A 44,686-nucleotide genomic window follows, 5' to 3' on the forward strand; every position below is an offset into this window, starting at 1 on the left:
GATGAGCAGCATGAAGGCGGTGGCCGAGCACACGAACAGGGTGTCGATGTAGACCGAGAAGCCCTGTACCAGGCCCTGCTTGGCAGGATGGCTGACCTCGGCCGCGCTCGACGCGTGCGGGCCCGTGCCCTGCCCGGCTTCGTTCGAATACACGCCGCGCTTGACGCCCCACTGGATCGCGAGACCCAGGATCGCGCCGAAACCGGCATCCATGCCGAAGGCCGAACGGAAGATCAGGGCCATGACTTCCGGCAGGCGCTCGAGGTTCATCAGGATGATGGCCAGGGCCACCAGGATGTAGCCGAGCGCCATGAAAGGCACCACGACTTCGGCAAAGGTGGCGATGCGCTTGACGCCGCCGAAGATGATGAAGGCCAGCACGATGGCGAGGCCGGCGGCGGTGACGGTGCGGTCCAGGCCCACGGCCGTCTGCAAGCCCTCGGCGATGGAATTGGCCTGCACGCCCGGCAGCAGCAGGCCGGTGGCGAAGACGGTGGCGAAGGCGAAGGTCAGCGCATACCATTTCATGCCCAGCCCCTTCTCGATGTAGAAGGCCGGGCCGCCACGGTATTGCTTGTCGATCTGTTCCTTGTAGACCTGGCCCAGCGTGGACTCGACAAAGGCCGAGCTGGCGCCGAGGAAGGCCACCGCCCACATCCAGAACACCGCACCCGGGCCGCCGAAGGTAATCGCCGTGGCGACGCCGGCGATATTGCCGGTGCCGACGCGGCCGGCGAGCGTCATGGACAGCGCCTGGAACGAGGACACGCCCTGTTCCGAGCTTTTCCCTTCGAACATCAGGCGGATCATTTCGCGCGCGTGGCGCACCTGCAGGAAGCGCGAGCGGATCGAGAAATACAAGCCCACGCCCAGGCACAGGGCGATCAGGGCCGGACTCCAGATAATGCTGTTGATGGTGCTGACCAAATTGTTCATCTACATCTTCCGTGAATAGCCGCAGCGGCATGGCTGTCGGTCTGGTTATTCAACTGTCGCCGGATAAATTACCTGACAGGAAAAACAGGAACGATACCCGAAGCCTGGCCGGATGAGCAACGCTTTCCGGCGACGCCTTGCCGAAGCGGCCCGGATCGACGCTCTGCCGGGTGTACTGCACACATATTCCTTCGTGTAAAATCCCCGTCGTCAGATGGACAACCAACCAAAGGATGCCGGATATGAAGTTATTTTCCAAATCGCTCGCCCTCGCCTTCGCAGCCTCGGTCGTTTCGCTGGGCGCCGTCGCCCAGGACTGGCCCGACAAGACGGTCAACGTCGTCGTGCCATGGCCGCCGGGCGGTCCGTCCGATATCGCGGCGCGTCCATGGGCCAAGAGCCTGACCGAGTCGCTCGGCAAGACCTTCGTCATCGATAACCGCGCCGGCGGCGGCGGCAACATCGGCACCGCGGCGGTCGTGCGCGCCCAGCCGGACGGCTATACCCTGCTCATCACCTCGAGCGCGCCGATCGTCATCAATCCGAGCGTCTACAAGGGCATGAGCTTCGATCCGCTGAAGGACCTGGCGCCGATCAGCAACCTGCTGCGCGTGCCGCTGGTGCTGGTGGCCAATCCGAACCTGCCGGCGAAGAATTTGAAAGAACTCATTGCCCACATCCAGTCGAAGAAGGGGTCGTTCTCGTTCGCGTCGTCGGGCAACGGCACGCCGCAGCACCTGACCGCCGAACTGTTCAACAGCGTCCAGAAACTCGAGATGGTCCACGTGCCCTACAAGGGCTCGGCGCCGGCGATCTCGGACCTGCTGGGCGGCCACATCCCGATCATGTTCGACAGCACCATCGCGATCATGCCGCACATTAAGAGCGGCAAGGTGCGTCCGATCGCCATCTCGGGCAACAAGCGCTCGCCGCTGCTGCCGGACGTACCGACCTTCGCCGAAGCCGGCATTCCGCAGATCGAGTCCTACGCCTGGTACGGCCTGTTCGCGCCGGCCAAGACGCCGAAGGCCGTCATCGACAAGATCAACGGCGAGACCATCAAGTTCATGAAGTCGCCCGAATTCGCCAAGATCCGCGCCGAAACCGGTTCGGAACTGCTGGCCGACACGCCGGAAAACTTCACCAAGTTCGTCCACGCCGAAGCGGCCAAGTGGTCGAAGGTGGCGAAGGACAGCGGCGCGACGGTGGATTGAGTTGCGTCGACGGCGCCCCCTGCGGTGCGCCCCGGACGAAACAGGGACCGGCTATTGCGGTCCCTTTTTTCATGCCCTGGCGCGCCCTGCCGCCGAACACGCGGCTACGCCGCTTTCGACAATGGAAAACTCACCTTCGCCGCCAGCCCGCCCAGGCGCCCGGATTTGTCCAGCGCAAGCGTGGCCCCATGCCGCTCGGCGATGGCCTTGATGATCGCCAGCCCCAGGCCGCTGCCGGCGGCGTCGCTGCCGGCGACGCGATAGAAACGGTCGAAGACGCGCTCGCGTTCCTCGGGCGCGATGCCGGGGCCGCTGTCCTCGACGATGACATCGACCGTCGCCTTGCCGGCGCGCACCGCGATGTCGACCATGCCGCCATGGGGCGTGTACTTCACCGCGTTCTCGACCAGGTTGCGCAGCAGGATGTGCAGCGCGTCGGGCTGGCCGTCGACCGACGCCGGATCGGCATGCTGCAGGCCGAGGTCGACCTCCTTGGCCTGGGCCAGGCCGACCAGGTCGCCCACCGTCCGGCGCGCCAGTTCGGCCAGGTCGACCGGGCGCGTGGCGACGCCGTTCGCGGCCGACGCTTCCTGGCGCGCCAGCACCAGCAGCTGCTCGACCAGGCGCGTGGCGCGGTCGATGCCCGCGGTAAGGCGGCCGACGGCCACCTTGCGCGCTTCCGGGTCGGCGGCGCGGTCCAGGCTTTGCGCCTGCAGGCGCAGCGCCGCCAGCGGCGTGCGCAATTCATGGGCGGCGTCGGCGACGAAATTCTGCTGGGCGTCGAAGGCCGTGCGCACGCGGCCGAACAGCAGGTTCAGTTCGTGCACCAGCGGGCGCACTTCATCGGGCAGGCCGGCTTCGGACACCGGCGACAGGTCGTCGGCCTGGCGCCGCGCCACCTGCGAGCGCACCCGCGCCACGGGTTCGAGCGAGCCGCTCACCACCCACCACACGACCAGCATCAGGATCGGCATCATGACCGCGATCGGCCCGAGCGTGCGCAAGGCCAGGTTGCCGGCCATGTTGCGGCGCACGGCCAGGTCCTGCGCGACCTGAACGGTCTGGTTGTTGGTCTGGATCGAGAACACGCGGTAGGTCGTGCCGTTGGCCTTCATGTTGGAAAAGCCGAGCACCGCGCGCTGCGGCAGGCGCGCGCGAGAGACGCTGTGGAAGACCTGGACGCCGTCCGGTGACCACATCTGCACCACCAGGTCGTCGTTGCCGGGCGCCGCCTCGAGCCGCTCGGTGGCCTCGGTGTTCGACAGCGGCGTGCTCGAACGCAGCGACAGCGCCATCTGCTGCATGTGGTAGTCGAAGATCTGGTCGGCGTCGTCGAGCGCGGTGCGGTAGGCGATCGAGGCCTGGGCCAGCGCCGCCAGGGTGATCGCCGCCAGCAGGAACCACAGCAATCGCCCGCGCAGCGAATGCGTCATCGTCACCTTCATGCTTTCGGGACCATGTAGCCGACGCCGCGCACGTTTTGAATGAGGTCGCTACCGAGTTTCTTGCGCAGGCCGTGGATATACACTTCGACGGCGTTGCTGGAGACTTCGTCGCGCCAGCTGTAGAGCTTTTCCTCGAGCTGGGCGCGCGAGAGCACGGCGCCGGGCCGGGCGACAAGCGCTTCCAGTACGGCCCATTCGCGCGCCGACAGCGAGACCGGCTCGCCGCCGACCAGGGTTTCGCGGGTGGCGGGGTTGATCGAGATGTTCTTGTATTCGAAAATCGGTTCGGCGCGCCCGGCGGCACGCCGCAGGAGCGCGCGGATGCGCGCCAGCAGTTCGTCGAGGTCGTAGGGTTTGAGGACGTAGTCGTCGGCGCCGGCATCGAGGCCGGCGATGCGCTGGGCGACCGAGTCGCGCGCGGTGGCGACCAGCACCGGCGTGCGGTCCTTGCGGTTGCGCATCGAGCGCAGCACGTCGAGGCCGTCTTTCCTCGGCAGGCCGAGGTCGAGCAGCACCAGGTCGTAGTTCTGGTTCTGCACCAGGGCGGTGTCGGCCATTTCGCCGTCCTTCACCCAATCGACGGCGTAGTGCTCGGCCCGCAGCAGGTCGAGCACCACTTCGCCGATCATCGTATCGTCTTCCACCAGCAGCAGCCGCATCATGTACCTCGATTCGTGTGATCCGGCCGCGCTGGCGAGAAAACCCCGTTAGCCAATCCGCACCGGAATGAAGATTCTGTCATTCCCGCGCTGGATCAGCAAGGCCACCGATTTCGTGGACTTGCCGACCATGTCGCGCACCTGCTCGACCGTGGACACGGCCTTGCCGTTCACCGACAGCAGCACGTCGCCTGGCATCACGCCGGCGGCGATGGCCTGGCTGCCCGCATCCTCGATCACGAGGCCCGAGGCGATGCCGCTCAGGCGCCGTTCGTTCGGATCGAGCGGACGCAGGGCCAGGCCCAGCTTTGCGCCCTTGTCGACGCCGGCGAGCTGCTCGCGTGCCAGCGGCTCGGCCTTGTCGCTGGCATTGGCCAGGGTCGCATTAATGCGCACGATCTTGCCGTCGCGCCAGACGTCGAGCGCGACCTTGTCGCCCGGTTTCGAAACCGCCAGCATGCCGGGCAAATCGCCCGAACCGATGATCGGCTGTTCGTTCACCTTGCGCACCACGTCGCCCGATTTCAGGCCGGCGCGTTCGGCGGCGCTGCCGCGTTCGACGTTGGCGATCAGCGCGCCTTCGGGCGAGGCCAGGTTGAACGAATCGGCGAAGCCCTGGTTCACGTCCTGGATCGAAACGCCGAGCTTGGCATGCTGCACCTTGCCGGTGGTGACGATCTGGTCCTTGATGCGCACCGCGACATCCATCGGGATCGCGAACGACATGCCCATGTAGCCGCCGGTCTGGCTGTAGATCTGCGAGTTGATGCCGACCACCTCGCCGCGCGTATTGAACAGCGGTCCGCCCGAGTTGCCCGGGTTGATGGCGACGTCGGTCTGGATGAAGGGCACGTTGGCGTCGCTCGGCAGCGAGCGGCCGGTGGCGCTGACCACGCCGGCCGTCACGGTCGACTCCAGGCCGAAGGGCGAACCGATCGCCAGCACCCATTCGCCGACCTGCAGGTTGCGCGAGTTACCGATCGGGACCACCGGCAGGTTCTTGGCATCGATCTTCAGGACCGCCACGTCGGTCTTCGGGTCGGAGCCGAGCACCTTGGCGCGGTATTCGCGCCGGTCCTGCAGCTTGACCGTGACTTCGTCGGCGCCCTTGACTACGTGCGCGTTTGTCAGGATGACGCCGTCCGGGCTTACGATGAAGCCCGATCCGGCGCCGAAAACGGGAGCGTCGTTCTGCGGACCGCGGTACTGCGGACCCTGGAAGCGACGGAAGAATTCATAGAAGGGATCGTTCGGATCCATCTGCGGAGCGCCGCGCGCGCTGGTCTTGGTGCTGCCGACGACGCGGATGTTGACCACCGCCTTGCCGTTCTGGGCGGCGATGCGGGTGAAGTCGGGCAGCGTGACCGTCGCGGCGGGCGCACCGGCAGCCACCGGCGGAGCCTGGACCAGCGCGGGCGCGGGCGCCACGGCAGCCGGTGCGCTCTGGGCGGTGGCGTTGTTATGGTTGACGGTAATCGCGCCGACCGCGCCGCCAATAACGCCCGCCGCGCACAGCGCCAGCGTGAGACGTTTTGCGGTGATGGCGGTAACTGCACCTTCGTTTTGCATGGACGTGCTCCTGGATTAGAGAGGTTGGTCGATCACGGGTATCGATGCTGGTTAGTGTGGCTGACGCAGCTTAGATGGTGCTTAAAACTCATCCTTGCCTTTCCGCTCGCGCTTGCGGACAAAGCTGTCCCTGCCGCAGGCGTAAAAAAGGGCACCCTGGCCGGGCGCCCTTTCTTCGCTGGCGAGTCAGGCATGCCGCAAGCCTGACGGGACATCGATCATCCTGGCCTGCATCGCAGGCGAACCTGCGATGCAGGCCGGCATACCGAGCTTGCGTCAGGCAGCCTGGCGCTGTTCGAGCTGCTGCACGTTGTCGAGCGTGCCGTTGGCGTCGCCGATCTGGATCTTGCGCGGCTTGAGTGCCTCGGGCACTTCGCGCACCAGGTCGATGGTCAGCATGCCGTTGTCGAACGACGCGGTGGTGACCTTCACGTGGTTCGCCAGCTGGAAGCGCTGCTCGAAATCGCGGGCGGCGATACCGCGGTGCAGGTAGGTGCGCTCGGTAGCGTCCTTCTGCTTGCGGCCGGTCACGTGCAGGGTGTCGCGCTCGGCGACGATTTCCACTTCATCGCGGGTGAAGCCGGCAAGGGCCATCACGATGCGGTATTTGTCTTCCGCGAGCAGCTCGACGTTGTACGGCGGGTAGCTCGGCTGCGATTCGGCGCGTTGCTCGAGCAGGCTGGCCAGGCGGTCGAAGCCGATGGCGGAACGGTACAGGGGAGCGAGGTCAAAAGTACGCATGATAAATATCCTTGTAAAGTTAAGCGATAAGTTGACGGACCTCATCGTGAGCATCCGTTGGGACCAATCTAATGCCACCCCATCCACTTTTCAATGCATACGAAATACGGATTTTTAATATTTTTTGCAAATTTTATTTGCATCCAGCGCGCCGGAAATCGTTGCCGATGCTGCATGCTACACTCGTCCGGTTTTGTTCCCCACATTGCCACGATGACCGCTCACGCTCCCTTCCGTTTCGCCGCCAGGACCGCTTCCGGCCTCGCCCTGGCCCTGGCGCTCGCCTTCCCGCTCCGGGCCGCCGTACCGGCCCCGGCCGACCGCCCCTACCCCGGCACGATCGTGCTGAAGGTCGATGCGACCAACCTCGCGCAGCAGATTTTCCGCATGCGGATGACGGTGCCGGTGAGCCCGGGCCCGATGACTTTCCTGTACCCGCAATGGCTGCCGGCGAACCACGGCCCGAGCGGCCCCCTGACCCAGCTGGCGGGCCTGAAGTTCACGGCCGGCGGCAAGCCGGTCGCGTGGACGCGCGACCCGGTCGACGTCTTCGCCTTCCACGTGACGGTGCCTGACGGCGTGACGACGCTGGAAGTGCAATACCAGTTCCTGTCGCCGCTCGACCCGGCCCAGGGCCGGGTCGTCATGACCGACGATATCCTCGGCCTGCAATGGCCGTCGGTGACGCTGTATCCGGCCGGTTACGTCGCGCGCCGCATCACGGTGCAGCCTTCGCTGACCCTGCCCGCCGGCTGGCAGTACGGCACCGCGCTGGAAACGGCGCAGCGCACGGGCGACGAAGTCCAGTTCAAGGCGCACGACCTGGAAACGCTGATCGACTCGCCCCTGTTCGCGGGCCGCCATTTCAGGAAGTTCGACCTCGATCCGGGCGCCAGGGTGCGCGTGTCGCTGAACGTCGTGGCCGACAATGCCGACAGCCTGGAAGCGAAACCCGAGCAGATCGCCGCCCACCGCGCGATGGTGCAACAATCCCTGAAACTCTTCGGTTCGCACCACTACGAGCACTACGACTTCCTGCTGGCCCTCTCCGACGAATTCGGCGGCATCGGCCGCGAACACCACCAGTCGAGCGAGAACGGCGTCAAACCCGGCTACTTCACCGACTGGGCGCGCGGCGAAGCCGGACGCGACCTGCTGCCGCACGAGTATGCCCACTCGTGGAACGGCAAGTTCCGCCGCCCTGCCGGCCAGGACGTCCCGAACTTCAACACGCCGCTGCAGAACGACCTGCTGTGGGTCTACGAGGGCCAGACCCAGTACTGGGGCAGCGTACTGGGCGCGCGTTCAGGGCTGCTCTCGCAGGCGGGCGCGCGCGACGCGCTGGCCAGCACCGCCGCCCGCTACGACAACGTGACAGGGCGCAGCTGGCGCGCCGTGCAGGACACGGTCAACGACCCGATCGTGGCCGGCCGCCGCCCCCTGGCGTGGAGCAGCTACCAGCGCAGCGAGGACTACTATGCGGAGGGGGCGCTGATCTGGCTCGACGTCGACACCAGGATCCGCGAACTGTCGGGCGACAAGCGCTCGCTCGACGATTTCGCACGCGCCTTCTACGGCATCGGGAACGGCAGCATGCGCCCCGTCTTCTACACCTTCGACGACGTTGTCGCGACGTTGGCCAAGGTACAGAAATTCGACTGGGCGCCCTTCCTGCGCGCGCGCCTGGACGGCAACGGCCCGGGCGCCCCGCTCGACGGCCTGGCGCGCGCCGGCTGGAAGCTGGTCTACACCGAAACCCCGACCGACTACATCAGGAACGCCGAGGAGCGCAGCAAGGTGGCCGACTTCAGCTATTCGCTGGGCTTCGCGGTGCGCGCCGACGGCGGCGTGAGCAACGTGCGGTGGGATGGCCCGGCTTTCCGCGCCGGCCTGGCGGGCAATACGACGATCGTCGCGGTCAACAACAAGGTGTTCAAGCCGGAAGTGCTGAAGGCCGCCGTCAAGGCGTCGAAGGACGGCAAGGCGCCTATCGAGCTGCTGGTCAGGAAGGGGAACAACCTGCGCACGATCGCGCTCGACTACCACGGCGGCTTGCGCTATCCGCGCCTGGAGCGCATTCCCGGCACGCCGGACCGGCTGGCGGCGATCTACAGGGCGCTCAAGTAGGAATCGCCGGATGCGGGTCGATGGTATGCTTCGGCCATGACTACCGATACCGACATTGAACTGTCCGGCCCGTTCAAGGCCGTTGATGGCACCGGCCGTTCCCACGACGTCAAGGCGATCCGCATTTTCGACGAGGGCTACGGGATTATCGACGTGTACGTGGATTTCGCCTCGCAGCTCGATGCCGGCCTGTACAAGGACAGCGTCCTCGTCGGGCAGATCATCGAGCGGCTGCGCGCGCTCGGCTACCGGGGACCCGACTTCGCGCACAGCGACCCGGGCCTGCAGGACCGCAAGCTGATCGTGCTCGAGGCGCCGGAGGAGTTCGCGCCGTTTGCCAAGAGCCGCGGGTGGAAGAATCTGGCGGAAGAATTCGACGAGGAATAGCCGCGTTTTTCCGTAGGCGTGATCGAAGCCCATGGCCTCGATCACGCCTGCGCGGCGTCGATATACCGCCCGCTCCACGCCGCGATCATCGCCGCCAGCTGCGCCGCGTCTTCCCTGCCCGTCACCAGGTGATCGACCCCGTCGAGCGACACGAAGCTCTTCGGATACGCCGCCAACGCGAAAATCCGCAGCGCGTTCGCGATGTCCACCGTATCGTCATCCGGCGCATGCATCACCAGCAGCGCGCGCCCCAGCTGCGCGATCTGGCCGGCCAGGCGATGCCCGGTCGCGTCCTCGACGAACTGCTGGCGGATATTGAAATCGCGTCCCGCCAGCCTTACCCGCGCCTCGCCCGCCTGGGCAAGCGTGGCGAGATGCTCCGACAGCAAGGCATCCACGACATACCGCGGGTCGCTCGGCGAGGCGATCGTCGCCACCGCCCTCGATTCCGGAATCCGGTGCGCCGCGGCCAGCACGGCCGTGCCGCCCAGGCTGTGCCCGACCAGCAAGCGCGGCGCCGCGAACTTCTCGCGCAGGAAGTCGGCGGCGGCCACCAGCTCGTCCACATTCGACGAAAAATTGGTGTCGCCAAAATTGCCGGCGCTGGCGCCCAGTCCCCCGAAATCGAAGCGCAGCATGCCGATGCCATGCCCCGCCAATCCTTGCGAGATGCGGTTCGCCGCCAGCACGTCCTTGCTGCAGGTGAAGCAGTGGGCGAAGACGCCATAGGCGCGCGGCAAGCCATCGGGCAGATCCAGCTTGGCGGCCAGCTTGCCGTGCGGCCCCTGGAACTCGACGCGTTCGGTGAGCATGCGGCCTCCTGTTCGATGAAGGCGCTACTGTGCACCGGATCGGGCCTGTGCGCAAGCAAGCCACGTTCCCGGCCTGGCCATCCGGGCTGCGCAAGCGATGCGCGGATTTCGCCGCACTGTGCCGCCAGGTGCAGGCGGCCCGGGCTTTCGCCGCGCGCGTGTCGGTCCGGAACAGCAGTGGTAAAGGACGCATAAAGCGATCGATTGCTGAATTAGATCGTTGCCAGAAGAATAAAGACCTTGCTTGCCGTTGAGTTAACGTCGTCGTACACTGTCCGCTTGCCGACTTCCGTTATCGGCTTATTGTATTGAAAAAGTCGACTAATAAAAATTTTTCTAAAAAAAATGTCTTCCTTTTCCACGTCGATTAAATAGCGGCGGTTCTGTGCAGTCGAGTCTCGAAAGCTTGTATTCGAGATCGACGCAGCCGGTTTTTTTTAACACAACGGCCGCAAAAATATGATAAAAGACCAACCGCCCGTTGGCATGTGGAATGCTCCCCTTCTCGGTCGAAAAAGAATTCCCGCCATCGTAGGTGTATTTATCTCGGTGTTAGTCCATGGCGCCGTCTGGTTCGCACTACAACCGCTGCGGGGGGATAGGTCTGTACGCCATGAGCGTGCCGTGGATCTCCCGTTTCCTGTCATGGTTTATTTACCGCCGGCCCCTGGCCAGTCGCGGCAAGTGCCGGCAGTCGCGTCCACCAGACAAAAAAAGCCAGTGTCGGCATCGACGCGTCTGCCTCAACGAGAACGAAAGCGTATTTACCCGCATTCTGAAACCGACGTGCAGATCACGCACAGTACGACGCGTGAGGCGGATATTCCTGCGGCGATGGATACATTGCAGGTGGAAACCTCGACCGAGACACCGGTACGGTTCGATGCCGATACACTCAAGGCACTTGTGAAACAAGATCTGGAACGACAGGGCACGCGATCGGGACACGCCGCCGGAAAACAGGAACCTGGTGGTTTGGCTGCCGATGTCCGGCAAGACGTGATGGAACGCGCACGGCGTCCGAAGTGCGGCAACGATTACAAGCCAAAGGTCGGATCGGTTGAGTTTAGCGGTTTGATGAAACTGCCGTTTCTATTGCGGGGAGGGCTTGCTGATGAAGGTTGCAAGTGGTGAAGATTGCGCTATACCTCTTGCAGTGAACGCACATTGACGGCCAGCCGGCAACAGATTAGCGAAGCCGAACGGATGGAAACGGCCGGTGGCGAATACATCAGCTTCCTTGGAAAATGCGAAGCGCCCTGGATTTGCCATCCGCAGGGGTGAGCCATAAAACGGCCGGTGATTGCGCATCAGGAGCGCGATCGGCTTGGCCAGGATCCAGGTCGGGCGCGGCAGGCTTTGCACGTCCGCCGGCAATTGCGCGCAACGCACCGATTCGCGCACTTTCTGCTGCACCGGCACCCAGGTGTTGGCGACCTCGGGGCGGTAGTCGGCCTGGGGCAGCGCCCGCAGCACGTTGTCCGGCCCCAGGCGCGCCACCAGCAGTTCCAGCATGCGCATCCGGTCGTCCTCGCTGCCGCCCGGCTCGGGAAACAGCGACCCGGTCGGCGCCACCATCGGCTGCAACTGCGGGGCGTCCAGCGCCAGGCCGATCACGGGGGCTTCCAGCACCACCTGCGCCAGGCGCTCCTTCAGCAGGCGCACCAGGTGGGCGTTGCGCCAGGTCGGTTCGCCCAGCGCGATCTCGACGGCGGTGGGTGGGCGCGCCACCCTGCCGCGCTCGTGTTCGAGCAGCAGCGTGATGCGTTCGACGGCCAGCTGGTGCGCGCACAGCCAGCCGGTCAGCTGCTGCACCAGGCGCTCGGCGCCTTGCAGGCATTGTTCGGCGTTGTCGATGCGCTCGAACAGTTCGATCTTCGCGTGAAAGACGGTGGGCGCCTCGATCCATTCGAACAGTTCAGGCGCCATGCCGTAGGCGGCGTCGAGCAGGTCGAGCAGTGCGCGGCCGCAGCGGCGCTGCAGGCCGGGGCGCGGCAGGCGGCGCATGGCGCCGATGTCGAAGCAGCCGATGCCTTCGAACCGGGCGACATAGGGGCGCGCAGTGGGCGCGCAGCTGAGGCAGCCTGAAAAGCCGAGCGCGCGCAGGCTGGCGCGCACGCGGGCGCACTGGGCACGGATGCCGCCGCACAGGCGCAGGCTGGCGCCGATGTCGATCAGCAGGGTCGATTCCTTCTGCCGCGACGAAACGGTGTCGACGGCCAGCTTTCACATTTGGCGGGCAGAGCTGGCCGCCGCCGGCTAGCATGTTATATAGGTTGCACCTCCGAAACCTAGATCCACGAAATGCATTTTTTGGGTGGATTACCACTTGAACTATCAATGTACTGACTGGGCTCCGTGTTTCAATAGGGCTACGTTCTTGGCACAAATAGGGTCGCCAAAATTTCGCCCCATTCCCAGGCTATCCTTAACAATAAGGTGCTGCGCAAGAGAGTTTCATGAGTTAGACGATTGCGCGCATCCGGCTGTTCAGGAAAACCTGGGATGTTGCTGGTCAGGTGCGTTAATCGTCGAGCTTAATTTTAGAAGCTATTAAGATGCCACCTGTCATGACACCTTCAACTTCCAGCTTCTTATTACCCAACGTGGCCGGCGTCAGTGTCTCGACGAACAGCGTGGCATCATTCCATTTGACATTAACGGTCGAAGCGCCGGTAAGCACAAAGGTTTTTGCATCGATATTGACATTGTTTGCAATACCTTCGCGCTCGACGGTCGAGGTATCATCGTCCAGTTTTTCGCACTCGATTTCCTTGACCTTCACACTGCCGTCGGCAGCAAGGAACCCTTCGATCTTCACCTGGAGATCGTTGCGCAGCGTAGTGCCGGCCGGACAATCAATCTCGGCGGTCGCGGCGTTCATCTTCATCCCACGCACAGAGAAGTCAGCGTTCGAGACAAAATCGAGGATCGAGCCGTGCAGTTCCACTTCACCGGCTTTTTCTGTCTCAACCGAGCGAAGCGCGATCGACCTGGCCTTGACCGATCCGTCTGCCTGATACATGCCCTTCACCCGGACGTAGGCACCGACGGTCAGGTCCGCGAAACTCTTGCCGGCATGGTCGAACCTGGCCTCTGTTGCACTAATCTCGAGTCCGTCCAGCGAGAATGTTTTTGCGCTCATATTCACATTGCCGACGATGCCGCGCAGTTGAGCTTCCGTGTCGCGGCTTTCGTCACGATGATTTTTCACTTTTATCGCCGTCGCCGAGACCACGCCGCCCGCAAACGATGCCGAGGCAGGAATCGAGACAGCGACATCGGCGCCATTGGAGAGTATCGCCGAGGCTGGCGTGATGGACACATTCTGGTAGTTGACGGTCAGGTCGCCAATCTTGAATGTACTGGCGGCGGTCGACAGAGAGGTCACCTTGCCGCGCAGTTTGTGCACCGTCCCCAGTGTTTTTTTCTCGACCCGGGTCGCCTGGATCTGTATCTTGCCAGCCGCATCGGTTTTAAGGATGCCGTGAATCTCAACCCCATCACCTGTTTTTGCGTTGGCAAACGTGTAGGGCGCCTCGAAGACGGTTATTGGACCGGATGCCCGATCCGTATTGATGACAACCGTCATCCCCAATACCGTCATCGTGCTGGCCGCCGAGTCGACGGCACTAATCACACCCTGCATTGTCGGGATAACCGACACTCGTTTGGCTTTTAGCGTGCCGTCGTGCTGAACCTCCACCGATTGGCCGATCTTCAGCTCGACATTTCCCGGCACTCCATCAGCGTTCTCGATGAGTGCAAGGATGCCACGGTCGTCAATCCGCACGCCATCGATAATGATACTGCCGAAACCCGTGACGGTGCCTGCCACGGTAGGTGCGCCCTGAGTCGACGTCGGGGCGGCTGGTGCGGCTGGTGCCGCTGGTGCGGCTGACGCCGCCACGGCCGGCGCTTGTGCCTGTGTACCGCCACCACCGCCACAGGCGACTAAAATTAGTGCCGAGGAAGCGGCTGCGAGGCTCACAAGAACTTGTTTTTTTGCCATTATTTTCTCCGACTATTTGAACGACGTTACACCCGAAGCTGGTGCGAGTATATTTATCTAAGGCAATTTTAATTTCTGTTGGTAAAGTTGTGTGAGAATTTGTGGTTGCCGTTGTATTTCGGTTTTCGTGCCCCTGCTCGAACCTTCCCTTGTCGGCTAGAAGATCGACAAACTATGTCCCACGGAGTATATGAACTCGGCTGTGGCAGCGGCATGACCTGCTGGCGCTGCCTTCACGAGTGGCTGAAAGCGAGTGTTTGGCAGAGTGTGCATGAGGCCATTGATTCGCATTGGTAAAGTGTCCACGGAATCCAAGCAGATCACTCGTGCAGTGACCGTATATTGCCAGCCGCCAGCCGCCAGCCGGCAACGGATTAGCGAAGCCGAACGGATGGAAACGGCCGGTGGCGAATACATCAGCTTCCTTGGAAAATGCGAAGCGCCCCGGATTTGCCGGCAGATTGTTATGCTCATCCAAACAACCCGTGCAAGAACCATCTCGGATCCGCATCCTCCGACGCTCCCACGATACGCTCGCGGTACACCCAGTACAGCGTGTGATCCTGCCCTTCCGCAATAAAATAATCGCGCGTCTGCGATGCGTTCCACCAGCCCGCCTCGATGCGCTCCGGCGTCGACGCCATCCGCAGGGGTGAGCCATAAAACGGCCGGTGATTGCGCATCAGGAGCGCGATCGGCTTGGCCAGGATCCAGGTCGGGCGCGGCAGGCTTTGCACGTCCGCCGGCAATTGCGCGCAACGCACCGATTCGCGCACTTTCTGCTGCACCGGCACCCAGGTGTTGGCGACCTCGGGGCGGTAGTCGGCCTGGGGCAGCGCCTGCAGTACGTTGTCCGGCCCCAGGCGCGCCACCAGCAGTTCCAGCATGCGTACCCGGTCTTCCTCGCTGCCGCCCGGCTCGGGAAACAGCGACCCGGTCGGCGGCGCCATCGGCTGCAACTGCGGGGCGTCCAGCGCCAGGCCGATCACGGGGGCTTCCAGCACCACCTGTGCCAGGCGCTCCTTCAGCAGGCGCACCAGGTGGGCGTTGCGCCAGGTCGGTTCGCCCAGCGCGATCTCGACGGCGGTGGGCGGGCGCGCCACCCTGCCGCGCTCGTGTTCGAGCAGCAGCGTGATGCGTTCGACGGCCAGCTGGTGCGCGCACAGCCAGCCGGTCAGCTGCTGCACCAGGCGCTCGGCGCCTTGCAGGCATTGTTCGGCGTTGTCGATGCGCTCGAACAGTTCGATCTTCGCGTGAAAGACGGTGGGCGCCTCGATCCATTCGAACAGTTCGGGCGCCATGCCGTAGGCGGCGTCGAGCAGGTCGAGCAGCGCGCGGCCGCAGCGGCGCTGCAGGCCGGGGCGCGGCAGGCGGCGCATGGCGCCGATGTCGAAGCAGCCGATGCCTTCGAACCAGGCGGCATACGGGCGCGCCGGCGGCGGCAAGGTGCTCGGCAGGCGGTCCAGGCGGCGCGCGAGCGAGGCGATGGTGAGCACGCGGCCGGCGCGCCGGCGCGCCAGCAGCCAGCTGCCGCGCGCGGTGGGCGCGCAGCTGAGGCAGCCTGAAAAGCCGAGCGCGCGCAGGCTGGCGCGCACGCGGGCGCACAGGGCACGGATGCCGCCGAACAGGCGCAGGCTGGCGCCGATGTCGATCAGCAGGGTCGATTCCTCGGCCTGGGCCACCTGCGGCGTGTACTGCAGCAGCGCCATCGCCACCGCGTGCAGGGCCTCGGCCTCGCGCTCCGGGGAACGCTCGACGATGCGCGCCCCGGGCATGAGCATCAGCACGCCGCCGCGACGCATGCCGGGCTGGACGCCGGCGGCGCGCGCCAGGGGCGAGGCAACCAGTACCCGCTCCGCCTCGAGCACGACGACCCCCAGGTCAGTTGACCAGTTCGGGCTGAAGACCTCGAGCGGTAACTGGGGCAAATACAGGCCGATCCACAGGCGCATGGCGTTGGAGCAAAGTAGGAGCGAGAGGCAGGAACAGCGGCGCGTCGCGCTGCGGTCCCCGGCGTTTGATGAAGCCGATGTCGAGTCCGCCGGCAGCGGGCCGCAGCGACAGACGCAGCGGTGCCGGCGAAGAATCCTGGGCACTGGCAAGCGGACGCATCATGAAGAACAGGGTTTCGCCGCACTGGGCCGCCAGGTGCAGACGGCGCAGGCTTTCGCCGCGCGCGTGGTTGGTCCAGAACAGCAGCGCGCCGCAACTGCCGCTGCGCAGCACCTGCTCGGCCGCCCACAAGGCGTCGGCCCCGCGGCCCGCGCGCAGCCAGATCAGCTGCGACGGCGGCACGCCGAGCGCGGCCAGCGCCAGTGCCTGCGGCGGATGGGGCGGCTGCAGCAGCACGATGCGGCGCCCGGCGGCGGCGGCCAGGGCCGGGCGCAGCAGGCGCATTTCACCGATGCCGGGCTGCTGCAGCAGCAGATCGATCAGGGTGCCGGTCGGCCAGCCGCCACCCGGCAATTGCGCCGACAGCGCCGGGTGGCCGGTGTCGGCGCAGCGCGTATTGCCATGCGCCAGCTGCGAAGCGCGCCACAGGGATGGGTGCAATGCTTCAGGCGAGGCAAGAGTTTGTGAACAAGACATAATGAGGGAAATACAAAAGTACTGGATGGATATACAGTACTCGGTCGTTCAGCTTTTGGCAAGATTTGTCTAGCCCGAACACGTAGGATTTAACCTTGCGCTTGTGTGCGCGCAAACCCGCGCTTGAAGAGCAAGGCCGGCCGACATACCATCCAGCCTCGATCAAAAGATGAAATAATGCGCTTTCACTTATTATCCGCATGACAATGACCGCTTCTTCCTTCCCCGGACGCTGCCCATGACCACGATCCAGCTGGTCGGCGCCCTCCTCTTTGCCTGCGCCCTGGTCCATACATTCGCCGCCAAGGGCTTCGAGATCCTGGCCGATCGCCACCCGCGTCATGAAGGCCTGTTCCACTTGCTGGGCGAAGTCGAGGTCGTGTTCGGCTTCTGGGCCTTCATCCTGGTCGTGGCGATGGCCGTCATTTCCGGTCCGGGCACGGCCGTCGATTACGCCGAATCGCGCCAGTACACCGAACCCCTGTTCGTGTTCGTGGTCATGGTGATCGCCGCCTCGCGCCCGGTCCTCGACGCCGTGCGCGCGCTGCTGGGAACGGTGGCGCGGCTGGTGCCGCTGCGCACCGAGGTCGCGCTGGCCTGGCTGGGATTGGCCCTGGTGCCCCTGGCCGGCTCGCTGATCACGGAACCGGCCGCGATGACGCTCGCCGCCCTGATGCTCGCACCCCAGGTGTTTCGTCCCGGAATTCCCGAAGCGCTGAAATACGGCGCGCTGGGCGTGTTGTTCGTCAACGTCTCGATCGGCGGCACCCTCACAGCCTACGCCGCGCCGCCGGTGCTGATGGTGGCCACCACCTGGGGCTGGGACAGCGCCTACATGCTGGGCCATTTTGGCTGGCGCGCGGCCATCGCCGTATTCATCAACGCAAGCGTCGTCACCCTGTTGTTGCGCAAGCACCTGGCACCGGCAGTTGCCGACCCCGTCAAGCCGGTGCCCATCAAGGTGTCGGCCGTCCACTTGGCCTTCCTGGCGGCGGTGGTGCTGCTGGCGCATCACCCGGTGCTGTTCGTCGGCGTGTTCCTGCTGTTCCTCGGGTTCACCCAGGCGTACCAGCGTTACCAGGACCCCTTGATCCTGAAGGAAGGGCTGCTCGTCGGATTTTTCCTGGCCGGACTGGTCGTGCTGGGCGGCATGCAGCAATGGTGGCTGCAGCCGCTCGTTTCCAGCCTGGCGCCGACCGCCCTTTTCTTCGGCGCGCTCGGCCTGACCGCAATCACCGACAATGCGGCACTGACCTATCTCGGTTCGCTGATCGCGGGACTGTCCGAGCACGCCAAATACATGCTGGTGGCCGGGGCGGTGGCCGGCGGCGGCCTGACCGTGATCGCGAATGCCCCGAACCCGGCCGGCGCCGCGCTACTGCGGCACGGCTTCAACGACGAATCGATCGGCGCACTGGGCTTGCTCGGCGGTGCCCTGGGGCCGACGACCGTTGCCGCAATCCTGTTCCTGATCTGAAGGAGTATCCATGGACGACACCGTATTGGTCGACAAGACCGCCATCATCGAACGCTGCTGCCGCCGTGCCCGCGAAGAGTACGAGAAGGACCCGACCACCTTCGTCGGCGACCTCACCCGCCAGGACGCGGCCACCTTGAACGTCATCCGGGCCTGGGAGGCGGCGGTCGAGATGGGCGACTACGTGATCGCCATGGCGGATCTTGGCGAACCGTTCAACGAACGCGAGGTCATCACCATCCTGGCCGACAACGGCTGGATCGACGCCACCCTGGCCGAGAACCTGAAGCGCACCGGCGAATTCTGCCGCGCCGAATGGGACCAGCAGGCCGCGCCGCTGCCGGCCCTGGTCACGATCATCAAGCGCGGGCTGGACGATTTCGGCGCCTACAGCCTGGCCTTGACGACCGGGGCGGCGGCGCTGCCCGATACGCGCCAGCCGGACTGACAGCGGGATTGCCGCGCCGTGCGGCCCGAATATCGCGTATATAGCGCGCACCGATCACGCCAACGACCTGGAGAGCACATGCACCGCAGCCCGAGCTATGTCCATGGCGCCCATGACGTTCCCCTCATCGGCGACACCATCGGCCCGTTCCTGGCGCGGATATGCATACCGGCGACCTCGCCGTGATCGACGAACAGGGGTTTGCCACCATCGTCGGGCGCGCGAAGGACATGGTCATTCGCGGCGGCGAAAACATCTATCCGCGCGAGGTCGAAGAGTTCCTGTATCGCCATCCCAAGGTGCTCGACGTGCAATGCGTCGGCGTGCCGGATGCGAAATACGGGGAAGAGTTATGTGCCTGCATCGTCCTGCGTCCGGGAGAACAAGCGACGCAAGACGAGATGCGCGACTTTTGCAAAGGCCAGATCGCGCACTACAAGATTCCGCGCCATATCCGTTTTGTCACCGGCTTTCCAATGACGGTGACGGGGAAAATCCAGAAGTACCTGCTGCGCCGGCAGGTGACCGAGGACCTGGGCCTGGCCGGTGGCGGCATCCCGGGACCGGCCGGCGCGCCTGCCGCCCAGGGTGCATGAATCAGGTTCGATAGCGAACCTTCGCCGTCAAGACAGCCGCGCCGCTACGGCAGCGGCCCGCGCGCATCCAGTCATGGCAGCTTCCAGGAATGGAGGCTGGCCAGCACGGTCAGCAGCTCCGCCGGCTCGACCGGTTTGGCAACGTGCATCTGAAAACCGCAACTCAATGCGCGCATCCTGTCCTGGACCCTGGCATACGCCGTCAGGGCCACGGCGGGCGTGCTCGGCTGGCCCGCGCTTTGCTCGCGCTTGCGCAGTTCCGTGATGAATTCGTACCCATCCATTCCAGGCATCCCGATGTCGCTGACGATCAGGTCGGGGCGTATGCCTTCGAACAAGGTCAAGGCATCCTGGGCATTCGAGGCGGTCTCGACGACGGCATGCGCGCTTTGCAGCACCGCCGCCAGCATATTGCGCGCGTCGTCATCGTCTTCCACCAGGAGTACGGTCGCACCGCGCAAGCCGAATTCCCCGATATCGTCCGGCATGGCGACATGGTTCGGCGATGCAGGCGAGCGGGCCGGCTCAGGCTCGCTCTTGACGGCCGCAAGCGGCAAGGTCACGATAAACACGGAGCCCTTCCCCAGCCCTGGACTCGATACCCTGACATCGCCCCCGTGCAGCTCCACGAGTTTCTTCACGATCGCCAGGCCAAGGCCCAGCCCGCCGTGCTGGCGGGTCGAGGTCGGATCGACCTGGGTAAAGGTATCGAACACGCGCGACAGGTGTTCAGCCGGAATGCCGGCGCCATTGTCGCTCACGATGATCTGTATGTTGGATGCGTGCTTTTTCAGCGTCAACTGGACACGGCCGTTTTTTGGCGTGAACTTGATCGCGTTCGACACCAGGTTCCAGACAATCTGTTGCAGCCGTTCCGGGTCGCCCGAGACCGGACCCGCGGCAGGGTCGGCGATCAGTTGCAATGCAATGTTCTTGGCCCCGGCCGCGGGACGCAGGACCTCCAGCGCCGCTTCGAGCGGTGCATGGGGAGAAATGAGCTGCACATTCAAGCGCAGCTTGCCGCTGACAATGCGCGCGATGTCGAGCAGGTCTTCAACGATCTGCGCCTGACTGCGCGCATTGCGTTCAATCGTGGCGATTGCCCGCGTCCGCATCTCGAGATCCAGCTTACCCGACGTCAGCATCTGCGACCAACCGAGAATCGAGGTCAGGGGCGTACGCAATTCATGCGAGACAGTGGCCAGGAACTGGTCCTTTGCCTCGTTGGCGCGGGCGGCCTCTTCGTACAATTTCTGCTTCTCCAGCGCGTCCTGCTCGGCGCGCCGGCGCGCGAACAGCGCTTCCTGGTAGAGCGTGGCCTTGTTCAAGCCGACTGCCGCCTGCGCCGCCAGGGTTTCCACCAGGCGCTCATGACCGTCGGTAAACTGATCTGCCTGCGCGTGCCCAAAAAACAGTCCGCCAATGACTTCGCCATCGCCCAGGCTGACCGGAACCGCCAGATATGACCGTACCGGCAAGTGCCCCGGCGGCATGCCATAATGCGGCGCCATTTTCCCGTAGCGCGGGTCGGCGCGGATGTCGCCGCTGCGAATGGTTCCTTCGCCCTGGAAAGTCGGACCGAACAAGTGGGTGGCGCGCGGCAGCGGGAACTTGTCGAAGAGTTCCTTGGGTACGCCTGCAATCGTATAGAGCGTGTAGCTTTCTCCGGCTTCGTTCCGGACATTGTAGAAAAACGCGCCGAACTGTGCCCCGGTCAGCTCGGTTGCACGCGCCGTCACCGCTTCGACGATCTTTTCGTGGCTGAGTTCCTGCAGGATTAACTGGCCGATCGCATGCAGTGCCTCTCTTTCGCGCTCTTGCTGCAGCCGCGGGCGGGCATCCTGGACTTCGATCACCGTTCCCACGACCCTGCCGTCGCGTCGGATCGGGCTGGCTGTGAAGCGGACCGGATAGAACGAGCCGTCACGATGCACGAAGGTCTCTTCGCCATGCTCTTGCATATTCTCCGGCGCCGCCCTGTCGATCGGACACTCCTCGAGGGGGTATGGGGTGCCGTCGGGATGCGTGTGATGCACGAAGTGATGCAAGGGCGCGCTGCTGACTTCTTCGAGACGGTAGCCAGTGAGCGCCTCTGCCGCAGGATTCATGTACACACAACATTGTCGTTCATCCATGACGAACAAGGCGACGGTCGCGTTTTCACATACGTCTTGGAGGTGAGAAAGAAGCCTGGGCTGGATGGGAAGGGACACGGGTTAGCTCTTATAATTTGACCAGGAATTATACGTCTCCCTGGCCCGGTTTCTTGTTTTGCCGCTTGCGATGCCGCGTCGCGCCCTGGAACAGCTCAGGATGCCTGGGGGAGGCCGGAGGCCAGCAACAGGCGCAAATGCCCAAAATCGATGGGCTTGGTCAGGTGGTGATCGAACCCGGCATCGAATGCAAGCTGGCGATCTTTCTGCTGTCCCCAGCCGGTGGACGCGATCAAGGTCATGGATGGCCCCCGGACCGTCGCACGCATCCGCCTCGCCAGTTCATAGCCGTTCATGTCGGGCAGCCCGATATCGAGCAAGGCAACCTGGGGCGCGAAATCCGTGACGACGTCGAGCGCCGCTTGCGCGGTATGGGCCACCCGTACCTCGCAGCCGAACAACGCCAACGCCATCGTCATCGTCTCGGCGGCATCCTCATTGTCATCGACGACCATCACGCGAAGACCGGCTTGCAGACGGTTGTCTTCCTCGACGGCATGGCCACGCACAGCCGAGGTAATGACAGGCAGGCGCACGGTGAACGTGCTGCCCCGGCCCGGTCCGCCGCTGTCGGCGCAAATCGTGCCGCCATGCAGGTTCACCAGCCCCCGCACCAGCGCCAGCCCGATGCCCAATCCGCCCTTGGCACGCTGCAAGGCCGGTTCGAGCTGGGAGAACATATCGAACACCCTCGCCAGCGCCTCCTGCGGTATGCCGATGCCGTTATCCTGCACCTCGATGCTGGCGTGCATGTCGTCACACGCGAGCACGAGCGAGATCATGCCGCCGTCGGGCGTATATTTGGCTGCATTGGTCAGCAGATTCAGGACCACCTGGACCAGGCGGGTGGCGTCGCCATGGACAATGACCGGCTGTTCGGGCAAGGACAGGCGCAGCGCGTGGCGAGCCGACTGCATCAGCGGCGTGACATCCTGCACCGCACTACGCAGCAAGCCGGCCAGTTCCACCGGTTGCTGCTGCAGCTGCATGCGGCCCTGGGTAATGCGCGAGACTTCCATCAAATCATCGACAAGCCGCGTCAAGTGTTTCAGCTGGCGATCGAACGCCGATAGCAGCCGTTCGTCCGCCAGGCCGTGCAACTTGATTTTCAAAACATCGAGTGCACTTCGCATCGGCGCCAATGGATTGCGAAGCTCATGCGAAAGCGTTGCGAGGAACTCATCCTTGCGCCGGTCAGCTGCGGACAATTGTGCATTGACTGTCTGAAGCTGCGCTTCCGCCCCCTCGCGCGCTGCGAGTGCCGCCTCCGCAGTCTTGCGGGCAGCAAGCAGTTTGCGCTCGTAGGAACGGCGGTCCGCGGCCTTGAACAGGGCCCACTGGTCGAGCACGCGTTCTTCGTCATTCAAGCGCATGATATTGATCAGCATCGGCACACGCTCGCCTGAACGATTCAGCAAGTCGACCTGCACTTCGCCCACCGATCCGTGTACCTGCAGGATCGGCAGACAATGCGTGTGATGAAACAAGCGCGCACCCACCGGCAGCAAGTCCGGCATGCGCAGCTTGCCGGCCAGTTCCTCGGCCTCGTAGCCCAACCAGCTGCATGCTCTGGCGTTCGCCTTGAGGATCAAGCCATTCGGCTCGGCCAGCACGAGCGCGCAAGCTGCATGCTCGAATAAAAAGTCGCCGGACGGCAGTGGCTGTGCCATTGCGATCAACGCAAGATGTTTGCGACAAAACGCTCGATGACCTGCGAGCTTTCCGTCGGCGCGCTCATGTGCGGGCAATGCCCCACATTCTCGATCACATGCAGCACGCTCCGTGGAAGGTGGCGATGCAGGTATTCACCGACCGCGCGTGGTGCGATCAGGTCGTCGCTACATTGCAGGATCAGTGCAGGCACGGTCGACTTGGGCACATCCGGGCGGTGATCGGAGAGGAAGGTCACGCGCGCAAAATGTTTTGCGATTTCCGGATCGTTTCGGCAGAAACGATCCGTCAATTCCTGGCGCAAGGCCGGCTGCTCGGGCACACCCATGATCACCGGGGCCATACTGCTGGACCAGCCCAGGTAATTCGATTCAAGCGTATCGAGGAGTTCGTCGATGTCTTCCCGGCCGAATCCCCCGGTGTAGTCGCCATCGTTGAGATAGCATGGAGAAGGACCGATCATGACTTGCGCGGCAAAGCGCTCGGGCGCCGCCACCGTCGCCAGCAAGCCGATCATGGTGCTGACCGAATGCCCGACAAACACGACCGGACCGCTTGCGCATTCATCGAGCATGTCGAGCAAGTCATCGGCATATCCCTGCAGCGAATCGTATTTCGCCCGGTCATACGCGCTCAGGTCGGACCCGCCGCTGCCGACCAGATCAAACGAAATGGTACGGAACCGCTTGTCGAATGCGGGAATAAGAAAACGCCACATGGTCTGATCGCAACCGAATCCATGTGCAAATACCATGGTCGCCGGTCCCGTACCTGCAATACGAACATTATTTCTTTTTAAGACAGACATCAGCATCTTCCCAAAAAAAAGCAGGTAGCCGGCGCCCCTCGACGCGACAGGACATTTCTAGCGCAGGGGCGCCCACATTCAAAATTCGCTGCAGGCTATATCGACCAGCTCGGATATGTTGGCAGGCTTGGTGAGATGGATATCGAAGCCCGCTGCGCGGGCCCGGATGCGCGAGGCTTCATCGCCCCACGCAGTCAAGGCGACGAGCTTGACATCGCTCAGCCCTTTGTCGGCACGTACGGCCTGGGCTACCTGATAGCCATCCATCACCGGCATGCCGATGTCGAGAAAAATCAGATCCGGACGGTGGGCGCGAGCCGAGTTCAGGCATTCCAGCCCCCCATAGGCGACCTGTGCATCCAGGCCGTAAATCTGCAACATTTGCGCAGTCATATCAGCGGCGTCAACATTGTCATCGACGACGAGAATTCTCTTTTTAATCGATTCCATGCTCTTCTTGGTGTGTTTGTCGGGATCGTGCAAGGCTTGCCGGTACAAGCTTGATTGTCACACCCACTGAAAGTTTTGTCACAAATATTACAATATTAACAGCCATCCCGAAATTTATTGTCTCATTGCAGTACATCCCGGGGGGACCTTGAAGCAGCATGGTATGCCAGGCCACGCATGCTGCGGCAAACAGATTGTCTTTTTCGACAGGCAAACCGCGGCGCCGAGGCGCCGGCGGTACCACTCGCCTGCCGGGCGCCACAGTTCAAGGACCGTCCTGCTTCTCGACCACAGCTACGGCGGCATCACCTTCCTGGTCGACCCGATGCTGGCACCGAAAGAGCGCTATCCCGGCTTCGAAGGCACGGTCAACAGCCATCTGCGCAACCCGCTGGTCGGGCTGCCGCTGCCGGTCGAGGACATCATCAGCGCCGACGCCGTCATCGTCACCCACACCCACCTCGGCCACTGGGACGAGGCCGCCAGGGAGGCGCTGCCGAAGACCATTCCCCTGTTCGCGCAGGACGAGGACGATGCGCCCGCGATTCGCAAGGACGGTTTCACCGACGCGCGGGTGCCCGGTGAAGACACCGGATTCCGGGGCGTGCGCCTCACGGCCGTCACGGGCCAGCACGGCAGCGAGGCCCTGATGGCGACGCTCGGTTCCTTCCTCGGCAAGACGGCCGGCGTCGTGTTTCGCCGCGCGGGCAGCAAGCTGGTGTATGTCGCCGGCGACACGGTCTGGACGCCGCAGGTGGGGGCGGCGATCGCGGCATACCGGCCCGACGTCATCGTGCTCGACACGGGCTATGCGCGCATCGCCGGCTTCGACGGCTCGATCATGATGGGCAAGGAAGGCCTGGGCCGCGCCTACCGCGCGGCGCCGGGCGCGACGCTCGCCGGGATCCACATGGAGGCGTTCAACCACATGACGCAGTCGCGCCGAGACTTGCTCGCCCATGTGGCCGAGCACGGCATGGATGCGGCGCGCGTGCTGGTACCGGACGACGGGCAAGCCTACCGCTTCCAGCTTTTCAAACTTTTAGAACGCTTACCGGTCCCGGCAGCCAGCAACACGTCGATCCGGGTGCGTACCTCAGCGCCTGAGCTTCGTCCTTGCCGAGCGCAGTACGCGCTGGGCGACGCTGGCATCGACGCGCATGAGGTGCATGAACACCCTGGCGACGCCCTTCCCGAAGACATGGCGCACGGCCTGCGACCGGTAGACAAGCTTCGACATGCGTTGATCGCGGCGGTCGTAGCGCCGGTCGTATCCTGGTTGAAGGTCTTCTAGCACGACGGCCAACCTTGTCCGCCGGCGGCGGCAACTGCATGAAGGGGACGTTGGAGGAGATGTTTCATCATGTGGTGACGGGTACGAATTAAACAATCACCCATTACAGAGCAAAGGCGCGCTCGCGAACAGCGTTGCGCTTGTAAGAAACGTTACAAAACGTCACAGGACCCTTCATTTCCGGCCAAATATTTCACCTCTGCATCAATTAACGGGCAATGGCCGTCTGGCGTTATCCTGCCAAGCGCCGCCCGGTAGCGCCGGCGTGTTCACCGAAAGGAAAGCCGCATCGTCCAGCGTCCTGGACGGTGCTGCCGGACTCGCGCTTCCTCCCGCCGCCGTCATTCACCGCCCCGCTGCCGATCCGCTGAGGTAGTATCGAGCAGATGCGCGGGATCGCCGGGCAACGCGCCGGCCAGCCGGCGGCGGCGCCATTATCGAACGAAGACGAGCGCGCCGGATCGGGAACCAGGCTTCACACATTGAGAATCAGGAGACAGCATGAACAAGACCATCGGCGCCGCAGCAGCCTTTGCGCTCGCCGCCGGCGCCGCGCAAGCCCAGACCGGCATCGCCATCTACGGCATCATGGACGCCGGTTTGCTGCACGAGCGCGGCGGCGTGGCCGGCAGCGTGACCAGGGTAGGCAGCGGCATCGGCTCGGCCTCGCGCATCGGCATTCGCGGCACCGAGGATCTCGGCGGCGGCATGACGGCCGTGTTCACGCTGGAAAACGGCACCAGGATCGATACCGGCGAAGTCGATGCCGCCGGCACCATCTTCAACCGCCAGGCTTTCGTCGGCATCAAGGGCAAGGCTGGCATGGTCACGCTGGGCCGCCAGTACACGCCATGGCACCAGGCGCTGACCCAGGTGGGCGATCCGTTCGCCACCGGCTACGCCGGCGGCGCGAAGAACGTGTTCCCGGACTTCGGCGCCAACGTCCGCACCAGCAATACCGTGATATATACCACGCCGACCATCGGCGGCTTCACGGGCGACATCGCCTACGCCTTCGGCGAGCAGGCCGGCAGCGGCAAGTCGGGCCGCAACGTCGGCGCCTCGCTCGGCTACGTGCAGGGTCCGCTCACCGTGCGCGTGGCCTACAACCACAAGAACTCGGACATCGCCGCTGCCCCGGGCCTCATCCCTGTCGTGCGCGGCAATGCCAGCAACAAGCTCATCGCGGCGAACTACGACTTCAAGGTCGTGAAGGCGTACGCCGCCTTCAGCGCCGACAAGGGTATCAACGCTTCCCCGCTGGGCAACACCAACAATCCGTTCGGCGGCGTGCGTCCGACCGCCTCGACCGACGGCAACGAGTTCCTGCTGGGCCTGGTCGCGCCGGCCGGCCCGGGCAACGTGGTCGCCACCCTGATGCGCAAGAACGACAAGACCGCGCTCGACCAGGACGCGCGCTCGTACGGCATCGGCTACCTGTACGGCCTGTCCAGGCGCACGACGATCTACACGGTCTACGGCCACACGGTCAACAAGAACGGCGCGGGCTATACGGTGGCGAACAACACCGACGCCGGCAGCGGCGACACGGCGTTCAACCTGGGCGTGCGGCACACGTTCTGAGCGGGGCCCGCCCGGTGCGGGCACGCATCGAAAGCCGCACGGTGCAAGTCGCGCGGCGCCATGAAAAAGAGCGGGCAAGCCCGCTCCCGCCGATGTCGCCCGGCCCGATCGTTCAAGCGCGTTTCGCGCGCCTGCGGGCAAGGACCCCGGCGCCCAGCATGCCGATGCCGAACAAGGCCAGCGAACCCGGCTCCGGCACTTCCGAAAGCTTGACCTGGCCGTTGGTTCCCAACATGAAATGCCGGCCCGGCGAGTTCGCATAGTCCGTACCGTTGCAGCCCACGCCGGTAAAGCCGGCGAAGTCGCAGGCCACTTCGTCGACCAGCAAGTCGCCCGGACTCTCGATCGTGTTGGCATTGGTGAAGGCAAATGCCATGATCGATTCCATCGACAGGTCGTTGCCGTTCTCACGGAAGAAGTAGCCGGCGTCGAGCGCCCCTGCCTGTGCCCGCGCGAGCACCGTCACCTGGCCGTTGCCGAGTGGCGAACCGCTCGCATCGACCAGCCCGCCTCCGCCCGCCATCACGTCGAAGACGGCGATCTCTTCGCCGAGGTCGGCGCCGTAGATCCCTGCCGAGGTGGCGTACTGGTTGTTGACCGGGTTCTGGAAGATGCGGATGGTGCCGGCGCTGAAGGTAAAGGCGCCACTGAAGTTACCGGTACCGGTCGCCTCGAAGGTGGCGGTAATGTTACCGCCCGGGAAATTCACCGGGAACAGCTGCCCATTGCTGTCCGCCTGCACGATGTTGAACACGGCATGTTCGGTGAACGAGAAGCTCGATGGGCCCGTCGGATTGAGCTGAATGAAGGCATTCCCGTTCACATCCAGGTGTTCATTGATGACCTGTCCGCCGGCGAAACCGCCACCGGTCGGATTGAACACCCAGTTATTCAAGACCGGGGCGGCATGGGCAGCCCCCATCGACATGGCGATCGCGGTAGCGCAAGCGAGTTTTTTTAGCAGTTTCATGACGGAATTCCTCATCACGTGGTTGAACAGCGTTGGACAGCACTGCACTAGCAAGCAACCCTCGTACCAGCGTATTTACATATATAAAAATCAAGTACTTGCAGCTTTTTGTTAACTCGGCAATTCGTGAAATGTAAAGAATTTCGACGCTTTTAAGCTGGAAACATGCCCTGCCTCCCCATGCCTTGCCTGCGCGTTCGCCGGGTTCGAGGGTAAGGGCTGCAACGGCCAATGCGCGGGAGTGCGGCGCCGATCGCTTGCAATCCGCGCACGCGTCCGCATGTTCCCCTCTTCGGTGCCGCGTGCGTTGCCCGTGGTCGAACTGGTATCATTCGCGTTTGTCCGGACCATGGCCCCGAGGCTGTCTGACAGCCTGCCGGTCCCTCACCCTACAGAACATCAAGAATGAGCACACCGACCCAACTGCCCTCTTTCTGGAGCCGGCTTTCCCTGGCCTTCGGCACTTTCTTCAAGACCGTCGGCGACGCCGAATTCGCCGCGCGCGTGCGTGACGACCAGCTCGGCCCGGTCGCCGCGCCGCCTGCGCCTGCGCCGACCCCCGCCCCCGCCCCTGTCCCGGCCGCCGCGCCCGCCCCGGTGCCCGTCCAGCTGCGCGAAGCGACGCCGGACGCGGCGCTCCAGCTGCTGACCCTGTTGCAGCGCGAAGCGCGCCTGATCGATTTCGCCCACGAAAACCTGGCCGCCTATGCCGACGCCGACATCGGCGCCGCCGCCCGCGTCGTGCACGAAGGCTGCGCGCGCGTGCTGAAGGACCACTTCACGATCCTGCCCGTGCGCAGCGAAGCCGAGGGCGCGCGCATCACGCTCGAGGAAGGCTTCGATGCGTCCAGCGTGCGCCTGACCGGCAACGTGGTGGGCACGGCCCCGTTCAAGGGCACCCTGTCGCACCGCGGCTGGAAGGCCACCAGCGTGCGCCTGCCCCAGCTGGCCAAGGAACACGACGCCAGCGTGCTGGCGCCGGCGGAGGTGGAACTGTGAGCGCGCGCTACGCCATCGGCATCGACCTCGGCACCACGCACAGCGCGCTGTCGTATGTCGACCTGGAAGCGAGCGAGGGCGAACGGACCGCGCACGGCGTGCTCGAGGTGCCGCAGCTGACCGCGCCCGGCACCGTCGAAGCCTTGCCGCTGCTGCCCTCCTTCCTGTACCTGCCGCATCCGGACGAACTGGCGCCGGGCGAGCTGGCCCTGCCCTGGAATACCGATGGCGAGACGGCGGTGGCGGGCGACATGGCGCGCTCGCGCGGCGCCACCACGCCGATCCGCCTGGTGTCGTCGGCCAAGAGCTGGCTCTGCCACCCGGGCGTGGACCGCCGCGCCGCCATCCTGCCGAGCGACGCGCCGGACGAAGTCACGCGCGTCTCGCCGCTGGAAGCCTCGACCCGCTACCTGGCGCACCTGCGCCGCGCCTGGGACAACGCGCATCCGGAAGCGCCCTTCGACCAGCAGCAAGTGACGGTCACGATTCCCGCCTCGTTCGATCCGGGCGCGCGCGAGCTGACGGCCGAAGCGGCCCGCAACGCCGGCTACGTATCGGCAAGCCTCCTGGAAGAGCCGCAAGCGGCCCTGTACAGCTGGATCCAGGGCAGCGGCGGCAACTGGCGCAAGCAGGTCAAGGCCGGCGACATCGTGCTCGTCGTCGACGTCGGCGGCGGCACCAGCGATTTTTCGCTGATCGCGATCCTCGAGCGCGACGGCAAGCTGGAGCCGCACCGCGTCGCCGTGGGCGACCACATCCTGCTCGGCGGCGACAACATGGATCTCGCGCTGGCCCACCTGGTGGCGCGCAAGCTGGCCGCCGGCGGCACCCAGCTCGACGCCTGGCAGATGCGCGCCCTCACCTACGGCTGCCGCGGTGCCAAGGAACACCTGCTGGCCGACGCGAACGCGGCAGATGGCAAGGTCGCGGCCTGGCCGATCGTCGTGCCGAGCCGCGGCTCGAAACTGATCGGCGGCTCGATTCGCACCGAACTCACGCGCGAGGAAGTGGCGACCTTCATCCTGGACGGTTTCTTCCCGCGCGTGGAAGCGGCCGCGCGGCCCGCCACGCGTGCCAGGGCCGGCCTGACGCAACTGGGCCTGCCCTATGCGCAGGACGCGGCCGTCACGCGCCACCTGGCTGCCTTCCTGGCGCGCCAGGCGGGAGCGACCGCCGAACTCGAAGGTTTCGAAGACCGCGCCGGCGCCGCGCATTCGTTCCTGCATCCGAGCGCGGTGCTGTTCAACGGCGGCGTCTTCAAGTCCGGCAGCCTGGCCCAGCGCGTGATGGACACCATCAACGACTGGCTCGATATGGAAGGCGCGCCGCCCGCGCGCATGCTGGAAGGCGCGGACCTCGACCTGGCCGTGGCACGCGGCGCCGCCTACTACAGCTATGCGCGGCGCGGCGGCGGCGTGCGCATCCGCGGCGGCACGGCGCGTTCCTACTATGTCGGCGTCGAGTCCTCGATGCCGGCCATTCCCGGCATGGAGCCGCCGATCCAGGCCCTGTGCGTGGCGCCCTTCGGCATGGAAGAAGGCAGCGAACTCGAACTGCCGGGCCAGGAATTCGGCCTGGTGGTGGGCGAACCGGTGACGTTCCGCTTCTTCGGCTCGACCACGCGCCGCCAGGATGCGATCGGCGAAGTGCTCGACTTCTGGAGCCCGGACGAGCTGCAGGAACAGAACGCCATCCAGGCGACCCTGCCGGCCGACGGACGCATGCCGGGCGACGTGGTGCAGGTCAAGCTGCACGCGCTGGCGACCGAAGCGGGCACGCTGGAACTGGCGGCGGTGGCGCGTGACGGCCAGCGCTGGAAAGTCGAATTCGACGTTCGCTCCACGTCGCAACAGTGACGCGGCAGTGACGGCTTACCTGGTCAGCATCGACCTCGGCACCACCAATACGGTGCTGGCCTATGCGGCGCCCGGCGCGTCTCAGGTCGAACTGTTCGCCATCGACCAGCTGGTGGCGCCCGGCGAAGTGGCCGGCGCGCCGCTGCTGCCCTCGGCCCGCTATCACCCGGCGCAGGAAGAACTGGGCCCGGGCCAGTTGCAGCTGCCCTGGCAGCTGGCCGATGTCGCCGGAGTCGAACGGGTCGCCATCGGCCGCCTTGCCCGTATCCTGGGTGCGGCCACGCCCGGCCGGCTGGTCGCCAGCGCCAAGAGCTGGCTCTCGCATCCCGGCGTCGACCGCATGGCGCCGATCCTGCCCTGGGGCGGCGAGCCCGACGTGCCGAAGGTCTCGCCGGTGGCCGCCAGCGCCAGCTATTTGTCGCACCTGCGCGCCAACTGGAATATCCGCTTTCCGGACCACCGGCTCGAAGACCAGCAGGTCGTGCTCACCGTGCCGGCTTCCTTCGACGAAGGCGCGCGTGCGCTGACGCTGGAGGCAGCCAGGATGGCCGGCCTGCCGCGACTGCGCCTGCTGGAAGAACCGCAGGCCGCCCTCTACGACTGGCTCTACCGCCACCGCGCCACGCTGTCCGTTGACCTGGCGCAGACGCGCCTGGTGCTGGTGGCCGACGTCGGCGGCGGCACCACCGACTTCAGCCTGGTGAAGGCCGAGCTGCGCGCGGGCGAACCGCATCTGACGCGCATCGGCGTGGGCAACCACCTGATCCTCGGCGGCGACAACATGGACCTGGCCCTGGCCCACCTGGTCGAATCGCGCATGGCCGCGCAGGACGGCCAGGAAGCGCCGCGCGCCCGGCTGTCGGCCGCGCGCCTGGCCCAGCTGACCGAACGCTGCCGCGCCGCGAAGGAACAGCTGCTGGCAAGCGGCGCGCCGGAACGGGTGAGCGTGACGCTGCTGGGCGCGGGCTCGCGCCTGATCGGCGCCAGCCGCAAGGCCGAGCTGAGCGGCGAGGATATCGAACGCGTGGTGCTCGACGGCTTCTTCCCCCTGAACGACACGCAGGAGCCGGCGCGCCGCGCGCGCGCCGGCATCGTCGAATTCGGCTTGCCGTATGCGAGCGATCCGGCCGTCACGCGCCATCTGGCGAGCTTCCTGCGCCAGCATGCAGGCGCCGCGCGCGAAGCGCTCGGGCTGGCCGGCGACGACACGTCGCTGCCGGTGCCCGACACCCTCCTGCTCAACGGCGGCGTGTTCCGCGGGGCGGTGCTCGCCGAGCGCCTGGCCGAGACGCTGGCGCGCTGGCGCGGTGCGCCGCTGCGCATCCTGCACAACCTCGATCCCGACGTGGCGGTGGCGCGCGGCGGCGTGGCCTATTCGCTGGCGCGCCAGGGCCAGGCGCCCGGTATCGAAAGCGGGGCGGCGCGCAGCTACTACCTGCTGCTCGAAGGCGAACGCGCCGCCGGCGGCCTGCGCGCCGTTTGCCTGCTCCCGCGCGGCACGGCGGCGGCCACCGAGGTCCGCCTGCTCGAGCGCAGCTTCGCCTTGCGCCTGGGCCGTCCGGTGCGCTTCCATATCGTCTCGACCGTGGCCGACGCCGGCCAGGTTCCGCAGCCAGGCACGCTGGTCGATCTCGATCCGCTGGACGTGGTGCGCCTGCCGCCGGTGGCGACCGTCCTGCGCGCCACGCCCGGCGCCGCGCCGCGCAGCGAGATCGCGGTGCAGCTGGCCGCGTCGCTGAGCGAAGTCGGTTCGCTGGAAGTGCATTGCGTGGCCGAAGACGGCAGCGGGCGCTGGCAGCTCGCTTTCCAGCTGCGCGAGGCGGAGGGCGAAGAAGAACTGGTCGACACCGACATCCTGCCGCCGCAGACCGATGCCGCCATCGACAGGATCGAGCGCGTCTTCGGTACCCGCTCGAAGGCGGTCGACACGAAGGAAGTGCGCCAGCTGCGCGCCAGCCTCGAACACCTGCTGGGACGGCGCGAAGGATGGGCCACGCCGCTCCTGCGGCGCCTGTTCGACGCGCTGATGGAACGCTCGAAGGGGCGGCGCCGCTCGGGCGAACACGAACGCGCCTGGCTCAACCTGGCGGGCTTCTGCCTGCGCCCCGGTTTTGGCCACCCGCTCGATTCCTGGCGCATCGAGCAGCTGTGGGCGCTGTTCGAGGGCGGCGTGCAGTACCACAAGGACACCCAAGTGCGCGCCGAATGGTGGACGCTGTGGCGGCGCGTGGCCGGGGGCCTGGATACGGCGGCGCAGCTGCGCCTGCTGGATGATTTCGCCTTCAACCTGCAAGCCGATACGGCCGAGCGCGGCAAGCGGCCGATCACCCTGGTCGACGGCAGCGAGGACGACATGCTGCGCCTCGGGGCTTCGCTCGAACGCATTCCGGCCGCCTACAAGGCCGAGATCGGCAACTGGATGATGGAGCGGATCGCCGCCATACCCGCGGGCGCGGCCAGGCTCGACGCGAAGACGGCGGCCACGTATGCGCGCTACCTGTGGGCGCTGGGCCGGGTCGGCGCGCGCCAGTCCTTCCACGCCAGCGCGCACGAGGTGGCGCCGGCCGAGGTCGCGGAAGAATGGCTGGGCAAGCTGATGACGCTGGACTGGAAGAAGATCGAGCCGGCCGGCTTCGCCGCGACCCACATCGCGCGCATGACGGGCGACCGCTCGCGCGACATCGGCGGGGCGCTGCGCGCCGAGGTGCTGCGGCGCCTGGGCGCCGCCGGCGCGCCCGCCGCGTGGACGGCGCTGGTGCGCGAGGTGGTGGAGCTGGACCAGGCAAGCCAGACGCGGATGCTGGGCGAGGCGCTGCCGCCGGGGTTGAAGCTCATCCGCTAGCCTGGCCTGGTGCCGCGCGCGCCTGCGCGTCCAGGGGCCTACGGCCCGTCGGCAGGCCTACTCCACCCTGATGGCCAGGTCGCGCCCTTCCAGCGCCACCTGCCCCGCGTAATCGGCGGCGTGAATGCGCAGGATGTAGTCGCCCGGCGCCAGCGCACCGACCTTCCAGCTCCCCGGCGCGACCCGTCCGCCCCGCAGCGTGTTGTTGAGCGCATAGGCGAAGCGCGTCGCCTTGCTGCCGTAGACCGTGATGCCGCTGTTCTCCGCATACAGCAGTTTCACCGCTTCGCGCTCGCGCGGCAGGCGGTCGTAGACCTGGGTGATCAGGGGCTGCTCGAAGCCGGGCAGCGCGCTGCCGTCCGGGCGCAGCAGCTGGTAGCCCAGCTTGTACAGGCCGAGCCGGCGGCGCGCCAGGTTGCCGTCCATCTGGTCGTAGCCGTCGGCCACGATCGAGACCTCGCCCAGCGTGCGTGCGACGCGCACCGGCTCGCCCTTCTTCGCGCCGAGGCGGCGGCCGATGCTGTCGTACAGCGCCACGCTCTGCAGGCGCGGGGCGATGGTGTCGAGCACGCCGGGGAACGGCAGCGTCAGGGGATTGACGAGCGAGCCGCCCGGGTAGTAATCGAGGTGGACGTGGGACATGCTGTTGATGCTGCCGAGCGCGTCGCCCACGGCGAAGCGCGTCCCGCGCGGCACGCGTACGCGCGCCGGCTTGCCGCGGGTATCCTTCAGGACCTGGAAGCGCGCGTCGAAGGGCTTGTCGCGGCTGTCGCGCCCGACGCGCATGTGGATGTACGACAGCGGACCGACGGCCATGCCTTCGCTGAGCGATCCGAAACCCCAGTTCGCGTACGGGTCGCTGACCTTGGCCGCCGTGATCGCCAGCACCCGGCTGCCGATATCGGCGCGCACGTCGAGCCCGCCGTGGAAGTGGTCGCGGCTTTCGCCGTCGTAGCTGCCGCGCACTTCACCCATCAGGCCGACGACTTCGTGCGGCATGTCCTGCGGTCCGACCGGCCACGGCATCGGCGCGCTGCGCACGGCCTGCTGCGGCGGCGCGATGGCCTGCACTGCTTCTCCCGCCTTCGGCGGCGCCAGGCGCAGCACGCGCAGCGCCAGTGCGTCGGCCACCACCAGGCTGCCGCCGTTTTCAACGGCCAGGCCATGCGGCGCGAACAGGTGCACCTTGCCGTCGGCGCCGAAGGTCGATTCCGGCGGGCGGTCGGCGTCGTCGAGCGCGTGCAGCGCGCCATCCGGCGCCAGCTGCAGCACGCGCCCGCCGCCGGCGGCGATGTAGAGGTAACCGTCACCGGTCAGCGCCAGGCCCGTCGGGCGGCGCAGCAGCGGGCGCCGCTCGCCCTCGGCCGCCGCGGCCAGGGTGCTCACCACCCCGTCGGGGCCGATGCGGCGGATCGCGTTGTTGCCGGTGTCGGCCACGAACAGGCTGCCGTCCCTGGCGGCGGCGATGGCGCTCGGCGTGTCGAAGGTGGCCGCCGGGCCGGGCCCGTCGGCATGGCCCGGCCCGACGCCGCCGGCCAATGTGGTGACGGTGCCGTCGGGCGCGATGCGGCGGATGCGGTCGTTGTAGGTGTCGGCGACGTAGACGTTGCCGCGTGTGTCGACCGCCACCCCGACCGGCGCATGGAAGCGCGCCGCGCGCCCGACGCCGTCGGCATTGCCCGGCTGGCCATCGCCGGCCAGCGTGGTGACGCTGCCGTCGGGCGCGATCTTGCGGATCGCGTGGTTGCCGGTGTCGGCCACGTACAGGGTGCCGAAGCGGTCGATCGCCAGCGCCGAGGGCGTGTGGAAGGCGGCCGCGGCCTTGCTACCGTCGGCGAAGCCTTCGCGCCTGCCGGCGAAGGTGGAGACCGTTCCGTCGCGCTCGATGCGCCGGATGCGGTTGCTGTCGCCGCCGTCGGCGACATAAATCACGCCACGCGTGTCGACGGCCACGCCGAACGGGTCGCTGAAGCGGCTTTGCGCGGGCGCGCCGTCGAGCACGCCATCCTGGCCGCTGCCGGCCAGTGGCGACACGCGCGCGGCCCAGAAGCTTTTGGTCGGCGCCGGGGCCGAGAGCAGGATGGCGGCCTGGCCCGGCACGGCTGGCGCGCGCTGGCGCGCGATGTAATACCCCGCCAGCGCGGCGGCCAGGACGCCGGCGCCCGCCAGCGACGCGATTTTCATTGTTCGGTTCACTACCGCCACCCGCTTGTTGAACAATCCGCAAGTCTAACCGATCAGTTCGCCACGCACGCGTGCGCAATTGTCACCAGGCGACAGGTAACCGGGTAGCGAAGGGAGGACGATGAGAGATTGCCCACGGCAATTGCATGCGTGGACGAAATTTTCTGGGACGGCAGCAGCGCGTCGACGCGCGGGCGCCGACGCCGGGTGGCGTCAGGCGTGCAACCGTTTCGGCATCAGCGCTTGCGCAGCAGGCGTGCCAGCAAGGAAGTAATCGACACGGTAGGAATGCGTTTGGCCAGGGGGCCGGGATGGTTGCAGCGCGAGGTGATGGTCATGTTGTAGTCTCCGAAACACTGTTTATCAGAATAATCACAAAGCGGCGCGCGCTCTGTGCGCCACTTCGCATAGCGTTGCACGCCGTCATGACGCGTGCGTGACAAGCGCGCGCACCCCTGCCCGTTTGCGTCTTATGATTGGCATTGCAAGGCTGCATGCGGTCTTGCAACGATGCGAACACAGACCAGGGAGAACGACATGGGCTATGCAGATCGTGACAAGTACGGGATGTACAAGCGCTCCGGCAGCACGGGACCGGGGCCGGCACTGATGGGCGCGGACACGCTCATCGGCGACAGCGTCGTCAACGGCGCCGAGCAGGATCTGGGCGACATCAAGGAAATCATGCTCGACATGAACACCGGCCAGGTGGCCTATGTCGTGCTGGCCTTCGGGGGCTTCCTCGGCTTGGGCGAGAAGCTGTTCGCCGTGCCGTGGCAGGCCTTGCACCTCGACACCGTCCATCACCGCTTCGTGCTCGACGTGGACAAGGAACGCCTGAAATCGGCGCCCGGCTTCAACAAGGATTCCTGGCCCGACATGAGCGACATCGACTGGGCCGACCAGGTCCATACCTTCTATGGCACCGACCCGCAGCGCGGCGGCGCCCCGACCATGGGCCCGGGCAGCTCGCTGCGGGGAATGGGCGGCATGACCGAAGGCGGCGGCGCCGGCCTGGGTTCGGGCATGGGTGCGGGCATGGGCGCGGGCATGGGTGCGGGTTCGGCGGGCGGCGCCGGCAGCGCCTCGACCGGATCGGGTGCCGGCGGCTCGCTCGGTTCCGGCGCGGGCGGCGGCGTCGACTCGCGTCCGGGCAGCATGGGCGACGACCAGGACCTCGGCAGGAACCGCGGCGGTAATCCGGGCTGATTGGCCAGCGGCGCCTGCGAACTCCAGAATTGGAGTACTTATACTCCAGAATCGGAGTGCGCAGGCGCCCTCGCCGTTCAGGCATTCACGAATCAGCGGATCATCGCTTCCCATACTTTCTGCAGGCGCTTGGCCGACACCGGCATCGGGGTGCGCAGCTCCTGGGCGAACAGCGAGACCCGCAGCTCTTCCAGCATCCAGCGATACTCCGTCATGCGCGGGTCGTTGATCTTGCCCGGCTGCCTGGAGATGCGCTGGTACTGGCTGGCGGCGTTCTGCCACTCCGCCATCAGCTGGGCGTCGCGTGCCGGATTGCCGCGCAGCTTTTCCAGGCGCACGTTCATCGCCTTCAGGTAGCGCGGGAAATGGGCCAGCTGGCCGTACTCGTTGTCGGCGATGAAGCGCTTGTGCACCAGGCCCGCCAGCTGCGCCCCCATGTCGGCCGCCACCGGCGGCGCCAGGCCGTTCAAGCGTTTCGGCATGCCGTGGAACTCGGCCAGGATCGCACCGGCCAGGCGCGCGATCTCGTTGATCAACAGGCCGATGCGGCCCTTGCCCTCGTCCTTGCGCTTGTTGAACGACGCCGCGTCGCTGGGCAACGGGTCCTGCAGGCAGGCGATGTCGATCGCCTTTTGCACGATCTGGTCGCGCAGCTCTTCCTGCGAGCCGACCGTCATGAACTGCATGCCCATTCCCTGCAGGCCGGGGATGTTCTTCTCGGCGAATTTGAGCTGGTCCTTCAGCTGCAGGGCGAACAGGCGGCGCAGGCCGATGCGGTGGGTGCGCGCCGCCACGTTCGGGTCGTCGAACACCTCGAGGTCGCAATGCGTGGTCTTGTCGACCAGCGCCGGGAAGCCGATCAGGGTCAGCTTGCCCTGGTTGATTTCCAATAGCTCCGGCAGCTCGCCGAAGGTCCAGCTGGTGAGGTTGGTGTGCTGGCTGACCGCGGGTGGGGCGGCCGGCGCGGCCGACGCGGCGCTTTTCCCCGTGTCCTGCGGCGCCGGCGCGCCCTTGCCGCCGCCCCAGGCCGCCGGCGTCGCCACGTTCGCGCGTACCGCCCCCACGGCCGCCGGCGTTGCTTCGGCCATCCTCTGGAAGCTCTCGCGCGCCTGGCTGCCCAGTTCCGCCTGCAGGCTCGCCAGGTTGCGGCCCATCTCGAGCTGGCGGCCGTGTTCGTCGACGATCTTGAAATTCATGAACAAATGGGTCGGCAGCGTTTCGAGCTTGAAGTCGCCGCTGAGTACGTTCACGCCGGTCTCGGCGCGCACGTCGCCGATCAGCACGTCGACCAGGTCGCCGCGGCCGAAGGCGTTCGCCGCATGGATGCGCTCGACGAAACGCGCCGCGTAGTCCGGCAACGGCACGCAGTGGCGGCGCAGCTTTTGCGGCAGCGACTTGAGCATCAGGTGGACGCGCTCCTTGAGCATGCCCGGCACCAGCCAGGCCGCGCGCTCTTGCGGGATCTGGTTCAGCGCGAACAGCGGCACGGACAAGGTAACGCCGTCGCGCGGGCTGCCCGGTTCGAAGTGGTAAGACAGCCCCATCTCGATGCCGGTGACGTTCATCGTCTTCGGGAACAGTTCCGTCGTGACCCCGGCCGCCTCGTGGCGCATCAGCTCTTCGCGGTTCAGGAACAAGAGCTTCGGATTCTCGCGCGAGGCGTCCTTGTACCATTTCTCGAAGCCGGCGCCGTTGACGACGTCCTTCGGAATGGCGGCGTCGTAGAACGCCGCGATCAGCTGCTCGTCGACCAGCACGTCCTGGCGCCGCGACTTGTGCTCGAGGTTCTCGATTTCCTTGACCAGCTTGTGGTTGTGCGCATAGAAGGCCGCGCGCGTTTCGTAGTCGCCGGCCACGAGCGCATCGCGGATGAAAATCTCGCGCGCCTCGAAGGGGTTGTGCAGCGCATGGTTGATGCGGCGTCCGCTGTAGACGACGATGCCGTACAGGGTCGCGCGTTCGAGCGCGGACACCTGCGCCGGTTTCTTTTCCCAGCGCGGCTCGCCCCAGGATTTCTTCAGCAGGTGCGCGCCGACCTTCTCCACCCACTCGGGCTGGATCTGCGCCACGCAGCGCGCGTACAGGCGCGTGGTCTCGACCAGTTCGGCCGCCATGATCCATTTACCGGGCTTCTTGGTCAGCGAGGAGCCCGGCCAGATGTGGAACTTGATGCCGCGCGCGCCCAGGTAAGCGGCGCCCGGTTCGTCCTCGGCCTTGAAGCCGATGTTCCCGAGCAGGCCGGTGAGCAGCGCCATGTGCAGCTGCTCGTAGGTGGCGGGCGCTTCGTTCAGGCGCCAGCCCTGTTCGCGCACGATGGTGAGCAGCTGCGAGTGCACGTCGCGCCACTCGCGCAGGCGCACCTGCGACAGGAAATTGGCGCGGCAGTTCTCCTGCAGCAGGCGGTTGGTCTTCTTGTGCGCGACCGCGTCCTCGAACCAGGCCCAGATCTTCAGGTAGCTGAGGAACTCGGACTTCTCGTCCGCGAATTTCTTGTGCTTCTCGTCGGCCTGCTGCTGGTATTCCATCGGCCGGTCGCGCGGGTCCTGCACCGACAGGGCGGCGGCGATGATCAGCATCTCGGAGAGGCAGGCGTTATCCAGCGAGGCCAGGATCATGCGGCCCACGCGCGGGTCGAGCGGCAGGCGCGCCAGCTTGCGTCCCAGCGCCGTCAGTTCGTTGGCCTCGTCCACTGCCCCCACCTCCTGCAGCAGCTGGTAGCCGTCGGCGATCGCGCGGCCTTGCGGCGGCTCGATGAAGGGGAAGGTCTCGACATCCGTCAGGTGCAGCGACTTCATGCGCAGGATGACGGCCGCCAGCGAGGAGCGCAGGATTTCCGGCTCGGTGAATTTCGGGCGCTGCAGGAAGTCTTCTTCCTCGTACAGGCGGATGCAGACGCCGTCGGCCACGCGGCCGCAGCGGCCGGCGCGCTGGTTCGCCGCCGACTGCGCGATCGCCTCGACCTGCAGCTGCTCGACCTTGTTGCGGAAGCTGTAGCGCTTGATGCGCGCCAGGCCGGCGTCGACCACGTAGCGGATGCCCGGCACTGTCAGCGAGGTCTCGGCCACGTTCGTGGCTAGCACGATACGGCGCGCGTTGGTGGTGCGGAAGACCTTGTCCTGCTCCTCGACCGAGAGGCGCGCGAACAGCGGCAGGATCTCGACGTGCGGCGGATGGTGCTTGCGCAAGGCTTCGGCGCAGTCGCGGATTTCACGCTCGCCGGGCAGGAAGACCAGCACGTCGCCCTGTCCGAGGCGGCACAACTCGTCGACGCCTTCGACCACGGCGTCCATCAGGTCGCGCTTTTCGCGCGCCTGCTGCACTGGTTTCTTCCCGCCATGGCCAGGCTTGTTATCGACGCCGGCGCCGACCACCACCGGATCGCGGTCGACCGGGCGGTAGCGCACCTCGACCTTGTACAGGCGGCCCGAGACCTCGATCACCGGCGCCGGCTTGCCGTTTTGCGCGGCGAAGTGGCGCGCGAAGCGCTCGGCGTCGATCGTGGCCGAGGTGATGACGATCTTCAGGTCGGGCCGGCGCGGCAGCAGCTGCTTCAGGTAGCCGAGCAGGAAGTCGATGTTCAGGCTGCGTTCATGGGCCTCGTCGATGATGATCGTGTCGTAGGCCTTGAGCAGCGGGTCGGTCTGGGTTTCGGCCAGCAGGATACCGTCGGTCATGAGCTTGATCGACGCGCCCGGCTGCAGCGTGTCGTTGAAACGCACCTTGTAGCCCACGTGTTCGCCCAGCGGCGTGCCGATCTCCTGGGCGATGCGCTTGGCCGTCGAGGAGGCGGCGATGCGGCGCGGCTGGGTGTGGCCGATCATGCCCTTCCCGCCGCGCCCGAGTTCGAGGCAGATCTTCGGCAGCTGCGTGGTCTTGCCGGAACCGGTTTCGCCCGAGACGATGATCACCTGGTTTTCCGCCAGCGCCTTCGCGATTTCCGCGCGCCGGCCCGATACCGGCAAGTCTTCCGGATAGGTAATCGGCGGCAGCGGCGTCTGCACCCTCGCCGCACGCGGCGCTCTCGCTTCGTCGCGCGGCTTGCGTTCGCCCGGCGCGCGCTCGCCCTGTGCGCGCGCTGCGCGCGGCGGCCTGGCATTGCTGTTCGGGACTGCTGCGCGCGCCGCGTCGGGCGTAGGCTTGTTACTCTGTTCAGACATTGATTTTTACGAGGTATTTGGTGCGCAAGTCGCGCAGCGAATTATAATGCGGCAAATGGAAAACCCTACCCAATTCGTCCAGTGGCTGCGCTCCGTCGCGCCGTATATCCATGCCTTTGGCGGCAAGACGTTTGTCGTTGCATTTCCCGGTGAACTGGTCGCCGCCGGCGCCCTGCCGGTGCTGGCGCAAGACCTTTCGCTGCTCGTCGCGCTCGGCATCCGCATCGTGCTGGTGCACGGGTCGCGTCCCCAGGTGGCCGAGCAGCTCGGGCTGCGCAACGTCGAGGGACGCTTCCACAACGGCGTGCGCATCACCGACACCGCGGCGATGGAATGCGCCAAGGAAGCGGCCGGCGAACTGCGCCTCGATATCGAAGCGGCCTTCAGCCAGGGCTTGCCGAACACGCCGATGTCGCACGCGCAGATCAGCATCGTCTCGGGTAACTTCGTCGTCGCCCGTCCGCTGGGCGTGATCGACGGCATCGACTTCGAACTCACGGGCGTCACGCGCAAGGTCTCGGCCGAGAAGATCGCCCCGATCCTGCAGTTCGAGGACAACCTGGTGCTGCTCTCGCCGCTGGGCTTTTCCCCGACCGGCGAAGTGTTCAACCTGACCATGGAAGACGTGGCCGCCGCCGCCGCCATCGCCCTGCACGCCGACAAGCTCATTTACATTACCGAGACGTCGATGATGTCGGACGCCGCCGGCGAGGAAATCCGCGAACTGTCTTCGCACCAGGCCGAGGCCGTGCTGCAGGCGAACTTCCTGCCGCCCGACGCCGCGTTCTACCTGCAGCACGCGATCAAGGCCTGCAACAGCGGCGTCGACCGCGCCCACATCGTGCCTTTCGAGATGGACGGTTCGGCCCTTCTGGAGCTGTTCACCCACGATGGCGTGGGCACGATGATCAGCCACGAGAACCTGGAAAGCCTGCGTACCGCCACAATTGAGGACGTCGGCGGGATTATCAAGCTCATCGAACCGCTGGAGGCCGACGGCACGCTGGTTTACCGCGGGCGCGAGCTGATCGAGCGCGAAATCGAGCAGTTCTCGGTCATCGAACACGATGGCGTGATTTTCGGGTGCGCCGCGCTGTATCCGTTCCCGGATGCGAAAATGGGCGAGATGGCCTGCCTGACGGTGAACCCGGACGTGCAGGCGCAAGGCGACGGCGAGCGCATTTTGAAGCACATGGAAAACCGCGCGCGCGCCGCCGGGCTGACCAAGCTGTTCGTGCTGACCACGCGCACCGCGCACTGGTTCAAGAAGCGCGGCTTCCAGCCGGCCTCCGTGGACGACCTGCCGAAGGACCGCCAGCACATGTATAACTGGCAGCGCAAATCACAGATCTTCATCAAGACTTTATAATCTTGGTTTTCTACAGACCGAATCAGGAGCACTCATGGCCCGCACCGTCCACTGCATCAAACTGAACAAGGAAGCCGAAGGGCTGGATTTCCCGCCTGTCCCCGGCGAAATGGGCAAGAAGCTGTACCTGTCGGTGTCGAAGGAAGCCTGGCAGGCTTGGCTCAAGCACCAGACCATGCTGATCAACGAAAACCGCCTGAACCTGGCGGACGACCGCGCGCGCAAATACCTGGCGACCCAGCTGGAAAAGCATTTCTTCGGCGAAGGCGCCGACCAGGCGCTGGGCTACGTGCCGCCGGCCCAGTAAGCTGCAGCTTGCGGACGGGCGCCCTGCCCGTCCCTCGCGGCGCGCGCCGGCCCTGCATCGGCGTGCAGGCGCGATTGGCGGGCGCTCGACCATTCCAACCGGCGGCCAAGGACGTGGGCACTGCCCGGGGCGCGCGCCGCTATCCCAAGCCATCCATTACTTGCGGCGGGACGCACGCAACCAGGCCCGCGCGCCTTGCGGCGCGCGGGCCTGGTCTACAACAGCCGGCAGCGCGCGGGAAGACCAGGCGCTGCCGCGCGAATCCAGGTTCGGCTTACTTCGAGGCGTCCTGCATCTTTTCGCCTGCGCGCTCGAGACCCTTGCCAGCCTTTTCGGTGACATTGGCGGCGCCTTCCTTGACTTCAGCGGCGGCTTCACGCGATTCCTGACGCACTTCGGCGCCGGCTTCCTTCATGTTCTGGGCGGCGCGGTCGGTGGCGGCATCGACGTTGGCGGCGGCACGCTCGGCGCCTGCTTCGACCTTCTCGGCGGCACGTTCGGTCGCTGCGCCGACAGCGGCGGCGCCTTCACGGGTTTCCTGGGCGGCATTTGCGGCCGTGTTGTCGATGGCCTTGCCGGCTTCCTGGGCTGGACCCGTGGCTGGATCGTTGTCGGCTTTCTTGCAACCAGTAGCGAGGACGGCAACTGCGAGCATCAAGGCGGAAATGGTGGTCTTGTTCATGGTGTGCTCCTTATCAATTTGTTATGATCAGAATACACGTTTCAATAAATACAGGCCGCACGTTACAGTTGTTACAAAAACACGTTTTTTTCGGCCTGCCCGCGCCCCGAACATGCTGCACCACCTCCCCTAGCCGGACCCGTCATGGTACCAACGATCAATCCCTCCGAAGTCGAGTTCATCGCCATCCGCGCCCAGGGTCCGGGCGGCCAGAACGTCAACAAGGTGTCCTGCGCGGTCCACGCGCGCTTCGACATCGGTGCGTCGATGCTGCCGCCCTACGTCAAGGAACGGCTGCTCGCGATGCGCGATACGCGCATCACGCGCGAAGGCGTGCTGGTGCTGAAGGCCCAGCAATCGCGCAGCCTGGAGCAGAACAAGGACGATGCGCTGCGGCGCCTGCAGGCGCTGGTGGCGCAGGCGGCCGAGGTGCCGCTGGTGCGCCGCGTCACCACGCCGACGCGCGGCTCGCAGCGGCGCCGGCTGGACGAAAAAACGCGCAGCGGACAAGTCAAGGCGCTGCGTGCCAGGGTCAGCGAATAAGGGCCGCCCCAGGCGTCGAAGCAGCGTTCCGTGTGCTTGATTAACTGTCCGGGAAATCCGAAGTAGCTCATAAGGCAGAGCTCGTGTCCGAATGTCAGACCTGACCCCAGCCTGTGTTTACATCTTGCGGCACTGGCGCAGCTCGCAGCCGGCCAAAAGCCGGGGTCAGGTCTGACATTCGGACACGAACTCAACTACGCTTTGCACGCACATGCCTCTCGCGTGCGGTCAAACGCCGCAGGTCACATGCGAACTCGGCGTATCGGCCAAGACGGCTAGCCGAGCGCAAAAAGCCGGGGTCAGGTCTGACATTCGGACACGAGCTCAACTACGCTTTGCACGCACATGCCTCTCGCTTGCGGTCAAACGCCGCAGGTCACATGCGAACTCGGCGTATCGGCCAAGACGGCTAGGGTGTGTCTGACTGAACGAAATTGAGTCCAGGAGGTCAGAAGGCGATGAGCCGAACTGACCTAACTGAAAAGCAGTGGCGACAGCTTGCCCCGCACCTGCCGCCCAATCCACATCACGGTCAT

34 protein-coding genes and 2 pseudogenes (2 of these 36 only partly in view) are annotated in these 44,686 nt (G+C 65.6%); 17 read left to right on the plus strand and 19 right to left on the minus strand.

Annotation, left to right across the window (positions count from 1 at the left end):
* On the minus strand, positions 1-936 hold the 5' portion of the coding sequence (locus ACFPOU_RS22450) for an alanine/glycine:cation symporter family protein (RefSeq protein ID WP_379726859.1). Its footprint begins 543 nt before the window's first position; only the first 936 of its 1,479 coding nucleotides appear in the window; it begins with the start codon at positions 934-936; its stop codon lies off the left edge, out of view.
* A gap of 49 nt (positions 937-985) precedes the next feature.
* A complete protein-coding gene (locus ACFPOU_RS22455) occupies positions 986-1,117 on the minus strand; it encodes a hypothetical protein (RefSeq protein ID WP_379726862.1) in 132 nt (43 codons plus the stop codon).
* A gap of 61 nt (positions 1,118-1,178) precedes the next feature.
* Between ACFPOU_RS22455 and ACFPOU_RS22460 the strand changes: the two genes are divergently transcribed.
* Positions 1,179-2,150, plus strand: coding sequence for a Bug family tripartite tricarboxylate transporter substrate binding protein (locus tag ACFPOU_RS22460; RefSeq protein WP_379726865.1), 972 nt, complete (start codon positions 1,179-1,181; stop codon positions 2,148-2,150).
* Between the two features lie 104 nt (positions 2,151-2,254).
* Here the strand turns inward: ACFPOU_RS22460 and ACFPOU_RS22465 are convergent, their stop codons facing one another.
* From ACFPOU_RS22465 to ACFPOU_RS22480, 4 genes are all read right to left on the minus strand, one after another.
* Positions 2,255-3,583, minus strand: a complete 1,329-nt coding sequence (locus ACFPOU_RS22465) for an ATP-binding protein (RefSeq protein WP_379726868.1) — start codon at positions 3,581-3,583, stop codon at positions 2,255-2,257.
* A gap of 8 nt (positions 3,584-3,591) precedes the next feature.
* Positions 3,592-4,254 (minus strand): response regulator, encoded by a 663-nt coding sequence (locus ACFPOU_RS22470; RefSeq protein ID WP_379726961.1) that lies wholly within the window; start codon positions 4,252-4,254, stop codon positions 3,592-3,594.
* A 48-nt stretch (positions 4,255-4,302) separates the two neighbouring features.
* Positions 4,303-5,823: a Do family serine endopeptidase gene (locus ACFPOU_RS22475; RefSeq protein WP_379726871.1), complete on the minus strand. Its 1,521-nt coding sequence runs from the start codon at positions 5,821-5,823 to the stop codon at positions 4,303-4,305.
* Positions 5,824-6,099: 276 nt separating this feature from the next.
* Entirely contained in the window at positions 6,100-6,564 is a 465-nt protein-coding gene (locus tag ACFPOU_RS22480) for an Hsp20 family protein (protein WP_379726874.1), read from the minus strand.
* A gap of 213 nt (positions 6,565-6,777) precedes the next feature.
* Between ACFPOU_RS22480 and ACFPOU_RS22485 the strand changes: the two genes are divergently transcribed.
* Complete coding sequence (locus ACFPOU_RS22485) at positions 6,778-8,691, plus strand: M61 family metallopeptidase (protein ID WP_379726877.1); 1,914 nt, start codon at positions 6,778-6,780, stop codon at positions 8,689-8,691.
* A 36-nt stretch (positions 8,692-8,727) separates the two neighbouring features.
* A complete protein-coding gene (locus ACFPOU_RS22490) occupies positions 8,728-9,078 on the plus strand; it encodes a hypothetical protein (RefSeq protein ID WP_379726880.1) in 351 nt (116 codons plus the stop codon).
* Between the two features lie 41 nt (positions 9,079-9,119).
* Here the strand turns inward: ACFPOU_RS22490 and ACFPOU_RS22495 are convergent, their stop codons facing one another.
* Positions 9,120-9,890 (minus strand): alpha/beta hydrolase family protein, encoded by a 771-nt coding sequence (locus ACFPOU_RS22495; RefSeq protein ID WP_379726883.1) that lies wholly within the window; start codon positions 9,888-9,890, stop codon positions 9,120-9,122.
* Positions 9,891-10,514: 624 nt separating this feature from the next.
* Between ACFPOU_RS22495 and ACFPOU_RS22500 the strand changes: the two genes are divergently transcribed.
* Positions 10,515-11,024 carry a hypothetical protein gene (locus ACFPOU_RS22500; RefSeq protein WP_379726886.1) on the plus strand — a complete coding sequence of 170 codons (510 nt, stop codon included), beginning with the start codon at positions 10,515-10,517 and terminating at the stop codon, positions 11,022-11,024.
* Here the strand turns inward: ACFPOU_RS22500 and ACFPOU_RS22505 are convergent.
* The 4 genes from ACFPOU_RS22505 to imuA form a co-directional block, all read right to left on the minus strand.
* Positions 10,983-12,008: a DNA polymerase Y subunit UmuC family protein gene (locus ACFPOU_RS22505; protein WP_379726889.1), complete on the minus strand. Its 1,026-nt coding sequence runs from the start codon at positions 12,006-12,008 to the stop codon at positions 10,983-10,985. The two genes, ACFPOU_RS22500 and ACFPOU_RS22505, sit on opposite strands and share 42 nt — an antisense overlap.
* Positions 12,009-12,414: 406 nt before the next feature.
* Positions 12,415-13,902, minus strand: coding sequence for a DUF5666 domain-containing protein (locus tag ACFPOU_RS22510; RefSeq protein WP_379726891.1), 1,488 nt, complete (start codon positions 13,900-13,902; stop codon positions 12,415-12,417).
* A gap of 470 nt (positions 13,903-14,372) precedes the next feature.
* The gene (locus tag ACFPOU_RS22515; RefSeq protein WP_379726894.1) at positions 14,373-15,854 is read right to left on the minus strand and encodes a Y-family DNA polymerase; all 1,482 of its coding nucleotides are present in this window, start codon (positions 15,852-15,854) and stop codon (positions 14,373-14,375) included.
* Entirely contained in the window at positions 15,784-16,491 is a 708-nt protein-coding gene (gene imuA, locus ACFPOU_RS22520) for a translesion DNA synthesis-associated protein ImuA (protein ID WP_379726897.1), read from the minus strand. Before imuA ends, ACFPOU_RS22515 begins: the two co-directional genes overlap by 71 nt.
* Before the next feature lie 238 nt (positions 16,492-16,729).
* Between imuA and ACFPOU_RS22525 the strand changes: the two genes are divergently transcribed.
* From ACFPOU_RS22525 to ACFPOU_RS22535, 3 genes and pseudogenes are all read left to right on the plus strand, one after another.
* Complete coding sequence (locus ACFPOU_RS22525; RefSeq protein ID WP_379726900.1) at positions 16,730-17,968, plus strand: putative Na+/H+ antiporter; 1,239 nt, start codon at positions 16,730-16,732, stop codon at positions 17,966-17,968.
* A gap of 10 nt (positions 17,969-17,978) precedes the next feature.
* On the plus strand, positions 17,979-18,416 hold the full coding sequence (gene hepT, locus ACFPOU_RS22530; protein WP_379726903.1) for a type VII toxin-antitoxin system HepT family RNase toxin: 438 nt from the start codon (positions 17,979-17,981) through the stop codon (positions 18,414-18,416).
* Between the two features lie 161 nt (positions 18,417-18,577).
* Positions 18,578-19,012 (plus strand): annotated as a pseudogene (locus ACFPOU_RS22535) (AMP-binding enzyme); the annotation flags it as partial.
* Positions 19,013-19,083: 71 nt separating this feature from the next.
* On the opposite strand, the gene ACFPOU_RS22540 reads toward ACFPOU_RS22535, so the two are convergent.
* From ACFPOU_RS22540 to ACFPOU_RS22555, 4 genes are all read right to left on the minus strand, one after another.
* Positions 19,084-21,225, minus strand: a complete 2,142-nt coding sequence (locus ACFPOU_RS22540) for an ATP-binding protein (protein ID WP_379726906.1) — start codon at positions 21,223-21,225, stop codon at positions 19,084-19,086.
* Between the two features lie 95 nt (positions 21,226-21,320).
* The gene (locus tag ACFPOU_RS22545; RefSeq protein WP_379726909.1) at positions 21,321-22,895 is read right to left on the minus strand and encodes a hybrid sensor histidine kinase/response regulator; all 1,575 of its coding nucleotides are present in this window, start codon (positions 22,893-22,895) and stop codon (positions 21,321-21,323) included.
* Positions 22,896-22,900: 5 nt separating this feature from the next.
* Complete coding sequence (locus tag ACFPOU_RS22550) at positions 22,901-23,704, minus strand: alpha/beta fold hydrolase (protein WP_379726912.1); 804 nt, start codon at positions 23,702-23,704, stop codon at positions 22,901-22,903.
* A 78-nt stretch (positions 23,705-23,782) separates the two neighbouring features.
* On the minus strand, positions 23,783-24,154 hold the full coding sequence (locus tag ACFPOU_RS22555; protein ID WP_379726915.1) for a response regulator: 372 nt from the start codon (positions 24,152-24,154) through the stop codon (positions 23,783-23,785).
* A 163-nt stretch (positions 24,155-24,317) separates the two neighbouring features.
* Between ACFPOU_RS22555 and ACFPOU_RS22560 the strand changes: the two genes are divergently transcribed.
* Positions 24,318-25,448 carry an MBL fold metallo-hydrolase gene (locus ACFPOU_RS22560; RefSeq protein ID WP_379726918.1) on the plus strand — a complete coding sequence of 377 codons (1,131 nt, stop codon included), beginning with the start codon at positions 24,318-24,320 and terminating at the stop codon, positions 25,446-25,448.
* A 501-nt stretch (positions 25,449-25,949) separates the two neighbouring features.
* A complete protein-coding gene (locus tag ACFPOU_RS22565) occupies positions 25,950-27,032 on the plus strand; it encodes a porin (protein WP_379726921.1) in 1,083 nt (360 codons plus the stop codon).
* 112 nt (positions 27,033-27,144) lie between these two features.
* Here the strand turns inward: ACFPOU_RS22565 and pepA are convergent, their stop codons facing one another.
* Complete coding sequence (pepA, locus tag ACFPOU_RS22570) at positions 27,145-28,002, minus strand: flocculation-associated PEP-CTERM protein PepA (RefSeq protein ID WP_379726924.1); 858 nt, start codon at positions 28,000-28,002, stop codon at positions 27,145-27,147.
* Positions 28,003-28,407: 405 nt separating this feature from the next.
* On the opposite strand from pepA, the gene ACFPOU_RS22575 reads away from it, so the two are divergent.
* The 3 genes from ACFPOU_RS22575 to ACFPOU_RS22585 are packed head-to-tail and all read left to right on the plus strand — an operon-like array spanning position 28,408 to position 33,699.
* Positions 28,408-29,001 carry a DUF2760 domain-containing protein gene (locus ACFPOU_RS22575; protein WP_379726927.1) on the plus strand — a complete coding sequence of 198 codons (594 nt, stop codon included), beginning with the start codon at positions 28,408-28,410 and terminating at the stop codon, positions 28,999-29,001.
* On the plus strand, positions 28,998-30,857 hold the full coding sequence (locus ACFPOU_RS22580; RefSeq protein WP_379726930.1) for an Hsp70 family protein: 1,860 nt from the start codon (positions 28,998-29,000) through the stop codon (positions 30,855-30,857). Before ACFPOU_RS22575 ends, ACFPOU_RS22580 begins: the two co-directional genes overlap by 4 nt.
* Positions 30,858-30,864: 7 nt before the next feature.
* On the plus strand, positions 30,865-33,699 hold the full coding sequence (locus ACFPOU_RS22585) for an Hsp70 family protein (RefSeq protein ID WP_379726933.1): 2,835 nt from the start codon (positions 30,865-30,867) through the stop codon (positions 33,697-33,699).
* Between the two features lie 57 nt (positions 33,700-33,756).
* Here ACFPOU_RS22585 and ACFPOU_RS22590 read toward each other — a convergent pair whose 3' ends face one another.
* Positions 33,757-35,883: a gluconolaconase gene (locus tag ACFPOU_RS22590; protein ID WP_379726936.1), complete on the minus strand. Its 2,127-nt coding sequence runs from the start codon at positions 35,881-35,883 to the stop codon at positions 33,757-33,759.
* Between the two features lie 537 nt (positions 35,884-36,420).
* Between ACFPOU_RS22590 and ACFPOU_RS22595 the strand changes: the two genes are divergently transcribed.
* Positions 36,421-37,092 (plus strand): PRC-barrel domain-containing protein, encoded by a 672-nt coding sequence (locus ACFPOU_RS22595; protein WP_379726939.1) that lies wholly within the window; start codon positions 36,421-36,423, stop codon positions 37,090-37,092.
* A 92-nt stretch (positions 37,093-37,184) separates the two neighbouring features.
* Here the strand turns inward: ACFPOU_RS22595 and hrpA are convergent, their stop codons facing one another.
* Positions 37,185-41,249 carry an ATP-dependent RNA helicase HrpA gene (gene hrpA, locus ACFPOU_RS22600; RefSeq protein WP_379726942.1) on the minus strand — a complete coding sequence of 1,355 codons (4,065 nt, stop codon included), beginning with the start codon at positions 41,247-41,249 and terminating at the stop codon, positions 37,185-37,187.
* Between the two features lie 55 nt (positions 41,250-41,304).
* Between hrpA and argA the strand changes: the two genes are divergently transcribed.
* Together argA and ACFPOU_RS22610 are read left to right on the plus strand one after the other, a co-directional pair.
* Complete coding sequence (gene argA, locus ACFPOU_RS22605; protein WP_379726945.1) at positions 41,305-42,618, plus strand: amino-acid N-acetyltransferase; 1,314 nt, start codon at positions 41,305-41,307, stop codon at positions 42,616-42,618.
* 34 nt (positions 42,619-42,652) lie between these two features.
* Positions 42,653-42,925: an oxidative damage protection protein gene (locus ACFPOU_RS22610; RefSeq protein ID WP_379726948.1), complete on the plus strand. Its 273-nt coding sequence runs from the start codon at positions 42,653-42,655 to the stop codon at positions 42,923-42,925.
* A 274-nt stretch (positions 42,926-43,199) separates the two neighbouring features.
* On the opposite strand, the gene ACFPOU_RS22615 is transcribed toward ACFPOU_RS22610, so the two are convergent.
* Positions 43,200-43,607, minus strand: coding sequence for a hypothetical protein (locus ACFPOU_RS22615; RefSeq protein WP_379726951.1), 408 nt, complete (start codon positions 43,605-43,607; stop codon positions 43,200-43,202).
* Positions 43,608-43,751: 144 nt separating this feature from the next.
* On the opposite strand from ACFPOU_RS22615, the gene arfB reads away from it, so the two are divergent.
* On the plus strand, positions 43,752-44,150 hold the full coding sequence (gene arfB, locus ACFPOU_RS22620; protein WP_379726954.1) for an alternative ribosome rescue aminoacyl-tRNA hydrolase ArfB: 399 nt from the start codon (positions 43,752-43,754) through the stop codon (positions 44,148-44,150).
* A 458-nt stretch (positions 44,151-44,608) separates the two neighbouring features.
* Positions 44,609-44,686 (plus strand): annotated as a pseudogene (locus ACFPOU_RS22625) (transposase family protein); its annotated part runs 326 nt beyond the window's last position; the annotation flags it as partial.

The organism is Massilia jejuensis (assembly GCF_042656795.1).
Lineage (GTDB): Bacteria > Pseudomonadota > Gammaproteobacteria > Burkholderiales > Burkholderiaceae_D > Telluria > Telluria jejuensis.

Coding starts and splice junctions, on each gene's coding strand:
- ACFPOU_RS22495 (WP_379726883.1), bottom strand. CDS start 9,890: ATGCTCACCGAACGCGTCGAGTTCCAGGGGCCGCACGGCAAGCTGGCC.
- ACFPOU_RS22595 (WP_379726939.1), top strand. CDS start 36,421: ATGGGCTATGCAGATCGTGACAAGTACGGGATGTACAAGCGCTCCGGC.
- ACFPOU_RS22525 (WP_379726900.1), top strand. CDS start 16,730: ATGACCACGATCCAGCTGGTCGGCGCCCTCCTCTTTGCCTGCGCCCTG.
- arfB (WP_379726954.1), top strand. CDS start 43,752: ATGGTACCAACGATCAATCCCTCCGAAGTCGAGTTCATCGCCATCCGC.
- ACFPOU_RS22470 (WP_379726961.1), bottom strand. CDS start 4,254: ATGCGGCTGCTGCTGGTGGAAGACGATACGATGATCGGCGAAGTGGTG.
- ACFPOU_RS22480 (WP_379726874.1), bottom strand. CDS start 6,564: ATGCGTACTTTTGACCTCGCTCCCCTGTACCGTTCCGCCATCGGCTTC.
- ACFPOU_RS22460 (WP_379726865.1), top strand. CDS start 1,179: ATGAAGTTATTTTCCAAATCGCTCGCCCTCGCCTTCGCAGCCTCGGTC.
- ACFPOU_RS22555 (WP_379726915.1), bottom strand. CDS start 24,154: ATGGAATCGATTAAAAAGAGAATTCTCGTCGTCGATGACAATGTTGAC.
- pepA (WP_379726924.1), bottom strand. CDS start 28,002: ATGAAACTGCTAAAAAAACTCGCTTGCGCTACCGCGATCGCCATGTCG.
- ACFPOU_RS22475 (WP_379726871.1), bottom strand. CDS start 5,823: ATGCAAAACGAAGGTGCAGTTACCGCCATCACCGCAAAACGTCTCACG.
- ACFPOU_RS22490 (WP_379726880.1), top strand. CDS start 8,728: ATGACTACCGATACCGACATTGAACTGTCCGGCCCGTTCAAGGCCGTT.
- ACFPOU_RS22485 (WP_379726877.1), top strand. CDS start 6,778: ATGACCGCTCACGCTCCCTTCCGTTTCGCCGCCAGGACCGCTTCCGGC.
- ACFPOU_RS22610 (WP_379726948.1), top strand. CDS start 42,653: ATGGCCCGCACCGTCCACTGCATCAAACTGAACAAGGAAGCCGAAGGG.
- ACFPOU_RS22515 (WP_379726894.1), bottom strand. CDS start 15,854: ATGCGCCTGTGGATCGGCCTGTATTTGCCCCAGTTACCGCTCGAGGTC.
- hepT (WP_379726903.1), top strand. CDS start 17,979: ATGGACGACACCGTATTGGTCGACAAGACCGCCATCATCGAACGCTGC.
- ACFPOU_RS22565 (WP_379726921.1), top strand. CDS start 25,950: ATGAACAAGACCATCGGCGCCGCAGCAGCCTTTGCGCTCGCCGCCGGC.
- ACFPOU_RS22615 (WP_379726951.1), bottom strand. CDS start 43,607: ATGAACAAGACCACCATTTCCGCCTTGATGCTCGCAGTTGCCGTCCTC.
- ACFPOU_RS22510 (WP_379726891.1), bottom strand. CDS start 13,902: ATGGCAAAAAAACAAGTTCTTGTGAGCCTCGCAGCCGCTTCCTCGGCA.
- ACFPOU_RS22590 (WP_379726936.1), bottom strand. CDS start 35,883: ATGAAAATCGCGTCGCTGGCGGGCGCCGGCGTCCTGGCCGCCGCGCTG.
- hrpA (WP_379726942.1), bottom strand. CDS start 41,249: ATGTCTGAACAGAGTAACAAGCCTACGCCCGACGCGGCGCGCGCAGCA.
- ACFPOU_RS22545 (WP_379726909.1), bottom strand. CDS start 22,895: ATGGCACAGCCACTGCCGTCCGGCGACTTTTTATTCGAGCATGCAGCT.
- ACFPOU_RS22550 (WP_379726912.1), bottom strand. CDS start 23,704: ATGTCTGTCTTAAAAAGAAATAATGTTCGTATTGCAGGTACGGGACCG.
- ACFPOU_RS22575 (WP_379726927.1), top strand. CDS start 28,408: ATGAGCACACCGACCCAACTGCCCTCTTTCTGGAGCCGGCTTTCCCTG.
- ACFPOU_RS22465 (WP_379726868.1), bottom strand. CDS start 3,583: ATGACGCATTCGCTGCGCGGGCGATTGCTGTGGTTCCTGCTGGCGGCG.
- imuA (WP_379726897.1), bottom strand. CDS start 16,491: ATGTCTTGTTCACAAACTCTTGCCTCGCCTGAAGCATTGCACCCATCC.
- argA (WP_379726945.1), top strand. CDS start 41,305: ATGGAAAACCCTACCCAATTCGTCCAGTGGCTGCGCTCCGTCGCGCCG.
- ACFPOU_RS22560 (WP_379726918.1), top strand. CDS start 24,318: ATGCCAGGCCACGCATGCTGCGGCAAACAGATTGTCTTTTTCGACAGG.